The following is a 55,536-nucleotide window of genomic DNA, read 5'->3' on the forward strand; positions in this document are numbered from 1 at the left end:
GGCGGCCGGTCTGCCCGACCCCTCCCGGGAGGCGGCGAGCCTGGTGCTCCAGCCGGGCGGGGCGTACGAGGTGAAGTTCGCCTGGGTGCCCTCCGAGCCCTGCCCCACCACGGGCGGCGGTACGGGCGGCAGCACCGGCGGTCCCTCGCCCGACCCGTCGCCCTCCGACGACCCGCCCACGACGAGCGGCGCGTCCACCGGGACCGACAGCGGCATGTCCACGCAGATGCTCCTGGCGGACGGCACGGCCGACGGCAGCGTGACGGTGACGTACACGGCGGCCACGGGCTCGGGCACGGGCACCGCGACGGTGGGCAACGCCTGCGCGGGCACGGTCTACTGGACGGGCCTGCTGGGGACGTGACACCGGGGGCCGGTCCGGCCCCCGGTCCGGTCCGGCGTCACACCGCGGACGGGCTGCCCGACCGCTCCGACGCCGGGTCCGGCTCCTGCTCCCCGTCCGGGAGCAGACCGATCTCCGCGTCGCGGGCGAGCTCCACCTCGCGGCGCAGCAGACGGAACCACATGAAGATCACGAAGCCCACGAAGGCGAACCACTCGGCGGTGTAGCCGAGGTTCTGGAACGCCTTCAGGTCGAGGCCGGTCCCGCCCGGCGCGGACGCCGGCACCGCCTTCATCCCCGCGTCCCCCCGGTTCAGCGTGACCCAGGCGTCGTACACGTCGTACGGCACCAGGTTCACCAGCGAGGCCGCGCTGATCGCGGCGGTCTGGCCGTCCGGCAGTCCGCCGCGGGCGCTGACGCCGTTGTTGCCCGGCGTCTCGGACGCCTGGAGCGCGCCGGTCACGGTGACCTCGCCGGTGGGCACCGGGGGTGCCTTCGCCGGGTCGGGGTCACCGGGCAGCCAGCCCCGGACGACGGGCAGCGCCTTGCCGGTGTCGGTGCGCAGCAGCGTCAGGACGTAGTGGCCGGGCTCGCCGTCCAGCGTCCGGTCGGGGACGAGCAGCTGTTCGTCGTACCGGCCGGTCGCGGTGGTCTGCTTGCCGGAGGTCGCCTTGGTCACCGGCAGCAGCCGGTCCAGCGGCCTGGGCGCCTCCTGCTGGTCCGAGGCGACCTGCTCCTCGGCGTCGCGGTGCGTGTCCACCCGGTCCTCGAACCGGCCGAGCTGCCACGACCCCATGTAGATGCAGAAGGGGATGGCGAGGAGGACGAAGACGTTGATCCCCCACCATCGGGGCGTCAGCAGAAACCGGTACACGCCCTCCACGGTACGGTGCTCCCGGCCGTGTCCGGTTCGCGGGGTCACCCCGGTGGAGGAGCCGGTGAAAGATCCGGTGGAGGTTGTCCACAGCCTGGGGATCCCGGCGGCGCGACACCCGCCGGGACGGGCAGTATGGGTCCATGACTGAGAGCAACGGGTCCGACGCGCCGGACCGGACGGACGAGATCGAGCGCACGGTGGAGCAGGGCGAGCACATGCCCGACTGGGAGAAGCGCTTCCGGGCGCCCAGGGTGTCCCTGCCCGACTGGGCGGAGGACGCACCCGACCGCTCCCTGTTCGTGTCGAACGCGACGGGGACGTACGAGCTGTACGCCTGGGACCGGTCGACGGGCGAGCAGCGCCAGGTGACGGACCGGCCCAACGGCACGACGGACGGCGTGCTCTCGCCGGACGGCGAGTGGATCTGGTGGTTCGACGACAAGGACGGCGACGAGTTCGGCGTCTGGCGCCGCCAGCCGTTCTCCGGCGGCGAGGACGAACTCGCGGCGCCGGGCCTGGGCCCCTCCTACCCGGCCGGTCTCGCGCTGGGCCGGGACGGCCGTACGGCGGTCGTGGGCCGCTCCACGGACGAGGACGGCACGACCATCCACCTGGTGCGCACCGGCGAGCCGCCCGTGGAGATCTACCGCCACCGCGAGTCGGCGGGCGTCGGCGACCTCTCCCACGACGGTTCGCTGATCGCCGTGGAGCACACCGAGCACGGTGACGCGATGCACTCCGCGCTGCGGGTGCTGCGCCCCGACGGCACGACGGTCGCCGAGCTCGACGACACCGAGGGCGGCGCCGAGGAGCTGGGCCTGGAGGTGCTGGGCTTCGCCCCGGTCGCGGGCGACACCCGGCTGCTCGTCGGCCACCAGCGGCGCGGGCGCTGGGAGCCGATGGTGTGGGACGTGGCGACCGGGGAGGAGACGGACCTCGCCCTGGAGCTGCCCGGCGACGTGAGCGCCGAGTGGTACCCGGACGGCACCGGCCTGCTCATCGCGCACGGCTTCGAGGCCCGCGGCGAGATCTTCCGCTACGACCTGGCCGAGCGCCGGCTGGAGAAGATCCCCACCCCGCGCGGCGCGGTCTCGGGCGCCACGGCCCGCCCCGACGGCAGTGTGGAGTACCTGTGGTCGTCGGCGGCCGAGCCGCCGGCGGTCCGCTCGACGACGGGCGGTGTCGTCCTCGACCCGCCCGGGATGAAGTCGCCCGGCTCGGTCCCGGTGGAGGACGTGTGGGTGGAGGGCCCCGGCGGCCGTATCCACGCCCTGGTCCAGAAGCCCGCGGGCGCGACCGGTCCGCTCCCGACGGTCTTCGACATCCACGGCGGCCCCACCTGGCACGACAGCGACTCCTTCGCGGCGGGCCCGGCGGCCTGGGTCGACCACGGCTACGCGGTGGTCCGCGTCAACTACCGCGGCTCCACCGGCTACGGCCGTGCCTGGACCGACGCCCTGAAGCACCGGGTGGGCCTGATCGAGCTGGAGGACATCGCGGCGGTCCGCGCGTGGGCGGTCGAGTCGGGCCTGGCGGACCCCGACCGGCTGATCCTCACCGGCGGCTCCTGGGGCGGCTACCTCACCCTCCTCGGCCTCGGCACCCAGCCCGACCTGTGGACGCTGGGCATCGCGGCGGTTCCGGTCGCCGACTACGTCACGGCGTACCACGACGAGATGGAAGCACTGAAGGCCATGGACCGCACCCTGCTGGGCGGCACCCCCGAGGAGGTCCCCGAGCGCTTCGAGGCGTCCTCCCCGATCACCTACGTCGACCGGGTCGAGGCCCCGGTCTACATCTCGGCCGGCGTCAACGACCCGCGCTGCCCCATCCGCCAGATCGAGAACTACGTCCAGCGCCTCCAGGCCCGCGGCGCGGTCCACGAGGTCTACCGCTACGACGCGGGACACGGCTCCCTGGTGGTGGACGAGCGCATCAAGCAGGTCCGGCTGGAGCTGGACTTCGCGGAACGGCACCTCGGCCGGTAACGGCGACCGGGCCCCGGCCGAGGCGGACCGGCCACCACGGCGGTGCGGACGGAGCACCGACCGGGGCCGAGCCGTGCGGGTTCAGGGGGTGGAGTCCCGCGGGGTTCGGGGGACCGAGCCTTGTGGGGGTTCAGGGGTTCAGGGGTTCAGGGGTTCAGGGGGCCAGGGGTCCAGGGACCCAGGCGCCCAGGAGGGGCGGATCCCGTGGGCTTCAGGGGGCAAGGCTCCTGGGGTCCAGGGGGCAGAGCCCCCGGCGGGGTCGGAGGGGCGGAGCCCCTGGTGAAGGGAAGGGGTGAGGGCGGCGGGGGCGACCCCCACTGCCTCGGTCCGCCTGCCTCCCCACCCGGTTGCCTGCCCACCCGGCCGCCCGGCCGCCCGCCCGGCCGCCGAACCGGATCCGGGCCGGAAGCGATCTCCGACCGGGGGACGGCCTCCGACCGGGGACCCTCCGGCCCGGGGGCGACCCCCGGCTCGAGGGCGCGATCCCCGCCCCGGGGGCGGCAGCCGCGGTGCTACGCCCCCGCCCGCTCCCGCCCCCTGCGTCCCAGCAGTTCCGCCAGCCCCCGTCGCGTGGCGGCCAGCACCACGCGGTCCTCGGCGCGCAGGACATAGGTGTCGGGCAGGTCCCACACCAGCCCCGAGCCCCGTATCTCCGTCCCCGGACCGCCCGCGGAGACCCCCGCCCGCTGCGGGGACGCCGCCGTGTCCAGGGCCAGCACCCGCCACGCCCCGGCCCGGAACGCCTCGCCGACCGTCTTGCCCTCCAACTGCGGATGACCGCCCACGACCACCGCCGCGAACAGCAGCACCCGCCGCTCGACCGGGATCGCGCCCAGGATCTGCCGGCCCATCATCGCCCCGGCGAACGCGGGGGCCGCCAGGTGGGACACGCTGCGGCTCCGGGTCAGCGCGCCGGGGTGCGCCGTCCGCAGGGTGCGGTACACCGCCTTCGCGAAGTCGTCCTCGTACAGCCGCAGCACGACCCGCAGATCGGGCCGCACGGACCGGGCGTACAGCACCGCCTCCAGGTTGGTGGTGTCCGCGCTGGTCAGCGCGAGCAGCACGTCCGCCCGGTGGATCTTCGCGGCCTCCAGCACGCCCTCCTGCGTGACGTCCCCGAGCACCACCGGCACCCGTAACCGCCGCGCCGTCGCCATGCCCCGCGCCTCCGGATCGGCCTCGACGCACACCACCGGGATGTGCAGCTCCCGCAGCCGCGTCAGCACCCGCGTCCCGATCTTGCCCAGCCCGAGCAGCACCACGTGCCCGCTCAGCCCGCGCGGCGGCTTCCGCAGCGCCGACGCGGTGCGGAACAGCCCCAGCGCCTCCAGCACCGCCGCCAGCAGCACCGGCAGCAGCAGCAACCCGACCAACCCCGACAGCAGTTGCAGGATCTGGCGGCCGGCGGGCTCGTTGACGGCGGGCTCGTTGATGGCGAAGAGGTCGAGCAGGGTGACGTAGGTGGCGTGCAGCGGGTGGTCCTCCGTGACCACCATCAGCGCGACGGCGAGCGCGACCACGGCCGCCACCAGGCCCGCCAGCGACCAGCGCAGCCGCCGGGAGAACAGCGAGGCGAACGGCGGCACCCGGGCCCGCCCGGCCGGCAGCGGCGGCCCCGAGTAGGACACCTGCTCCAGCACCACCGTCCCGCGTCCCGTCGCCGCCTCCACCGCCGCTGCGTCGGGCAGCAGTTGGGGACCCTGTTCCCCGCTGTCCTCCGAACCCTCCGTACCCGCCGGGTCGTTGCTCGTCGCGGACAGCAGCGCCAGCGTGCACAGCCCGGGGTCCGCCACCTGGCCGGGCCCCGGCGGCCGGCGTTCCACGGCCCGCAGCAGCAGGCCGTCGGCGTCGACGACCTTGCTGGTGCCGACGAGCGCGGTGCCGACCAGCGCGGGTGCGGCCGTGTCCGCGTCGGACAGCACGGTCGTGGCGGCGTCGATCTCCGACCCGGTCCGGTCCTGTGCATCCGGGTCGGCCAACACGGCTGCCTGGTCCAGGAGTTCCTCGATGTGCTGACCCAACCGCCGGTTGTAGAGCCTGAGGACGATCCGCAGCCGGGGATTGAGCCGGCGGGCGGTGAGCGCGGCGCGGATGTTGGTCTCGTCGTCGTCGTACACGAGCGCCAGCGCGGCGGCCTGCTCCACCCCCGCCACGGCGAGCACGGCCTCGGTCGGCTCGGCGGCCTCCAGCATCCGCTCGCCCGGGGTCACCGTCCCGTCGGGGCCGCCGTTGCCCCGGTTGACGGCGGTCACGACCCGGTCCAGCAGGGCCGCGGAGGCCGCGCGGGCCCGCCCGACCACCGGCTGCCGCACCCGGCGCCCGGCCGGCGGCACGACGAGCACGACCTGCTCGCGGTAGACGCCGCGCAGTTCGGCGGCGAGCCGGTGCGCCAGCCCGTCGTCACCGCACACCACCATGGGCGCGGACGGGTCGCCGGGCAGGGCCGGATTCGGAAGGAGGCTCACCACGAGGGAAAAGACTGCCCTATACACACGGGTGGTTCCAGGCCCGGTCGGAAGGGAGTTGAACGACCGCGCCGGTCGCGCCGTATGGGGAGGGAGGGGTCCTCACGCCCCGCTTCGTCGCGCACGTTCCACCGGAGGTGTACCCGGCCCGTGGCCATCACCGAGCCGGCCCCGGACGGGGCCGGGCCCGTCGAGGAGCCCCGCCGTCCCGACTCCCCCCTCCTGCTGACCCTGGCGCTGCTCACGGCCGTGATGTTCCAGGACTCGATCCGTGGTGCCCTGGCCGCCCCGGTGATGCAGAGCTGGACGACGGTGTTCGTGGCGGTGGTCGTCCAGGCCCTGCCCTTCCTGGTGCTCGGCGTCCTGCTGTCGGCGGCGATCGCGGTGTTCGTCCCGCCGTCCTTCTTCGCCCGCGCGCTGCCGGGGCGTCCGGCGCTGGCGGTCCCGGTCGCGGGCGCGGCGGGCGCGGTCCTGCCCGGCTGCGAGTGCGCGTCCGTGCCGGTGGCGGGCGCGATGATGCGCAGGGGGGTGACCCCGGCGGCCGCCCTGACGTTCCTGCTGTCCGCCCCCGCCGTCAACCCGATCGTGCTGACGGCCACCGCGGTCGCCTTCCCCGGCGAGCCGCGGATGGTCCTCGCCCGCTTCGTGGCGAGCCTGCTCGTGGCGTGCGCGATGGGCTGGCTGTGGCACCGCCTCGGCCGCACCGACTGGCTGCGTCCCCCGGCCCGTTCGGCCCACGAGGGCCGGAGCAGGGGTGCCGCGTTCTGGGGTTCGGTGCGGCACGACGTGACGCACGCGGGCGGCTTCCTGGTGGTCGGCGCGATGGCCGCGGCGACGCTGAAGGCGGTGGTCCCGGCCGAGTGGCTGCGCGCGGCGGCCGGACAGCCGGTGCTGTCGGTGCTGGCGCTGGCGGCACTCGCCGTCCTGCTGTCCATCTGCTCGGAGGCGGACGCGTTCGTGGCGGCGTCGCTGACCCAGTTCTCGCTGACGGCCCGGCTCACTTTCCTGGTCGTGGGCCCGATGGTCGACCTCAAGCTCTTCGCCCTGCAGGCGGGCACGTTCGGCCGTGCCTTCGCCCTGCGCTTCGCCCCCGCGACCTTCGCCCTGGCGGTGGCGGTCTCGGTCCTGACGGGAGCGGTGCTGCTGTGAACGACCGGAGCGACCGGAGCACCCCGAAGGAGGCGCGCACCCCGAACGACCGGAGCGAGGGGAACGAGAGGAAGGAGGAGAGCGAGGGGATCGGCCGGGGCGCGCGGGGGCGGCTCCGTCTGGACCGGCAGGCCCAGGCGGCGCTGCTGTTCCTGCTCGGCGCGGCCGTGCTGCACGTCGGCTGGACCGACCTCCACCTGCGCTACGTCAAGGCCGGTCTGCGTCCGCTGCTCCTGCTGTCGGGGGCGGTGCTGATCGCGACGGCGGCGGCGACGGTCTGGTACGAGCGGCGCCACGCGTCCCCGGCGGACCACGACCACCATCCGGAGCCCCGCGTCTCCTGGCTGCTCGCCCTCCCGCTCCTCGCCCTGATCCTGGTCGCCCCGCCGGCCCTCGGCTCCTACAGCGCCGTCCACACGGGCACGGCCCTGCAGAAACCCTTCGGCTTCCCCGACCTCCCCGCCCGGGGTCCCCTGCGCCTCGGTGTGGGCGACTACGCGGCACGCGCGGTCCACGACGACGGCCGCCACCTCCGCGACCGCCCCCTCACCCTCACCGGCTTCGTGGCCCTGGACCGGGACGGCACCCCGTACCTGGTCCGCATGACGCTCAACTGCTGTGCGGCGGACGCCCAGCCGGTGAAGGTCGCCCTGACCGGTGAGATCCCCCCGGTCCTGCGGCCGGACGGCTGGCTGGAGGTCACCGGCACCTACAGCCCGCGCCGCACGAAGGACCCGGTCAACGACGGTCCCATTCCCTACCTCGAGGTCACGGCGGCCCGGCCGGTCCCGCCCCCGGCCGACCCGTACGACGACACGGGGAGCGGCTGAGGGGGCCCGCCGTCCGCCTACGGCCGGCGCCGCTCCGTGTCGGAGGCGTCGGAGACGTTCGAGGCAGTGGGGTCGGTGGAGGCGGACGCGGCGTCCCCGGGGACGACCTTCCCCTGGACGACGCGGGGCGCGTCCTGCCGGTCCTGCTCCTTGGCCGCCCGGGCCTCGGCCTTCAGGATGCGGGCGGACTTGCCCGCCGACCGGGCGAGTTCCGGCAGTTTCTTGGCAGCCAGGACGGCTATGACGACGATGAGGATGATCGCGAGTTCGCTGAGTCCGAACATGGGGGGCCGTCCCTCTCGTGAGCCGGTGCCGAGTGCCGGTGCCGGTGCCGCCACTGGAATCTACAGTAATGTAGAGAATTTGATGGCGTCCGGTCATCTATACGATGACCGCCCGGGAAACGTAGGGCGGCGGAAGGGAGACAGGCCGTGGCGGAACACGGGCAGCGTCCCCGGCGGCGAGGACAGGGCGAACTGGAGGCGCTGGTCCTGTCGGCGCTGCGGGAGGCGGACGGACCGGCGACGGCCGGCTGGGTGCAGGAGCGCCTGGGCCAGGACCTCGCCTACACGACGGTCATCACGATCCTGACCCGGCTGCTGGCCAAGGGCGCCGTCACCCGGGAACGGGCGGGCCGTTCCTTCGCCTGGACCCCGGCGTCGGACCACGCGGGCCTGGCGGCCCACAAGATGCGCAAGGTCCTGGACGCCGAGAGCGACCGGGAGGCGGTCCTGGCCAGCTTCGTCACCGGGCTCGGCCCGGACGACGAACGGCTGCTGCGGGAACTGCTGGGTCGGCCCGGGAGCGAAGGGGAAGACTGAAACCTCATGGGGGTGTTCGTCTTCCTGCCGCTCGTCCTTCCGCTGACGGCCTGGCCGATCGCACGCCTGGCCGAGCAGCACCTGCACCCGCGCACCGCGACGCGGATGCTGACCGCGGTGGCCGCGGTGATGGCGACGTGCAGCACGCTCTGCCTGGCGCTGGTGATGGTGGTCGGCACCGCCCAGCTCCCCGGCAACCCGCTGCCCGACGGCTGGTCCGACCCGGAGGTGCGCGAGGCGGTCCCGTACGACGAGGTGGCGGGGAAGGCGGCGATCCCCGCCCTCTGCGCGGTCGTGCTGGCCTGCACCCGCATCCTGTGGCGGCACGTCCGCACCCGCCGCCGCGCCCACCGCGCCCTGGCCGGCCTGCCGGACACGGAGGTGGCGGTCCTCCCCGACGGCACCCCGTACGCGTACGCGCTCCCGGGCACCGCCTCCCACCGCGACCGGGTGGTGGTCACCACCGCCCTCCTCGACCACCTCGCCCCCGCCGAACGCCGCGCCCTGTTCGCCCACGAGCGGGCCCACCTGACCGCGCGTCACCACCGTTTCCTGCTGGCCGTCCGGCTGGCCGCCCACGCCAACCCGTTCCTGCGGCCGCTGCACACGGCGGTGTCGTACACCACGGAACGCTGGGCCGACGAGGAGGCGGCCCGCACCGTCGGCAGCCGCCGCACGGTCGCCACCGCCATCGGCCGGGCGGCCCTGGCCTCCGGTCCGGCCCCGCTGCCGACGGCCTTCGCGTCCCCGGGCCCGGTCCCGCGCCGCGTGGCGGCCCTCCTCGCGCCGCCCCCGGCGCCGGGCCGCTGGCCGGCCGTGTTCACCTCGGTGGGCCTGGCGGCCTGGGGAGCGGCGGCGGGCACGGCCGTGTCGGCCATGTCCTCGGCGAACTCCGCCCTGACCCTGTTCCTGATCCTCCGCGCGGCGACGCCGCTGTGAGGACCGCCCGGGCCACGCGGGCCGCCCGGACCGCCCGGGCCGCGCCGAGGGGCCCCGGGGGAGGGCCTCAGGGCCGGTAGGGCTGCTGCTGCGGCTGTCCGTACCCCTGGCCGTCCTGCCCGACGGCCTGCGCCCGGAGCTGCTCGGCCTGCTCCTCGGTCACCTTCTGCTCGGCGCCGCAGAAGGTGCACTGCGTCGCGTACTTCGTCGAGAGCGGGAAGAGCGGCACGAAGAACAGCGTGAACTTCGTGACCCGCTTCCTGAGCGTGTGCGCGGACGGGTTCCCGCACTGGCCGCACACCAGCGTCAGTATCGCGAGCTGGTACAGATACCCCTTGGTACCAAAGATGATCATTCGCCCATCCTTCCCGGGCCGCGATCCACCGAACCGCCGCACCGTGTGCCCTTCACTGAGAACCGTCTCCCCCGACTGCCCGGTCGGCAGTCGGCAATGTGACGGACGGAAGACTGCCGCACCCGGCACAAGCCCCCGCCCACCGGCCGTGGGCAGGATGCTGCACATGAACAGTGCCCGGGAAGTGATCTGCCACCCGCAGGAGAAGGGCCTCTGGTGGATCCTCGGCGGACTCGGGGCCGCCGCGACGGTCGTGGCCGTGGGACTCTGGGCCGCTTCCGGCATGGTCGCCTGGCTGGTCGTCTGCCTGCTGTCCGTGCCGACGTGCCTGACGTCCCTGAACCGGGCCACCGCCCGGGTGCGCGCCGACGCCCGCGGTCTGCACGTCCGCACGCTGCTGCGCCGCTGGAGCCTGCCCTGGAGCGACGTCGCCGACCTGCGCGTCCGCCTGAAGTACGAGAACACCCCGCGGGCCCCGGAGGGCCGCTGGGTCGTCGCGGTGCTGCGCGACGGCCGCAGGCGGCGCCTGCCCCTGCCGGTGAGCTGGACCCCCCACGACCCGGACTTCCACACCGCCCTGGACGCGCTGCGCGCCCTGCACCGCCACCACGGGACCCCGGAGTCGGACCACCTCCCCGTCATCTCGAGCCGCACCGCGGGCCGGGGCTGGGCGGGCGCCCTGGCCCTGTGCGTGCTGCTGCTGGCGGGCGCGGGCCTGGCCGGGTGGTTCGTGCCGGGCACCGGAGCGACGGAGCGGGCGTGGAAGTCGGCCGTCCCGTGCACGGCCGGTACGCCCGCGGAGGACCGGTCCGAGTGCCTGACCACCCTCGCGGCGGTGATCGAGCGGACCGAACCCCGGCGCCCCCGGGAGGAGAGCCGGCTGTACTTCACCGGTGCCCGCCCGATGAGGCGGCTGGCCGTCTCCCGGGAGGCCGCCCAGGAGTTCCGTCCCGGCGACCGCGTCCGGTTGACCCTGTGGCGCGGTGAGGTGAGGACGGTGACGGGGGAGCGCTACGTGTGGCAGGACCACATGGCCGGTGCCGGGGAGGTGGCGGTCGTCGCGACCGGCCTGGCCCTCGGCGCGGGCTACCCCGCGGCCCGGCTGCTGATCCGTCTGCGCGGCCGCCGCCGCCCCGACGACGAGGTCCTCCCGTCGGCCCTGCCCTTCGCCGTGCCCCTCGTCGTGACGGGCCTGTGGCTGCTTCCCCTGAGCCACGCGTACTTCGCGAGGCCGCTCGGTCCGACGGCGGCGCTCACCTGGGCGGCCGCGGGCACGCTCGTCAGCCTGGCCCTCCTGTGCTGGGCCTGGCGCGCCACCCGCGTCCGGGTACCCGAGGCGGCCCCGGCGTCCGGCGCCGCCGGTGGGCCGTCCGCCGACGCCCTCGACGGCGAGGTGTTCGTGCGGGCCCGCTTCCTGGAACCCACGGACTACAACCCCCATTCCTTCGGCACCCACATCGTCCTGGGCGGCGGCGCCCCGCCGGCGGTGATCCCGCACCCCGGGCCGGGGCGCTACGCGGCCCGGCCGATCCCGGTGGACCGCCTCACCCTGCGGGACGTGCGCCGGGCCAGGGGCAGCGACGGCGACACGGTCCCCACCGGCTGGCACGTGGCCGAACTCGACGACGGGGGCACCCCGGTCCGCCTGGCGGCGGCCCCGGCCGACCTGGCCCGCATCCTCGACCGGCTGAGGTAGGACCGGCGCGCGGAGGACACGTCCTCCCGCCGCCGTACTGCCGCCGCCGGGCGCCCACGCCCGCGAGGACGCCCGCGAGGACGTTCGGGTGAGCGGCCGGGCGGCTGTTCGGGTGGTGTCCGGGCGGATGTCCGGTGGGTGGGCGAGCGGCGATCCGGCCCCCGGCCCGCCGCTCGCCCACCCGGCCGAACGCCTGCGGACGACGTGACATCGCCCACGGTGACCCCGACGGTGAAGGCGCCGCGCCCCCGCCACCCGCCCCGAACGGACCGGTGCCCACGTGAGCACGCATTTCCGCGCCGGAACGGGTTCTCCCGCCGTACCGGTGGCGGGAACCGGGCCGCGTCCCGGCCCTTGCCACGCCGGTCCTTGAACCGGTAAAGGACTTTGCGCCTCCTTTACAGTTGGGGCAGAGGCAGGACATCCTGTTTCCGCACTTTGTCTTCCATGCGTTCGAGAAGGAGCGACGGTCTCCCAATGGGTGATCCTCCTAGTAGCAGCCGTGCCACTTCCCGCCGTCCGCGCCATGCGGCCACCGAGGGGGCGGGGGTGGCACGGTGACCGAGGTCCTGTTGCTCCTGCTCGCCCTGCTGCTGACGCTGGCCTGCGGGGTGTTCGTCGCGGCCGAGTTCTCCCTGACCACCGTCGAGCGCGGTGACCTGGAGCGTGCCGCCGAGGCCGGCGAGCGCGGCGCCGACGGCGCACTGAAGGCCGTACGGCGCCTGACGCTGCAGCTGTCCGGCGCCCAGCTCGGCATCACCGTCACCTCGCTGGTGATCGGCATGCTCGCCGAGCCCTCCCTCGCGGTGCTGCTGCGCGGTCCGCTGCGGGCGATCGGCCTGGGCGGTGCCGCCCCGCCGGTGGCGACCGTGCTGGGCGTGGTGGTGTCCACCGTGGTGCTGATGGTGATCGGCGAGCTGGTGCCGAAGAACTGGGCGATCTCCCGGCCGCTGGCGGTCGCGAAGGTGGTCGCGGGCCCGCAGCGCGCGTTCACGGCCGCCTTCGGGCCCTTCATCGGGCACCTCAACGGCACCGCGAACCGTTTCGTACGCCGCATCGGCCTGGAGCCGGCCGAGGAGCTGGCCTCCGCCCGCACCGCCGAGGAGCTGGGCGCGCTGGCCCGGCACTCGGCCGCCGAGGGCGCCCTGGAGGCGGACTCCGCGGAGCTGTTCGTACGGACCCTGCACCTGGGCGAGCTGACCGCCGAGAACGTGATGACGCCGCGGGTCGACGTCAAGGCCCTGGAGGTGCACGCGACGGCCGCCGACGCGGCCAACCTCAGCCACGCGACCGGCCTGTCCTGCTTCCCGGTCTACCGCGACAGCCTGGACGAGGTCGTCGGCACCGTCCACATCCGGGACGTGCTCGCCCTGGAGCCGGAGAAGCGGGGCGTCACGCCCGTCACCGACCTGACCTCCCCGCCCCTGCTGGTCCCCGACAGCCTCACCGCCGACCGGCTGCTGGAACGGCTGCGCGAGCACCGCACCCTGGCCGTGGTCATCGACGAGTACGGCGGTACGGCGGGCGTGGCCTCCATGGAGGACATCGTCGAGGAGGTCGTCGGAGAGGTCCGCGACGAGCACGACCCCCACCAGGTGCCCGACCTGGTGTCCGCCGCGGCGACGCAGGACGGGCGCGCGGTGTGGGAGGCGGACGGCAGCGTCCGCGTCGACCGGCTCACGGACATGGGGCTCACCGCCCCGGAGGGCCCGTACGAGACCGTGGCCGGACTGATCGCCACCCGCCTGGCCCGCATCCCCGTCAAGGGGGACAGCGTGGAGCTCGACGGCTGGCGGCTCGACGTGCTGGAGGTCGAGCACCACCGCGCCGGCCGGATACGCATCACCGAACCGGCCGTGGCGCTGTCCCTGCAGTTGGTGGAGGAAGCCCGATGACCACGCTGCAACTCGCCATCGGCGCCCTCACCCTGCTGACCAACGCGTTCTTCGTCGGCGCCGAGTTCGCCCTGATCTCGGTGCGCCGCAGCCAGATCGAGCCGCGCGCCCGGACGGGCAACAAGCGGGCCCGGATGACGCTGTGGGCCCTGGAGCACCTGTCCGCGATGATGGCCACCGCCCAGCTCGGCATCACCGTCTCCTCGCTGGTGCTGGGCGCGGTCGCCGAGCCCGCCATCGCCCACCTGATGGAGCCCGCCTTCGAGGCGGCCGGCATCCCCCACGCCCTGGTGCACCCGATCGCGTTCGTCATCGCGCTGGCCCTCGCCACCTACCTGCACATGTTGGTCGGCGAGATGGTGCCGAAGAACATCGCGCTCGCCGCGCCCGTGCCCAGCGCGCTGCTGCTCGGCCCGCCCCTGGTGGCGCTCACCCGGGCGCTGCGGCCGTTCGTGTTCGGCATCAACGCCTTCGCCAACGCCCTGCTGAGGCTGCTCCGCGTGGAGCCCAAGGACGAGGTCGAGTCCGTCTTCACCGACGACCAGCTCGCCCGTATGGTCGTGGACTCCAGCGAGGCCGGCCTGCTGTCGCCCGCCGACGGCGAGCGGTTGCGCGACGCGCTGGAGCTGGGCACCCGGCCGGTGGGCGAGATCGTCGTCCCGGCCCAGCGGATGCGCACCGTCGACCACACGATCACCCCGGCCCAGCTGGAGCGGACGGCCGCCGAAGCGGGCTTCTCCCGCTTCCCCGTCACCGGCCCCGACGGCGCCGTCCTGGGCTACCTGCACGTCAAGGACACCCTCGGCCTGACCGAGCGCGACCGGCCCTTCCCGCGCGCCGCGCTGCACAAGGTCACCCGGGTGCGCATCGACACCCCGCTCGACGACACCCTCACCGCCCTGCGCGCCGGGGGCGGTCACCTCGCCGCCGTCGTCGGCGAGGGCGGGAAGGTCATCGGCTTCGTGACCATGGAGGACGTGCTGTCCGAACTGGTCGGGCCGGCGGCCCCGGCCACCGCGTGACCGCCGGGCCGCCCCCGCCCGGGGGCGGCCCGGGGCACGGTTTTCGGCCCGGCGGGGTTGGGCTCGGGCCCGGCGATGTGGTTAGGGTGCTGACGATGCTCTGCTCACACGCCACAGCGGTATCCGCGTCACCAGGGGTCACGGCCGACCCGGTCGGTGCCGGGAGGTCTCATGAGTGACACCGTGCGCACGGCCCGCCCACCGGCCGAGGGCCGGCCGGAACCGCTGCCGGCCGCGGCGGAGGACACGGAGGACACGGAACCGGACAAGGCCGAGACGGGATCGGTCGAGGTCGACCTGGGGCCGGCCGAGGCCGACACGGGATCGGTCGAGGCCGAGGCGGGGCCGGCCAGGGCGGACGCGGGGCCGGCCAAGCAGCGGGACGCCTTCTTCGACAACGCGAAGTACCTGGCGATCGTGCTGGTGGCGGCGGGACACGCGTGGGAGCCGCTGCGGGAGGGCAGCCGCGCCGTCACCGCGCTGTACCTGCTCGTCTACGCCTTCCACATGCCGGTGTTCATCGTCATCGCCGGCTACTTCTCGCGGCGCAGCGACGCGAGCCCGGGGCGCGTCAAGCGCCTGATCACCGGCGTCGCGGTGCCGTACGTCGTGTTCGAGGTGGCGTACACCCTCTTCACCCGCTGGACGGACCAGCAGTTCGGCCGCCCGGTCAGCCTGCTGGACCCCCTGTACCTGACCTGGTTCCTGGCCGCGTTGTTCATCTGGCGGCTGACCGCGCCCGTCTGGAGGCTCGTGCGGTGGCCGCTGCCGCTCGCGCTCGTCCTCGCGATGCTGGCGACCCTCTCGCCGTCCATCGGCAGCGACCTCGACCTGCAGCGCACCCTGCAGTTCCTGCCGTACTTCGTGCTGGGACTGCTGCTGAGGCCGGAGCACTTCCGGCTGGTGCGCCGCCGTGAGGTGCGCCTCCTGGCCCTGCCGGTCTCCGCCGGCGCGCTCGCGCTGGCGTACTGGGCGGTGCCGCGGGTGGACTACGCCTGGTTCTTCCACAACAGCAGCGCCGAGGAACTCGGCGCGCCCGGCTGGTACGGGCCGGTCATGACGCTGGCCACCTTCGGCTGCTCGGCGGTCCTGGCCGTCTGCTTCCTCGCCTGGGTGCCCGGACGCCGGACGTGGTTCACGGTGCTGGGGACGGGCACGCTGTACGGCTACCTGCTGCACGGCTTCTTCGCGCAGGGGGCCAAGTTCTGGGGCTGGTACGACCCCGACTGGGTCCAGGGCCCCCTCGGCGCGATCGCCGCCACGCTCGTCGCCGCCGCGATCGTGACCGTGCTGTGCACGCCTCCCGTCCGGCGGGTCTTCCGCTGCGTGACGGAGCCGTCGATGGAGTGGGCCTTCCGGCGGACCGGCTGACGGCACCCACCGACCCGGGCGCCCCCGGTTTCCCCGGGGCGCTCGTCCACGGGTGACTACAGTGCTGTAGAAGTCTCTTCCGGAGCATGATCACTCAACGGGCCCGGGGCCCGTCGCGGGCGCGGAGGGGACAAGGCAGCAGCATGCCGCAGTACCACCAGGACCACGGTGTCGATTTCAGCGTTTCGTCCTGGCGCCGGCGCCTCGCGCACGTCTGCCGGGGCGTCACCGGGACCCGCTGGTTCGCCCTCGTCGTCTTCGCCGTGATCCTCGCCAACGCCGCACTGCTGGGGCTGGAGACGTACTCCGGGGTCGTCGCCCAGTGGCACCGCTGGTTACGGCTGGCCGAGTACGCCTGCCTGGCGGCGTTCACCGTCGAGCTCCTGCTGCGCCTGGCCGCGCACGCCGACCGCCCCCGGGACTTCTTCAGGGACCCGTGGAACCTCTTCGACCTCGCCGTGGTCCTGTGCGCCTTCCTGCCCCTCGTCCGGGAGAACACCACCGTCCTGCGGCTGCTGCGCCTGGCCAGGATCCTGCGCACCGCCCGCTTCCTGCCCCAGTTGCGCGTCCTGCTCGTCGCGGTCGCCCACAGCCTGCCCGGCACCCTGAGCTTCCTGCTCGTCGGCGCCCTGCTGCTGTACGTGTACGCGATGATCGGCTGGGTCTTCTTCGGCGCCCACGACCCCGAGCACTACGGCTCCCTCGGCCGCGCCGTCCTCACCCTCTTCCTGCTGATGGTCCTGGACGGCATCGGCGACGCGGTGCACACCGGGCTGGAGATCTCCCGCTGGAGCCTCCTCTACTACGCCTCCTACGTCCTGCTCGCCTCCTTCGTCCTGGTCAACGTCCTCATCGGCGTCGTCCTCACCTCCCTCGACGAGGCCCGGACCATGGACGAGGCGGAAACGGGGACACCGCCGACCCGCCCCCCGGTCCCGGACCGGACGGACCGGGAGCACCTGCACCACCGCATCGAGGCGGCCCGCAGGGCCCTGGACGAACTGGAACGCGACCTCGCCGACGTGGACCGGGCCGCGGAACGGTCCGCGGGCCGGGTCACGGACCGGGCCACGGAACGGGAACGGGCGGTGCCGGGGAGGGCGGGGAGACGCAGGTGACGCCTGTGCGCCCGGCGCCGGGGGTGTGGCGTGTGTCCGGTGCCGGGGACGGGGGGCGTGCCCGGGAGGGGCCTTCCCCGCGGTCGCCGGACCGCGGTGGTCGCCGTGGGCCGTCGCCGCACCGCGACGGCCGGGCGGCGTCCCGGCAGCGGCGCGGGCGGGCACCCGGCCCTCGACCGGTGCCCGCCCGCGTGCCGTCCGTGGGTCCGGCGGGCCGCTAGCCGCCCACGTACCAGCTGAATCCGTCGTTGCTGGCGGCGAGGGCCAGGAGCGCCAGCCAGAGGACCACGTCGACGACGCCGAGGATGATGCCGGCCTTCGCCATTCCGGCACCGTTCTTGACCGCCGCCTGGCGGCGGGCGATGGCACCGAAGATGATGGCCAGGGGGCCCAGGACGATGTTTAGGATGAACAGTCCGACGACGCCGCAGCAGAGACTCGCGATCGCCAGGCCGTTGGTGCGCGATCCGGAGGACGCGGCAGGGGAACTCCCGTAACTCGTCATTGCATACTCCCGGTTGTCGGTTGCACGGACCGAACGGGCCGCACACTCCTCACTTTTGACTTGTTCGTCCGAATGCCCCCTCGGGGCGTCCCCATGTCCGGGGACCGAGGGATCGGGGTGGCGGGATACGGCCCCATGGGCCCTTCGTCCCGAGGGAGGTATTTCGCCGACCTTGTCGGAGCGAGCGACCTTCACCCCGCATCAGAGGGGGACGGGCCGCATCAGAGAGGGGACGGGCCGGCGTGGCCCCGGGTGGTCCCGAAGGGGCTCGGGGGCTGGTCGGCTCTCGGCGGCGCTCCGGGGAACGGCTGCCGAGACCTCCCGCCCGTGCCGTTCGTTCTCCTGATGGCCCTTCCGAGGAATGCACGTTCGATCGATTTCGGCTGAGAAGCAAGGAAACAGGCCATATCCCGTCCGGTCTGTTTGCCGACGCGCGGCCCGGCGGCAGCATGGTCGGGCACTTGAACGGCGCACTGCGCCACGGAGTGGGATCGTCGGGGGTACTGGTGAATCACGCGTGGCCGCCGTCCACATTCCTCGGACGGTTGCGGAACACGACACGGGAAGAACTCCTGGGCCAGGGCACCCCGATCACCTATCCGACACACCGCGCGCTGCTGCAGCAGGGCGACGAGAGCCGGCACGTCCTGTTGATCACGAGCGGTGTCGTGAAGGTCGTCGCCAGCGCGGAGAGCGGCTACGACATGCTGCTCGCCGTCCGTGTGGCGGGTGACCTGGTCGGTGAGATGGCGGCCTTCGAGGAGCGCCCCCGGTCGGGCACGGTGATCGCGTGCAGCGACGTGACTGCGCGGATCATCCGGATGCGGACGCTGGAGACCTTCCTCGGCCGCCACCCGGACGCCATGCGGGCCATCCTCCACATGCTGTGCGCCCGGCTGCGCTGGGCCAACCGGCGCCGGATCGACTTCCAGGCGTACGACTCGCTGACCCGACTGGCCCGGGTCCTGGCGGAGTTGAGCCAGGCCTACGCCCAGCCCGTGCCGGACGGCGACGGCAGACGGTGCGACCTCGGCGTGACGCTCACCCAGAAGGAACTGGCGTCACTGGCCGGCCTGGCCCTCAACACGGCCGAAAAGAATCTGGCCGTCCTGTCGACCAAGGGACTGGTGGAACGCAGTTACCGACACATAACCATCTGTGACGTTCCGAAACTGCTGGAATTCGCCAAAGTAGCCGCCGACAACCCGTATTGATACGGGATCACTTCGCCCGCTCTCTCCTAGCCTCTCGAACAGCACGTCACGGGCAGTTTCTGCCCCTTGCACGCCCAGAGAGGAATGATCGGGTGATGGAGTGGCCCGGGTTCTGTCCCTGCATTTGCATAGCCGTGGACGCGGAGGCCTACGGCAGGAAGAACGACCGCGGACAGTCAGAAATCCAGCACGACCTGCCGCGGCTCCTCGACCGCGCCGCCCGAGGCGCCGGCCTGGACCGCTCGCAGTGGCAGATCCAGCGCAAGGGCGACGAACAGCTCGCGGTGCGCCCCCTGGACGGTACCGAGCCGCGCCTGGTCGACGACTACGTCCGCCACCTCGCCGCGGAGCTGCGCGCGTACAACGCCCAGCGGGTCCCCGAGGCCCGGATGCGGCTGCGGGCCGTCGTCCACCAGGGTCCGGTGGAGCTGGCCGACAACGGCTTCGCCGGCTCGGCCGTGGTGGCCACGGCGCGTCTGCTGAACGCGCGTCCGCTCTACGACGTCCTGGCCGCGCACCCCGAGGCCGACCTGGCGCTGCTGCTGTCCGACGACGTCTTCCGCTCCACCGTGGCGGGCGGTCACACCACCCTGTCCACCGGGGACTTCACCCGGGTGACCGTCCAGGTGAAGGAGTACGGGGCCACGGCCTGGCTGCGCGTGCCCGCGCTCGGCGCACCGGCCGCCGCCCCGCACGAGCCCGGGAACGCGGGGACGGGGAAGCCCGCGGACCCGGTGTCGGGGGAGCCCGCGGCGGACCGGCCCGAGCCGGCCGCCGCGGGCGGGGCCGGCCGCGGGACGGGGATCAGCAACGCGTACCGGGCCGACCGGATCAGCGTCACCAACGTCGCCGGTCCCGTCGACGCCCGCGGCGCCGTCTTCGGCTTCGGGAGCACCGGTGGCTGACGCGCCGGACCCGGACGACGGGCCGGCCGTACCGCCCGTACCGCCCGTGTCCGCTCCCGACGAGAGCGTGGCGCCGCCCGCACCGGACGACACCGGCGGTGCGCCGGAGGCCGGGGAGGACGCCTTCGGGCCGGACGCGGCCGCCGGGCGGCGTGAGGAGGCGGACGAACGAGCGGAGGACGACCGGGGCTATGACGACCTGCGCCGCGTCCACCAGCTCGTCAACAACAACTTCTACGGCGTCGTCGACGCCTCCGGAGCGGCGTTCGGCTTCGGCACCGCCGCGTCCCCCGGTCTCGCCCCCGGCACCATCGGGCCCGAGGAGACGGACCGGGCCCTGCGGTTCTACCTGCCGCCGCAGCCCTGCTTCGACGAGGCGCTCGGAAAACTCCGCGAGGACGCCTTGGTGGTGCTGACCGGCCAGGACAACTGCGGCCGGGGAGCAGGCTCCCTCGCCCTGCTCCGGGAGATCCTGGGCGAGCGGGCCAGGCTGCGCAGCCTGTCGCCCGCCAACGCCCTCGCCGAACTGGCCGCGTCCCGGGACCTCAAGCCGGGGCAGGGGTACGTCATCCTCGACTACGTCGGCGAGCTGCACGTCGAGGCCGTGCAGGCGTACGCGATCGGGCGGCTGAGCGAGGAACTGCGCCGCAAGGGCTCCTACCTGGTGATCACCGCGGGCGACGCGACCCGTCGGCGGCTGGCGCTGCGGGACCACTGTGTGCCCTGGCGGGCCCCGGACCCCGTGGAGCTGTTCGAGCACTGCGGGAAGAGGCTGCCGCACGTCGCCCTCGCGCCGGACGCCGAGCGGGAGCTGCTGGAACGGGTCGGCGAGCAGCGGCGGCCGGCGGACGTCGTCGCCGCGGCCGAGGCCCTGTCCCGGGAGGGCGCGGAGAAGGCGCTGGACACCCTGCGGGACCGGCACCGGGAGGTGGTCCGGGAGCTGTTCCGCAAGCAGCCGTCCGCGGACGACCTGATCCCGCTCGCGGCCCTGGCCTTCCTGGAGGGCGTCCCGGAGCGGACGCTCGAGAAGGAGTGCGCCGCGCTCGCCGCCCACGTGCGCAACTGGGAGCAGAGCGGTGAGACGCCGGTCGCGGAGCCGGACGAGGAGACCGGGACGGCGTTGCGCGGTGCGGTGATCCGGCAGTCCCGGGCCCGGTGGAAGGAGCGGGCGGCGGGACTCGTGACGATCGAGCACCGGCCCGGGCCGGGCCGGGACGCCGGGCGCAGCGAGCGGCGTTTGGTCTTCACCTCGCCGCGCGTCCGCGAGCTCGTCATCGCGGAGCTGCACGACCTGTACGGCTACGAGCTCTGGTACCCGCTGCGCCGGTGGCTGGGCGAACTGGCCCTGCGGGGCGATCTGGAAACCCGCACGGAGGTGGCCCGCGGTGTCGCGCTCCTGGCCCGGCACGCGCTCGTCGAGGTCGACGAGAACCTGCTGCAGGCGTGGTCCGAGGGGCTCACCAGCCAGCGGGTGACCGCCGCGCTGACGCTGCAGTTCATGTGCGACGTCGAGCACCTCGCGCCGCAGGCCCTGTACATCGCCCTGGACTGGACGGACAACAACGGGCCGGGCCGTGCGGTGACGGCGGCCATGGCGCTGACGGGCCGCCTGGGTTCCCTCTACCGCCTCAGGGCGCTCAACGGGCTCTGGTTCCTGACGCAGCGCGGGGAGCGGATCGCGTTCTCGGCCCGCCGTTCGCTGGTCCTGCTGCTGCAGACCGCCGAACAGGACCCGGAACGTGTGCTGTTCATCCTCCGGTACGTACGAACCGTGATCGCCAAAGCGACGCCGGGGCCTCGGGAGCGGTCGATCGCGCTGCGCAACGCCGTGCAGCTCCTGGAGGCCGCCCGGCTGGACGCCCCCGAGCCCCTCACCGCACAGCTCCTGCGCACCGTCCCGGACAGCGCCCGCCACCTCGGCTCCCTGTGGGCGGACGTCCTGCACAGCGGCAACCGGAGCCGGGCGGTCGGCGCGCTGTGCCGGACGCTGGTGCACCTGCGGGACGACCCGTCCGTCACCGGCGCCGTGCGCGAACTCGGCGAGGCCATGCGGAACGCCATGAGCGGGCGCCAGTGGGCCGCGCTCTGCCACCACCTGTCCCTCGCCCTGAACCACCCCGACTACGCGATCCCCGGCGCCCGCCGACTGGCGCAGGTGCTCCTCGGACCACTGCGCGGCCGGCCGCCGGCGGGCTCCCGGCGCCCCACCGCCCCCCTCATACCCACCCCTTCCCCCCTTCCTCCCGAGGAGGCCGAAGCAAGTGAACTACCCGGTCATCGCCGAGCACATCCTGGCCACGGTCCAGGGCACCTGGTGGTCCCGGCGTCGCCGACGCGACGACGTGCCGCAGCTGCCGCCCGGCGCGGTCTACGTCTTCCGGGTCGGCGGCAACTACCGCACGTTCCCCGAGGGCATGGTGTTCGACCCGTCCCACCCCGACGTGCTCGACGCCTCATCGGTCAGCCTGGTCGACACCCGGGCGCGCCTGGTCGACGTGGAGCGCACGCTCCCGTCGGTGAGCGAGGCGGACAACTTCACGGTGCGGGCGTCCTTCACCTGCCAGGTGACCGACCCGACCGTCATCGCCCGGCAGGGCGTCATCGACGTCACCGTCCCGTTGCGCGCCTACCTGATGGGCGACGGCGACCTGCCGAGGGTGAGCGCCGGGCACCGCGTGGAGGAGGTCAACGCGGTACGGACCGAGGTCGGCCACCGCATGACCGCCTACAGCGCGATCGTGCCGCCGCGGGTCGCGGGCATGAGCGTGGAGTTCGTCAGCGCCGAGGTGCACGCGTCGGACGACCTGCGGGACTGGGAACAGAGGCTGCGCGACGAGCGGCGCTCCTGGGAACTCCAGCGGGGCCAGCGCGACTTCGAGACCCAGGACGCGCTCCGGATCGCGGAACTGCTCTCCCAGGGGTCCGACCACGTGGACGCCTTCGGCATCGCCCGGAAGGAGATCGACGTCACCGAGGCGGCGGCCCGCATCCACCGGACCACCGAGGAGGAGTCGGCCCGTCGGCACAAGGCCGAGACGCAGGAGCGGGCCCACACGCAGGCGCGGGAGACGGCGGACGCGCAGATGCGCCGCGACATGCTGCTGACGCTGCTGCGGCAGATGGGCGGCAGCGAGTACGTCGACTACCACCAGGTCCTGGAACAGGTCCTGCGGGAGACGGGCGACCGGGCCGCACCCGGCGTCGGAACCGCCGCCGGCCCCGCCCCCATGGTCGAGTCGGGACAGCCGCGCCCCGGTCGCACGGCGACGGGCCGGGACGGCTCGCACGACCCGCGGGGCGGCTTCGTCAAGGACGAGGACGACTTCGTTGACTGACCTCCTGACGAACCACGTGCCCGCCCCCGGCCCGGCGGACGGCCGGGACGCCGGCGAGGGCACCGCCGCACGTACCGCGAAGAGCCGCACCACAGCCCGCACCACAGCCCGCACCACGGGGCACGGACCTTCCGCCGGCACCCCCGGTGACGGGTCCCCCGCCCGTACCGCCCGCCGCTCCTTCGACTTCGACGCCGCACGACGGCTGCGTGCCCTGACCGGCGTCGACGAGGAACTGCTGGGCAGGGTCAGGTACGAGCGGAGCAAGTACACGGCCCTCGGCGGGGTGGTGCTCGGCACCTCCGTCATCGCGGCGTTCTCCATGTGGAACTTCGCGACCCAGGCGCTCGGCAGGGTCTCCCTCGCGGCCCTGGTCCCGACGGTCATCTGGATGCTGTTCGTGCTCAACCTCGACCGCTGGCTGGTCACCCCGCAGCCGAACGCGCGGCGACGGGCCGGCCCCCTGCTCATGCGCCTGCTCATCGCCCTGATGCTCGGCGTGGTGATCGCCGAACCCCTGGTGCTGCGCATCTTCCAGACGGCCATCGAGGAGCGCGTCGCCGGTGAACGCACGGACGCGCTCGACCGGTTGCGCACGAACCTGGTCCGCTGCAACCCCGTACCGTCCTCGACGCGGACCGTCACCCCGGAGGGCTGCGACAGGAAGTACGTCCTGTCCTTCGGCACGACGCCCGGCGAACGGGCCGAGGAGCTGACCTCCCTGCGCTCGGACGCCGCCGCCCTGCAGAAGCGGGTGGACCGGGACACCACCAGGCTGGAGGCCATCGACTCCGAGGTGCGGGACGAGTGCCGTCTGCTGGTCCGGGTGGCCGCCACCGGTCTGCACCAGCGGACCTCCGAGTGCCTGCGCCTGCGCGAGAAGGCACAGGACTACCGGAGCACCCACCGCACCGATGAGAACGAGAAGCGGCTGGCCGGCATGAACAGCCGCATCGCGAAGATCGAGGCCGAACTGACCTCCTCGCGCGGCGCCTTCCTCGAGGCCCGGGCCGACGGCATCGAGCAGCGGCTGGACGAGGAGCGCGCCCAGCAGAAGGAGGTCGGCGTCCTGGAACGGATCCGGGCGCTCGACGAGCTCGCGAGCGGGAACCCGGTGTTGTTCGTGGGCATCTGGCTGGTCCGCCTGCTGTTCGTGCTCCTCGACGTGCTCCCCGTGCTGGTGAAGTACCTGAGCGGGGAGAGCGCGTACGACCGGATGCTCACCAGCGCGAGCAACAGCGCGGTCAAGATCCACGACGAGGAGGTCCGGCTCGGCGAACGCCGGGCCATGGCGGACTCCGAGATCGCCCAGGACGCCGTCGAACAGGAGGTCCGACGCCACCGAGCCGAGTCGGAAGCGGCGTTCCGGGAGCACACGGCGGCGATGAACATCCGGGTCCGGCAGGCGGTGAACGCGCTGGAGGACGAGATCCGCCGCTCGTCGACGGTCTGACGCACCCGACCGCGCCCGGAACACGGCACCACGGCCGCCCCGCACGCCGGGGCGGCCGCTCGACACCGACGGAAAGGAAGGGGGAGGCATGACCACACCACCCGGAGGCGACGCCGGCACCGACCCGGACGCCGGCACCGCGACCGACCGCGGCGCGGAACTCACCAGGATCCTGTTGTCCGAGGTGCGTGAGGAGCTCGTGAAGGCCGACAACAAGGCCGGCCTCATGCTGGCGTCCCTGGGCGCGGCCCTGACCGCCCTGCTCGGCGCGATCGGCAGTGGCATCGTCACCCCGCGCCAGTACGCCGTCGCCCCGCAGCTCCTCCTCTGGGTGGGCTGCGCCGCCTGCGTACCGGCACTCGTCCTGCTGGGCCTGGCCGTGACCCCACGGCTCGGAAACCCCCACCGCTCCCGCACCCACTACTTCGGCGACACGAGGCTGGCGATGTCGGTCGCCCACCTGGAGCGGACGGTCCGCCACACCGACCCCGTGTCCCGGGACCTGAGCCAACTGGTGATCCTGTCCCGGACCGCCTGGACCAAGTACCGCTGCATACGCCACGCCCTGGCCTGGGGCACGGCCTTCTTCACCCTCACCCTGCTGGGCATCGCGACGGGAGCGTCCGCATAGCGGTACACCGGAGGGACGGGACGCGAACCCGCGGCCCCTTCGTCCCGGAGCGACTCGGTCAGGCGGCCCGCCCGGCCGACGAGGCACCGGATCCCGGGCAACCGAATCCGCCGGAACCGTGGTCTGGAGGGCGAGGGAGGGTGCTTGATGCAGGCCGGACCAGAGGCCGATTTCCAAGAATTCGTCAGAGCGCGGTGGTCCCGTCCCGTACGGACCGCGTATCTGCTCACGGGCGACGTGCACCTCGCCGAAGACCTGACGCAGACGGCGCTGGCCAAGGCGTACCGCTCATGGCGGCGCGTCTCGCGCAGCGACAGTCCGGAGGCGTACGTCCGGCGGATGCTGGTCAGCTGCAACAGCGACCGGTTCCGCAAGCGGCGGGTCACGGAGGCTCTCACCGCGGCGCCGCCGGACGCGGCCGGGCGTGACGAGGCCGTCTCGTGGGCCGACGAGCGCAGCGCCCTGCTTGCGGCGCTGGCCGGACTGCCGCCGAAGCAGCGGGCGGTGATCGTCATGCGCTACTGGGAGGACCTGTCCGAGGCCGAGGTCGCCGAGACGCTCGGCTGCTCGCCCGGCACGGTCAAGAGCCAGGCGTCCAAGGCGCTGGCGAAGTTGCGCACGCATCCGGGGCTCGCACAGGTCGTGGACGGACCCGTCTGCGGCCGAGTGCCGTCCGGGCAGGGAGGCGACAAGTGAACGAGGAGCAGGGGCAGCAGGGGACGGGAACCGGCGGGGACTTCGAGGAGCACCTGCGCGAGCTGCTCGCCGAGGACGCGAACGCGATCCGGCCCGCGCCGGTGCCGTATCCGGCGATCCGCCGCCGGGGCACGATCGAGCGGCGACGCCGGGTGGCCGCGGCCGGGGCGGCCCTGGTGACGCTGGCGGCGATGCCCGTGGGGGCGTACGCGCTGGCCGGCGGGGAGGGGGGCGGGAACACGGTGGCATCGACACCACCGGCCGGCGCCGCACCGCGGACGCCGGCGACGCCGTCCGCACCGCCGACGGGGCCCGCGCGGCCGGCCACGGAGGACCAGCTCCTCGACGGGATCACCTTCGGGCAGGCCGTCGACGGGCTGGAGAAGTGCCTCGCGTACGACCGGTCGCACACCCGCGGCCCGTCCGGCTTCCGCACGGACCTGGGCGCGGCCGAGGAGTACCGGATCATCCTGGCGATGAACAGCACCGGTGACTCCAACGCGCCCGGCGACGGCACGTACGTCGTCGCGGTGAAGGAGAGACCGAAGCAGACCCGGCTGATCTGCAACGTGAAGGACGGCAAGGCGAAGGGCCTCAACACCAGCGTGGGCTCCGACGACGTGCCGGGCGCCGGCCCCGTGACGGCCGACATCAGCGGCGGCAAGCTCTACCGGCAGTCGGTCCTCGACCGCGGCAACTGGAAGCTGCCGTTCCGATGGGGTGTCATCGGCACCGTCGAGCCGTCAGTGGCCCGGGTGACCGTCTCCTACGGCGGCGCCACCAGCCGGGCCGCCCTGGACCACGGCTGGTTCGTCGCCTCCGGCGTCCTGAACCAGCAGGTCACCGTGGCCCCGCGCATCAAGGGGTACGACGCCGACAACAAGCTGGTCTACGACTCCGACGAGGACAAGAACTACGAGAAGCGGCTGCCGTAGCACCACCATGCCGGGGGCGCCGCACAGGGGACGGCGCCCCCGGATCCCGGTCGGCGGTGCGGCACGAGGGCCTTCCTGGTCGTCCTGCCGGTCGTCGCGCCGGCCTTCCCGCGCGCGGAGAAAAAGGGCCCACCCCGGGGCTGGTGCCCCGGCGGCTGCTGCCGGCGGAGCGGTGCCCGGCGGGGCGGGGTTCCCGGTCGGTTTCAGCTGGTGACCGCGCACTGACCACGGTCCGCGGTCTTCGGTCCCTCCGCGGTGGGTCGGACGTCGAAGTCGAAGATCCCGGTGGGGAGGTAGAGGGAGCAGCAGGCGTTGGGGATGTCGACGATCCCGCTGATGCGTCCCTCGATGGGGGCCGCGCCGAGGAGCAGGTAGGCCTGCTCGCCGGTGTAGCCGAACTTCTTCAGGTACTCGACGGCGTTGAGGCAGGCGCGGCGGTAGGCGACCGTCGCGTCCATGTAGTAGTTGGTGTCGGTGTCGTGGTCCACGGAGATCCCGATGAAGGAGAGGAACTCCGAGTACCGCGGCTCGACGTTGCCGGGCATGAAGACGGGGTTGGTGCTGACACCGTACTTCTCCATGCCGCCCTTGATCAGATCGACGTGGAAGTCGATGTAGCCGCCCATCTCGATGGCGCCGCAGAAGGTGATCTCACCGTCTCCCTGGCTGAAGTGCAGGTCACCGCCCGAGAGCTTGGCGCCACTGACGTGGACGGGGTAGAAGACGCGCGAGCCACGAGTGAAGTTCTTGATGTCGTGGTTGCCTCCGTTCTCCCGTGCGGGAACGGTGCGTGCCCCCTCCTGGCCGATGCTTTCGGCCTCCGATCCGGTCGCCTTGCCGGCGAGGGCCTGGTCGGGGTCGGGTGCGAGCCCCAGCGGCGGGATCCGGTCGGGGTCGGTGTCGATCAGGGCCTGCTCGCGCCTGTTCCACCGCTCCAGCAGCTCCGCGGAGGGCGCGGTGCCGAAGAGACCGGGGTGGGTGATGCCGGTGAAGCGGACACCGGGGAGGTGCCTGGAGGTGGCCACCTGCCCGTGGAAGTCCCAGATCGCCTTGTAGGCGTCGGGGAAGTAGTCCGTCAGGAACCCTCCGCCGTTGGCTTTGGCGAAGACGCCCGTGTATCCCCAGCCCTGACCCGGCGCGTCCCCGACCTGCTGGGGCACCGGTCCCAGGTCGAGGATGTCCACGACGAGCAGGTCGCCCGGCTCCGCTCCTTCGACGCCTATCGGCCCGCTGAGCATGTGGGTGGCCTTCAGGTCGACGTCGCGCACGTCGTTGGCGGAGTCGTTGTTGCCGATCTGCGCATCGGTCCATTCGCGGCATTCGACGCGGAACTCGTCCCCTGGGCGGACCATGGCGACGGTCGGTACATCCGGATGCCACCTGTTGTGTCCGGGGACCTCTTGGTCGCGCATCGACCGGGATTGGTCGACGCTGAAGACGACTTCTGGCATGTCAGTGCTCCTCGTGGGTTCTCGTACCGGCGATCCGAGGGGTGCGCCATGGCCCCCGGGGAGCGCCTGGTGCTCGTCACGCCGCTTTGCGCGTCTCGTCAACCACCTCCTGCGTTCCGATCTCGGATGTCAGGCGATCGTGCGGCCGTCCGGCGTCGGTCGCCCCGGGCGTTTCTATCCGGCGCTGCCGGCCGGGGAGCCCGCGCCGCCGTACTCCTCAACGGGCCTGCCGGGGCCCTTGTGGCGGAGTACGAACCACAGCGAGCCGAACGTCAGCACGCCGAACGCGCCGAGCGCGATGGCGATCTCGTGAAAGTTCTCCTGCACCCAGTAACCGGAAAGCAACAGGAACGCCGGTATGACGCCGGTCACCCAGCCTTCGATCGCAGTCACCCATCCGACGTACGGGGTGAGCGCCTCCATTTTCAGTCCCAACAGAAGGAAGAAGAGGAACCAGAGGAAGGCCCAGTAAAGCCATATGGCGCCGAATGGCTGGTCGTTGAACAGCCGGAAACTCACGAACGAGTAACCCAGCGCCACAATGGACACGAACAGCGAGTAGTAGCCGACCCCTGTCGTGTCGAGCCCCATGAGCAGCCCGATACCTACGTAGAGGTAGGTGAAGCCGAAGAGGAAGATGCCCGATGCCAGCAAGATTCGGTTGGCATCCTGACCGGCGGCGATGATGAGATATGTGGGTGTGAGTACCTGCAGACCGCCCACGAACAGGTTGAATATGGCCGCTGCTCGACTGTCTACCTTTCCCAGCAGCATCAACCCGTTCAGAAACAGCACCGCGCCAACGAAGAGAAGTCCGACGTTGGCCAAGAGAACACACCTCCCGATATTCTGCTCTCTCCAAGCAGTGGCCCGCCGGGGCGGTCATGGGAAGAAAAGCGATGTACGCAATCCTTCGCCGCGATCTCCGAGGCGGTGCAGTTGGCAGCTACTGTTCCGGCTCCGCCGTTCCCGAGTTCTCCGTCAGGGGCGGGGCAGTCGGGCGACCGCCGGGTGGACCGGCTTCGACGCATCTGCCCTGGGAGGAACCCGCGTGACGACCGTCGGGTTCTCGCGAGACTTCTCCTCCTGCTCGCGCAGGCCCGAAACGGCGGGAGACGTGAAGGCGAGCCCCTGGGAGGAGTACACCCGCCGTGCCGCACCCGAGCACCGCGGACATGCGTGCTGCGTCGGCGCCGTGCCGACCGGCAGCCTCACGTCGAAAAATCCGCAGCGATTGCAGGAATACTCGTACGTGGCCATAATGTGCCTCCACCCGCGCCGTGCTGTCGGCCTTCGGTCATGAGGGCGAATCCAGTCGCGCCAAGCAACGGCATGGAATTGAACACTTTATTCAAGGGAACGCCCTGAACGGCGGCATGTCAAGCGCGGTTTGAAGGGGGCGAGGCGACTGCGCCGTCGTCTATTCAGGCGTGCGGGTGCACGGGCGCAGCACGGGCAACGGGGGCGTCTCATTCCCGCGGAGTGGCTGTCCGGGCGGTTGTGCGCCTGCCGTCTCCATTAAATGCCGTACGGCCGCCACGTCGCCCGATGGGGAGGCGGGCCGGGGCGAGAGTCCCGGTAATTCCCTTACCCGGACACCGTCGACGCCACCCGCGCAGGCCGGACGGAACCGATGCGCGCTCGCACACGGCGCGAGGCCGCGAAGCGGTCGCCCCTCAAGCGGTGGCGACCGCGGCCGCCCCTTGGCACCGTTTCTTGTGGCGGGGTGAGGACAGTGGGTGCTCCCGAAGGATCCGCTGTCTGCGCCGTGCGGCAGTCTCCGGTCATGACTTACGGCCTTGCCGTCCGGGAAGGCCTCCGCCCGAGCGATGACGCCGCTGCCGGTCGGCCCTTCAGCGAGCTCCCCCGTCGATACACCGACGCCGACACCGGAGGGGACCACCCTCCGGCCGAGCGCGTAGCTGCACATGGGCGGCGCTGCTGCAGCGGCGGCCCGACACGGACGAGGACGACGTCGCGCCATGGTGCAGCGGGCCGCTGATCGACGAGGCGAGTGGCCCGCCGATCTCCTTCGGTCTGCGGTGGGGCAGGACCGAAGAAGCGTCCGCACACGCCGCGCGGCTCGCCCCGTCCAAGAGGCTGGTCTGCTTTGACGTCTCGAGGGACAGGCCCCGGCCGTAGCCGCCTGACCAGCCCTCGTCCGCTCCCGCGGACTCGCCGAATGAGATGGCTTGCAAGAAGGAAGGGTGTCTCACTGCCGTGGTGCACCCCGCGTGGAATCTCAGGGAGCGCCGGCTATCGCGCACGCGCGGCACGGGGGCCGACCGCAGGTGCACTGCAGGATGCCGTCCAGTACCTCGTGATCGTGGTAGAGGCACTTGTCCCGGCAGGTGTGGCGAGGCACGAAGCCTGCCTGGAGCTCGTCCGGCCACGGCTCCTCACCCTCCCGGCAGCGCACGAAGCGCTCAGGGTCCGTGGAATGCAGCCCTCGCATGCGCGCCCGGGCCTCGTCCTCCAGGGATCCCGCTTCAGTGATCATGTCCTTGAGCTGCTCGGCGAGACCGGAGAACCTGACGTCGCCGGTTCTTGTATGGGCCGCATTCAGCGCCATGACGGCGTTGCCCAGGAACCGTCGAGCATCCTGAAGATCGGTGACGTGGTGCAGCTGAATACCCGTCACGCCCCGCACCCATACGGCGTCGTTGCTCACTTTTCCACCTCCGGAATCAGTCGCCCCTGTGGTGATCCGGCGCGTATGCGCCGCATCTCCCCATGCACCTCGAAGTCCGAACAGCGGTCGGCACCCGAGCACCATTGATCGACTACTTTTCGCGACCGTCCGCGACGCTGTGGAAACACCTTAAAAGGCGCAGGCTCTCCAAGGAAGCTAAATTCTGTTGTGCAAATCAGTCCAGTTATCCATGAGTGAATCCGGTCACAAGAGGCATGTTTTCGTCGCGCAGCCGGAAGTTGCTCACTGCAGGAATCAGACCTGCGCGGCCGGCACCCGAACGACGGCACCGGATCGTCCGTGGGCGCCCTCGGTCGGTCGGAGTGGTGCGCTGCCGTCGGCGTACGGGTCGGCGTAGGCCGACACATCCTCGCGCGGCGAGCCGGGAGTCGGGATCGAGCGGCTTCCGGTGCCGCGATCACGGCCGCAGGAACGCCGTCGTAGACGCGACGGCGTCTACTCGGCTCCGCCGGGTCGACGACAGGCGGGCTGGACGGGGGTGAGTGAAGGAATCCCAAGCTGCCGGCCGACGTCGTACGTGCTGGCGCTGCCCGGTTCGAGGCTTAGGGTGGGTTTGTAGGAGGAGCGGCCCGGTGCAGGAGTCAAGGGAAGTCTCGGGTCGACCGCGGTTCGTGCTCGTTCCGGGTTGGATGGCCTCGGAGCCTGTGGGGCGAGGCAACGTGAGTGACGGGTCTGCGCAGCAAGCGATGGCAACCGCAGCAGTGGAAGCGTCTGCCCTGGAACAGGCGCGTCAGCGCCGGGAGGTCCGCGTCAGACACTTGCGGACGCTTGCGGTCATCGCTGTGGGGGGAGCGCTGGGTAGTTGTGCTCGTTACGCGGCAGGATCGCTCTGGCCGACCGACAAGACTGCGTTCCCCTGGACGACCTTGGGCGTCAACGCGGTCGGTTGCCTGATCATCGGCGTGTTCTTGGTAGTGATCACGGAAGTCTTCACCGCGCACCCGTTGCTCCGGCCGTTCTTCGGGACCGGGGTCCTCGGTGGCTTCACGACCTTCTCCACGTACTGCGTCGACATCGAGCGTCTGGTGCGGGCCGACAGGGCCGGCGCCGCGCTCGCCTACTTGGCAGTGACCGTGGTGGTCGCTCTGGCCGCCGCGAAGATCGGCATGGTGGCCACCCGCCGCATCCTGGTGACGAGAGGACCGTGACCGTGAGGCTCAATGGACGCGCGATCTGCCTGACGATCTTCGTCGACGACACCGACACCTGGCAGCACAAGCCCCTGTTCACGGAGATCGTGCACCGTGCCCATGCCTTCGGACTGGCCGGGGCGACGGTCTTCCGCGGGGTGGAGGGCTATGGAGCGACATCGATCGTGCACACCACGCGTCTGCTGTCCATGGCCGACGACCTGCCGGTGGCGATTGTCATCGTCGACGAAGTGGACCGGATCCGAGCCTTCATGCCGCAGCTCGAGGAGCTGCCGATCAGTGGCCTGATCACCATGCAGGAGGTCGAGGTGGTCCACTACAAGGGCCGGGAAGGCGCAGGAACATGAGGTTCCTGCTCGTCATGCTCGGTGGTGCCGTCGGCGCCCCGCTGCGGTACTTGATCGACCGGACGGTCCAGGCGCACCACGACACCACCTTCCCCTGGGGTACTTTCGCGGCCAACGTCACCGGATCGATGATCCTGGGCATTCTGACCGGAGCGGCCCTCTCAGAGGCCGTCTCGCAGAACGTCCAGCTCCTGGTGGGTACGGGTCTGTGCGGGGCGTTGACCACATACTCCACGTTCTCCTACGAGACACTGAGCCTGGTAGAGGCCGGAGCGCGCTTCCTGGCCGTGGTCAACGTGGTGGCCTCGGTGATCGCTGGACTGGGCGCCGTGTTCATCGGCCTGACCCTCGCGCAGGCAGCATTCAGCTAGGCCGCGCCACAGGCCGCCGGACAGCGCCCTCTCCCTCAGGCATGTTCACGACTCTGCGCCGGACCCTGCTCCTCGCACCGCATGACCTCGACGTTTTGGACGATCACCAGCCCTTCGTCGATCAGCTCGCGCAGAGTCGGGAGGAAGCGGCGCACTCGTTCCTCCTCGTCGACGATCACGATCGCCAGCGGCAGGTCCTGCTTGATCGACAGCAGCCGGAAGCCATGCATCACAGACGAGGCTCCGAATCCCTCCACCCCACGGAGGACCGTCGCCCCGGCCAGTCCGAAGGCATGGGCACGGTGCACGATCTCTGCGGACAGGGGCTTGTGCTGCCAGGTATCGCATTCCTCTATGAAGATCGTCAGCTGTAGGGCCGTTTCCGTCGGCCTCATGGCATCCTCCTGGCCATCACGCGCACACTTCGTACCGCCAGTACCGCCAGTAGCACCTGACCCAGCCACGACCACGCCGTCGCCGGCCGGATCAACCCACGACATGCCCGCTCCGGAAACATGCCTCTGGGCTCGCCCGCAAGATCGTGCGTCGACTCGGACTGAAGTCGGGGGCCTTTCATGCCGTGACCCTCCTACCCGCGCGGGCCCACGGAGGGGCCGAAGATCACTTCACGAGTAGGGACTGTTGGCGGCATCGCATGCCGCGGTTCGGGTACGGCGAGCCCCACCACCGCGTGACCGCCGTCAAGAACGGCTCGGCCACTCACTTAACAAAATATCGCCGAATTGCAGACAAAGAAACAAAGGGTGATGCGGTGCCCTGCGGGACTTGCACGCCTCCGCTGGGGAACCGGTTGTGCCGTGCTTCCTCACGCGCTCGATCATGCGGCACCGGGCAGGAACAGCGGGAAGTCCCGGCCACGCTCGCTCCGCCGGCTCGCTGTGTCGAAGCCCTCTGGCAGCCGTTCGAGGATCAGGGGCGGGATCGGCTCGCGGCCGGCGACCAGTGGGAGGAGAACGGGATCGTCTTCTCCTCGGCCGTGGGCAAACCGCTGGACGCGGTCGACGTCCGGCGGACACTCTCAAGGACGTTGACGGGATCAACACCGAAGAGTGGGCACCCTGGGAGCCCCGGCACAGCTTCGTGTCCCTGCTCTCGGAAAGCGGTAGTCACGCGGATGGACCGGCAGACGGAACAGGCCCGGCAGCTACTCACATGAGTAGCTGCCGGGCCTGGTGTTTCCCTGTCGGGGTGGCGGGATGTGAACCCACGACCTCTTCGTCCCGAACTACTGGCTGAAAGCCCATCGAGGGTCAGTGGGCTGGTCGGAAGGCCTCTGACGGCCGTTGGTGGTCGGCTGAGGTCAGGAAGGTTGCTGTACTTCGCTGCTGTACTGCTTGTAGCAGTACCGGGCCGGTGTCCGACCGGTACGATGCGCAGGCTGGGCAGTGTCCACGCGATGGGGGATGGGCAATGAGGATCAAGGACCCGGATTACCCGGCAGCGGTCGAAGCGGCCGTGGAGATCCTGCGGAAGCGGGCCCGGCAGGGACAGACCATCACGTACGGGGAGCTGAGCGCCGAGTTGGCGGCACAAGGCTTCGACTCCATCCCGCCTTACCGCGGAGTCATGACCTACCTGCTCAAGGATGTATGCCTCCACCGCAACGAGGACGGACGAGCACCGATGCTCTCGGCGATCGTGGTGAACAAGGCCAGCCGGGAGCCATCCGACCAGTTCTCCGGCCTTGCCCGAAGCCTGCCCTTCTCCCGGCCTGCCAACTGGAGCTGGCGGGACGAGCAGCAGCAGGTGTTCGCTCAGCACCGTGAGGAATGACGTCGGCCCTCGACACCCGCTTTAGGAGTTCGATCACCTTGTCGCACGGCGTGCCGAAACGGGGCTCAGTGGTCGCTCGAGGGTCCGACCGTGGCCGCTTCAGTGCGCCATCGTTCGCTGTCGTTGATGTCAGCTGGTGATGTCAGGCGGGTCGAGGAACGATGTTCACGGCCCGGTAGCTGTACCCGTCCTGCTCGAAGCCAGGGGCCTCCCACTGGAGGTCCACTTGCTGTCCCGGCGACAGCGTTCGGAAGCCCTTCACTTGGATGTGGGAGAAGTGGCCCCAACATCCGCCGGGAGTCTCGGGGGAGTCGAGCACGCCCCACCCTTCCTCGTCGTGCCACTCACGGACAGTCGCAGTCACCATGGGTGGAACCTTACGGCTCCGTCTGCGCCGGCAACCGGGGACCTCAGCTCGGGAAGCTCGTGTGCTTCGGTCTTCGCTGCCTTACTGAACTGGGACGGAACGGTGTGTCCCCGACTGGTTGGTCGTCGACCGATCGCCCGCTGTTCCCCGTGGTTCCCCGCACGATCTGGCACGCGTCTGGCACGGCTCTCGTCGGCTCCGGGGCTGGGCTCCGATGAGCTGTACCGACCCGCAGACCGCCCTACCGCCGGGGTACGGGAACTTTCCGCCCCGGCGATGGGAGGATCACCGTGCCGGCGTGCCGTATCGAGGAGGGGGCCGAGGTGCTGTCCACCGAGCTGAAGCACACGTTTCAGATCGCCGCGCCGCCGGATGAGGTCTTCGCGCACCTGGCCGAACCGTTGCACTACGTCGGCCTGTCCCCGCTGGTCGTTGCCGTCCGTGACGTGCGGCGCAACGGCGGCACCGTGAACTACACGGCCGTGGAGCGTTTCCGCTTCCTGGGCGTCCTGCAGCGCGACAACATCATCGACGTCACGCTCGCCGCCGTCCCGGACGGCCTCCCGCACTCCGCCGAGATCTTCGGGGAGGTCCGCAGCCCCGGCCGGGTCCGCATGAGCTACCGCTTCGCCATCGACCGCCACGAGGCCGGCAGCGTCGTCACCGACACCCTGCACCTGCGGACGCCCCCAGGCCTGCTGCGGTTCGCCGCCTCCCAGGCGGGAGCGGTCCAGCGGGCCCGGGCCTGTGTTCTGACGGACCGTCTGGCTCGGCCCGTCTGACGGCCTTCGCGCGGGCAGCCCGGTGGCGAAGGCCGTACGCAGGGTCGATCCTGAAGGCCTGGTTTGGCAGGATTCGGTCCTGCGACACCCGCTTTAGGAGAGAGGCTGGGGGATCTCGGGGCTGAGCTGCGGATTCGTCGGCCGGGGAAGCAGAAGGCTACTCGACCGCAAGGCACCGGTGTTGACCGTGGCTGCCCCCTGCATCTGGCACGGTTGTGGCACGAACCTCAGCCGACGACAGTCAGCCACGACGCCGGGCGCGCCGATTGGCCAGGCGCGCGTATGCCTCGCTGCACTCCCACCGAGCTCAGCCATGTTGCCGGGTGCCGTCGGTCAGTCCTTCCAAACGCATTGAAGCGTGCAGCACCCGAGGCAGGGGCTAGCAAGCGCGCACCCTTCGGGCCTCAATGATCAGACAGGTCAAAGCGACACTCCGAAGCCAAGCCGGCGCCTACTGCCGACAGCGCCTGCCGTAGGGGCTGGCCTGTATGCGACGGTCCGCATGACCGCGCCAGCCGGGTTCTGACCTGCCGCTTCGTGCCCGTGCCAGGGTAGGAGAGGCAGACCGACCGAGTGAACTTCAGTCAATCGGGGACGTTACCTCAGAGCGGCTTGCGTTCGCTTCGTCTGTTGCGAATAATGCGAATAGGACAGTGGAGGGACGCTATGGGTACTGCCACAGGCAGGAAGATCGAACCGGGCGTGGTCGATGCGCGCGACGCGCAGCGGGCACTCCGACGCATCAACGACTACCTGTCGCGCACAGCTCACAGTAACGAGGACATCCAGGTCCACCTGGAAACCGGCGCAACCGACGAAGCTCTCGTGCTGCCGCGACCGGTGGCAGAGATGTTCGCGTCGATGCTAGCTGCTCTTGCCAACGGGCAGGGCGTGCAGATCATGCCTGTCGACGCGGTGCTAACGACTCAGCAGGCCGCCGACATGCTGAACGTTTCCCGTCCGTACTTGATCGGGCTCCTGGAGTCTGGCGAGATCCCTTACAAGCTCGTGGGACGTCATCGCCGCATCCGTTTCGCAGACTTGCGCCAGTACTTGCGTGAAGACGACGCAAAGCGCAAGGAGGCAGCCGACGAGCTGATGGAGCTGGACCAGGAGCTGGGACTTCTCTGACATGGCATTTGTCGTGATCTACGACGCGTGTGTCCTGTACCCGAACACGCTGCGTGATCTGTTAGTCCGTGTCAGTTTGAATGGTTTTGTGCGGGCCAGATGGACTGACATGATCCTCGATGAGGTCGATCGGAACATCGCACAGGACTACGGCATCAGTCCCGCCAAGCTGCAGCGTCGGAGGGCTCTCATGAACGGGGCCATCCGCGACTGCCTGGTTACGGGCTTTGAGCCCCTTATAGAGGGGCTCAAGCTCCCAGACCCGGACGACCGCCACGTGTTGGCTGCGGCCATCCAAGCCGGCGCCCAGGTGATCGTCACGAACAATCGCAAGGACTTCCCGCCGGACTACCTCAACAACTGGGGTATCGAACGGAAAGAGGCCGATGAGTTCATAATGGACCTCATAGGGCTGGACGATCGTGTCGTGTACGCCTGTGTCCAGGAGATTGCCACTTCTCGGCGCCGTCCGCCGCAGACCTTCGAGGACGTGTTGGGTCAGCTGGAGAGATCGGGTCTCACCGAGTCCGTGGCTGCTCTACGCCTCGGACCGGGAGCTGTGAGCTAGCGGCTTTGATGTTCGGAGCCGAGCACTCGGCCATCGTGCTAACGGGCCGGGTGCTTCGCTGTGCAACCTACCGTCACTGGTCGCTTCCAGCGTGCCGCCTCTACGTAGTGACACGCCTGTGGCACGACCCCTGAAACACCGAAGGGCCAGCCCGGGAGGAAACTCCTCCTGAGCTGGCCCTTCTGGCTGTGCCCCCGGCAGGATTCGAACCTGCGACACCTGCTTTAGGAGTTCGAACCAGGTCCGCCCTGGCTGCTGCGGTCGCGTGATGCGACGACCGGACAGGGCCACTGGTGTGCGCCCCTGCCCGGCGTCGTTGATGTCGGCTATGGATGTCACGGACCTTCCGGTCCGTAGGTCTGTGTGGATAGTTCCGCACCGGTCATGCAGGTCTCCCGGCAGCCGATGGATTTCACTGTGGGCTGCTGCGGGCCACTGCGGTTGCTGTACTTCTGTGCTGTACGCCCGGCCCGAAGTGTGACCGTTCATGGATGCCGAAGTGCCGGAGTGCTTCAGGCCTTCGGCTGGGTGAAGCGGATGCGGTTGCCGAAGGGGTCACGCAAACCGCAGTCGATCCCGTACGGACGCTCGGTGGGCTCCTCGGTGAACTCCACCCCCTTCTCGAGCAGCGTCTCGTAGGTCTTGCGGCAGTCGTCCGTGGTGAGGACGAGCCAGCCGCCCATGGCCCCCTTGGTCACCAGCTCGCGCACCTGCTCCGCCGTCTCCTCCGACATCGCCGGCGCACCCGGCTTCTCCAGAAGAATCTGTCGCTCAGGGTGACCCGGCACGCCGACGGTCAGCCAACGCATGAAACCCATGTCGACGTCTGCGGTGACCTCCAGGCCGAGCTTGCCGACGTAGAAGTCGATGGCTTCGTCCTGGTCCAGAACGTATATCTGTGACTGCGTGATGGCGTTGAACATGACGCTGACACTAGCGATCAGCCAGGACGAGAACTTATCCAAAACTGCTCAGTGAACAAGACGCTCTGTCGGCCGGTCAGGCATGCGGCCGAGTCCACGCCATCGTGAAGCACGTCGGCACGCCCACGGCAACCGCTTCCTTGCGGTACGTCCGGGGCGACCGGCCGACGATGTCGCGGAACGTCCGACTGAAGGTGCCCGGGCTGGTGAAGCCGACCTCGAAACTGATGTCCGTCACGCTGCGGTCGGTCTCCCGTAGCAGGAACATCGCCCGTTCCACACGGCGACGCTGCAGGTAGCGGTGGGGTGTCTCACCGAACGTGGCTCGGAAGGTACGCGTGAAGTGGGCCTGCGACACGTGTGCGACGCGGGCCAGGGCGGGGACGTCCAGTGGCTGCGCGTAGTCGCGGTCCATCACATCACGGGCTCGGAGCATACGGCGATTGGTCTCTTCTGCAGCGCGGCTCACGGCAGCATCTCATCACGGTTCACCCGGACAGGACCCAGGACGGCGGACCTTTCAGGACTTCCCAGGCCACCGCCCACACGCGGCCGGCACCCGCCCGCGGCGCCCCCGCCCGCGGCGCCCCCGCCGTACCTGCGCCTCGCTGCTCGCCGCCCTGGACGTTCACCCCCGGATCGCGATGCAGATCCCGAGGCACTCCGAGATCGCGGTCACGATGGAGGTCTACACCCACGTGCCCTCCGCCGAGACCCGCCGGGCGCTCCGCAAGCTCGGCAAGGCGCTGGGCGGCGGCAGCAAGCAGAAGAAGGAGAGGAAGGGCGAGCGCGAGCAGCAGGAGCGGGCGGGGGAGCGGTCGGCCGGGGACGGCCGTCATGAGCGCCATAGCGGTTGCTGTACTCCGCTGCTGTACGCACGACAGAGGCCCATTCACGATCACGTGAATGGGCCTCTGACCTGTGTCGGGGTGGCGGGATTTGAACCCACGACCTCTTCGTCCCGAACGAAGCGCGCTGCCAAGCTGCGCTACACCCCGATCGTCGCTGCTCTCGCGGCGACGACGTTTACTTTAGCCCACTGGTGGCCGGAGACGAAATCCGGTTTCTCAGCGGCGGAGGACCGCCTTGGGGCGGATGTGGTCCGCGGTCACCAGGAGGACAGCGGCGGCGTAGAAGGAGAGGCCCAGGAGGAGGCAGTCGGCGAGGACGCTCCGGTAGCCGTGGTGGGCGGCGTCGAGGAAGGGGTAGAGGAAGCGGTCCGGGGAGTCGGGGAGGAGTTCGCCGCGGGCCAGGGAAAAGAGCAGGTAGGCCAGGGGGTAGAGCAGCCAGGGGGCGGCCTGGTGGAGGTGGGTGCGGGCCGGCGGGGACAGCAGGAGCCAGTCCAGGAGGGCGGCGGCGGGGATCACCGTGTGCAGGGCGTGGGCGGTGAGGACCGCGGGCCAGGAGGACGCCTCGCCCGTCAGTGAGAAGCGGGCGGGCGCGTCCGACAGCAGGACGTGGTGGACCAGTGAGGCCATCGTCACGTACAGCAGGGCCGCGCCCGTCAGGGCGCCCGGCAGGGGATGGCGGGCCGTCCAGGCGCGGCGGGCCGAGGCGAGGGTGACCAGGGCCAGCAGGATCGTGCTCTGGACCGTGAAGTGGCTCAGGGCCCGGGCCGGGCCGGCGAGGAGCACCGCGCCGGTCACCGCCGCCGTCGCCGCCAGTGCCAGGAGCAGGCGGTACGCCGCCGCGATCGGGCGGCGTACCGGTGGGACCACGGCTCGGGCCGGGGCGGGGGAGGGCAGCGGGGGTGGTGTCACGCCCGGGAAGTTCGGGAGGGCGGGAAGGTCCGGGATGTCCCTGGGTATCGGGGCGGTCATGCACCCCATCGTGGGCAGATGGCCCGTTCGGGGCTATGTGGGTAGTCCATGTGGGTTATGTGGTGGTGCGGGGGCGGCGGTGTTCCGGACGGGGTGCCCCGTCGCCCCCTCACCCTGGCCCCCGGCCCGGACGCCCGTCACCCTGGCCCCGTCATCCCGCGCCCCGGCGCTCCGGTGTTCCGGTGCCCGACGGTCCAACCGCTCCCGGCTGCCTCCGGCTAGTCCCGGCTCACGAGCGTCATCAGCGTCGCCTCCGGGGGGCAGGCGAAGCGGACCGGGGTGTACCTGTTGGTGCCGCAGCCCGCCGACACGTGGAGGTAGGACGTACGGCCCTCCGCCGTGTGCGTGGACAGGCCCTTCACGCGGTCCGTGTCCAGGTCGCAGTTGGTGACCAGGGCGCCGTAGAAGGGGATGCAGAGCTGGCCGCCGTGGGTGTGGCCGGCCAGGATCAGGGGGTAGCCGTCGGCCGTGAAGGAGTCCAGGACGCGCAGGTAGGGGGCGTGGACGACGCCCATCGAGAAGTCCGCCGAGCCCGAAGGGCCGCCCGCCACCTCCGCGTACCGGTCCCGCTTGATGTGCGGGTCGTCCAGGCCGGTCAGCTCGATCGACGTGCCCTCGATCTTCAGCGTGCCCCTGGTGTTCGTCAGGTTCAGCCAGCCCGCCGCGTCGAAGCCGTCCCGCAGGTCCTCCCAGGGGTTGTGGATCGCGCCGACGGTCGGGGGGTTGCCGTTCAGGCCGTGGCGGCCCTGGACCCTCTCGATCAGGTAGCGGGCGGGGTTGCGCAGCTTGGGGCCGTAGTAGTCGTTGGAGCCGAAGACGTAGGCGCCGGGGAACTCCATCAGGGGGCCGAGGGCGTCCAGGACCTCCGGGACGCCCTCGGGGTCGGAGAGGTTGTCGCCCGTGTTGATCACGAAGTCGGGGCGCAGGCCCGCCAGGGAGCGCAGCCAGCGCTGCTTCTTGTACTGGCCGCTCACCAGGTGGATGTCGGAGACCTGCAGTACGCGCAGGGGGCGCATCCCGGTGGGCAGGACGGGGACGGTCACCCGTCGGAGGCGGAAGGAGCGGGCCTCGAAGCCCGCCGCGTACAGCAGTCCGGCGGCACCGGCCGCCGTGATTCCCAGGGGGATTCCGTATCGCGCGCGCATGGGTCCATCGTGTCAGACGCGGGAGGGTCGGCCGTGCGCCGAGGTCGCCCCGTGCGGCTTCGCGGGCGGTCGCCGGGGGACGTGAACGGCCCCTGGGACACGGGCCCTTAAATGAGCAGGCGTCCTTACCGCCGCACCTGCGACAATCAAGCCATGACCACGCTCAAGTCGAAGCTGCAGGACGACCTCAACGTTGCGATCAAGGGGCGCGACGAGCTCCGCTCCTCGACGCTCCGGCTGACGCTCGCCGCGATCACCAAGGAGGAGGTCGCGGGGAAGGAGAAGCGCGAGCTCTCCGACGACGAGGTGCAGAAGGTGATCACCCGGGAGGCGAAGAAGCGCCGTGAGGCGGCCGAGGCCTTCGCGCAGGGTGGCCGTGCCGAGCAGGCCGAGCGGGAGAAGGCGGAGGGCGAGGTGCTGGCCGCGTACCTGCCCCAGCAGCTGTCCGACGAGGAGCTGAACGCGATCGTCGCCCAGGCGGTGGAGGAGGCCAGGGCGGCCGGTGCCGAGGGCCCGCGGGCCATGGGCGCCGTGATGAAGATCGTGAACCCGAAGGTGGCCGGGCGGGCCGAGGGCGGCCGGGTGGCCGCGGCGGTGAAGAAGCTGCTGGCCGGCTGAGTCCGGCCCGGCGCGCGCGCCGACAGCGGACGGCCCCTTCTCTCCCCGGGGAGAGAAGGGGCCGTCGTGGTGTCCGGGCCGGTCAGCGGCGGCCGGGGCCGGCCGGGCTCACTGGCGTCCCCCGGGGCCGTTGCCCGGACCCTGGAGGAAGCCCTCCGGGATGGAGAACGTCGGGTCCGGCTCGGTGCCTCCCGTGCTGCCGCCGTTGTCGCCGTTGCCCCCGTCGCCGCCGCCGATCAGGCCGGCGATGAGACCGTCACCGCCGTTGCCGCCGTTGCCGCCGTTGCCGTTGTTGCCGCCGTTGCCATTGTCGCCGTTGTTGCCGTCGTCGCCGCGACCGCCGCCGTCACCGCGGTCGCCGTCGCCGCGGTCACGGTCTTCGTCCGGGATGTGCACGAGGTTGAAGGGCGGGGCGTCCTTGCCCGCCAGGGCGCCGGACATGGCGTCCTTCCAGATGGGGCCCGGGACCTCACCGCCGAAGACGAGCGGGCGGTAGACGCCGCCGATCGTGATGTTGCGCATCTTGACCTTCTGGCTGGCGCTGCCGACCCAGACGGCTCCCGACATGTTCGGCGTGTAGCCGACGAACCAGGCGTTCCGCCGCTCGTCCGTGGTACCCGTCTTGCCCGCGCTCTCCCGGTCGGAGAGGCCGGCCTGCTTGCCCGTACCGGAGTCGACCACACCGCGCAGCAGGGTGTTGATGGAGTCCGCGGTCTTCTCCGACATCGCCCGTCGGCACGTCGACTTCGGCACCTCGAGCGACTTCTGCTGCCCCTCGATCTTCTGCGTGATCGACTCGATCGCGATCGGCGTGCAGTACATGCCCCGGTTGGCGAAGGCGGCGTACGCGCTCGCCATCGTGAGGGGCGACATACCGGTGGAACCGAGGGTCATCGACGAGGGGACCGCGGGGATCTTCTCCCCGTTGCCCTGGACCACGCCGAGCTTGTCGGCCAGGTTCACCACGGGGCACATGCCGATGTCCTCGATCATCTGCACGAAGTAGGTGTTGACCGACTTGGCCATCGCCTCCTTGAGCGCGTACGGCCCCACCTCGGCCTCGTTCTCGTTCTCGAGCCGGTAGTTCCCGTCGTTCACCCAGGGCTTGTCGCACCCGCGCACGGTCTGCGGGTAGGGCATCTCGTACGGGGAGGAGTAGGACTGCGTGGGCGGTTTGCCCTCCTCCAGCGCGGCGGCGGCCACGAACGGCTTGAACGTCGAACCGGTCGGGAAGCCGAAGTTGGAACCGCCCATGGCGGCGTCGACCGAGTAGTTGTACTCCGTCTCGTTCTTGCCGTAGCCCAGCGGCTTCGACTGGCCCATCGCGACGATCTTGCCGGTGCTGGGCTCGACCAGGGTGGCCGCCGCCGCGACCTTGTCGGCCTGGTTGACGTGGTTCTTGAGCGCCCTCTGCACCGACTCCTGCGCCTGCGGGTCGAGCGTCGTGCGGATGGTCAGCCCGCCCTGGTTCCAGATCTTCGCCCGGTCCTCCCGGGTCTTGCCGAAGACCGGGTCGTGCAGGAACACCTCGCGCACGTAGTCGCAGAAGAATCCCGCGTCCTTGACCGCCGTGATGCAGCCGTTCTTCGGCTTGCTGACGTTCAGTCCCAGCGGGGCCGCCGCGGCCTCGGCGGCCTGCTCCTCGGAGATGTCGCCGACCTCGGCCATCCGCTGGAGGACGACGTTGCGCCGCTTCTTCGCCTCCGCCTCGTCGTTGACCGGGTCGTAGCGGCTCGGGGACTGGACGAGGCCGGCGAGGAGGGCGGACTCCTGGAGGTTGAGGTCCTTGGCCGACTTGGAGAAGTAGCGCCGGGCGGCGGCCTCCACGCCGTAGGCCTGCTGGCCGAAGAACGTGATGTTCAGGTAGTTCTCGAGGATCTTCTTCTTGCCCAGCTCCTCCTCGACCTGGATCGCGTACTTCAGTTCGCGGATCTTGCGGCCGATCGTCTGCTGGGTGGCCTGCGCGACCTTCGTGGGGTCGTCGCCGGCCTCCTCGACGAAGACGTTCTTGACGTACTGCTGGGTGAGCGTGGAGGCGCCCTCGGAGACCCCGCCGCTGCGGGCGTTCTTGTTGAGCGCGCGCAGCACGCCCTTCAGGTCGACCGCGCCGTGCTCGTAGAACCGCGAGTCCTCGATCGCGACGATCGCCTTCTGCAGGTACGGCGAGATGTCCTTGAGGTCGACCACCGTGCGGTCACGCGAGTAGACGGTGGCGATCTGGCCGCCGGCGGCGTCGAGGATCGTGGTGCGCTGGCTCAGCGGTGGCGTCTTGAGGTTGGCCGGGAGCTCGTCGAAGCTCTCGACCGATCCCTTGGCCGCCAGCCCCAGCGCGCCCACGGCGGGCAGAGCGATGCCGGCCATGACGGCCCCTGCGAGGACACTGACACCGAGGAACTTGGCGGCCTGCTGCGTTGGCGACAGACCACCGCCCGAGCGCTTCTTTGGCATGGGAGCAGCCTACGTTCTCATTCGCCGGACAAGCGTAAAGGCCTTGGCCTAAGCTGCTCTCAACTGTCACAGCAGTGGGGCCACGTATCAATACGTCCGGCGACCCCGAATCGTTCCGGGCCCTCTCGACTTTCTCGACCTGGGTGGGTGGGTCCGTGTCCGGATCCGCCTCGTGTGTCACGTGGTGCCCGTTGTGACGCAACGGAACTGACCTGGAATGCCGGGATTGTCGCGCATGTCGTCACCTCACTCCCCCGGGTGATCTGCCGCTTACCCATAGTCCGTTCGGACCATTCAAGATTGGGCCCGCTGGGGGTGTTGCGCTGTGTCCACCTTCCGTAACGTCCTCAACTGGCGGCGGTGAATATGCCGCTGCCGCCGTGGGGGAGCCTCGATTCGGGAGAGGACGGCGCCGGTATGGGCTGGGTTACCGACTGGAGTGCGCAGGCTGCCTGCCGCACTACCGATCCGGATGAACTGTTCGTTCAGGGAGCAGCGCAGAACAGGGCCAAGGCGGTGTGCACCGGATGCCCGGTACGCACCGAGTGTCTGGCCGACGCGCTGGACAACCGCGTCGAGTTCGGTGTGTGGGGAGGAATGACGGAGCGTGAGCGCCGCGCACTGCTGCGCCGGCGGCCGACCGTGACCTCCTGGCGCAGGCTGCTGGAGACCGCGCGCACGGAGTACGAGCGGGGCACGGGTGTGGTGCCTCTCGACGACGAGGTGTACGAGAGCTATGCGGCGGTGAGCTGAGGGCTCCTCAGGGGTCCTCGGTCGACCCGCGGGGGTCCCTGGTCCGGCTCCGCGGAGCCCTCGGCCCGGTCCTGCCTGCCGCGGTTCTCCCGGCTGTCCGGCGAATGCGTCAGGCGGTCGTCCCGGGCGTCTCCGGCAGCTCCGGCCGGTCGGCCGCGAGCCGGTCGCCGATGTCCCGCAGCCCTGCCAGGTCGTGCACGTCGCCGGGCAGCGCGGCCACTTCCGTCACCGCCACCTCGGGGTGGAGCGCGGTGAAGCGGTCACGTGTGCGCTGCTCGCGTGCGAGCAGGTGCATCCGCTCGGCGTGCAGCCTCAACAGGCCCGCGGTGAGCCGGTCGACGGACCGCTGCTCCGCGTCGTCGGCTCCGGTGTCGGTGTCGTCCGTGGCGGCGGGGGAGCCTCCGTCGGGGGCGTCCCGAACCGGTGTTCTCGGTGTTCCTGCATCGTGGGCCGGCGCTGCGGGAGCGGGAGGGTCCGCGGTGGGAGGGTCCGCGGTGGGAGAGCCTGCAGCGGGAGAGTCTGAACTGCCGTACGTTTCGGGAGAGTTACGAAGTCCAGCTTTCCCTTCCTCCTGATCCACAATGCGGGAGTCCTCAAGATTTTCCGCGGCGGCGAGTGCCCGCTCGGCCGACAGCCGGACCGCATCGCTGCCGTGGACCCGGTTGAGCACCAGGCCGGCCAGCGGCATGTTCTCCGCGGCCAGCCGTTCCACGAAGTACGCGGCCTCGCGCAGCGCGTCCCGCTCCGGGGCCGCCACCACCAGGAACGCCGTCCCCGGCGCCTGGAGCAGCTGGTACGTGGCGTCCGCGCGGGTGCGGAACCCGCCGAACATCGAGTCCATCGCGGCCACGAACGTCTGCACGTCCCTCAGCAGCTGCCCGCCGAGCAGCTTGCCCAGGACACCGGTCATCATCGACATGCCGGCGTTCAGGAACTTCATCCCCGCGCGGCCGCCGACCTTCGCCGGGGCCAGCAGGACGCGGATGAGCTTGCCGTCGAGGAAGGACCCGAGCCGCTTGGGCGCGTCCAGGAAGTCCAGCGCGGAGCGCGAGGGCGGGGTGTCGACGACGATGAGGTCCCACTCGTCCCGGGACCGCAGCTGGCCCAGCTTCTCCATCGCCATGTACTCCTGCGTGCCCGCGAAGCCCGCCGAGAGCGACTGGTAGAAGGGGTTGCCCAGGATCGCGGCGGCCCGCTCGGGGTCCGCGTGCGCCTCGACGATCTCGTCGAAGGTGCGCTTCATGTCGAGCATCATCGCGTGCAGCTCGCCGCCGGCGGAGTCGTCGATGCCCTTCACCCGGCGCGGGATGTTGTCGAGCGAGTCGATGCCCATGGACTGGGCGAGCCGGCGGGCCGGGTCGATGGTGAGGACGACCACCTTGCGTCCCCGCTCGGCCGCGCGCAGGCCCAGCGCCGCGGCGGTGGTCGTCTTGCCGACCCCGCCCGAGCCGCAGCACACCACGATCCGGGTGCCCGGATCGTCGATCAGTGGATCGATGTCGAGCGTGCGCGTGGGGGAAAGATGGTGGCGGGCGGCCGGGTCGTGCGCCTGCGCCGGTTCCGGACGACGACTCATGACATCCTCTGCTTCCCCTGTTTCCGGTGCTGACGGCTCGTGGCGGGGGTGGTACGGCGGCTCGTGGCGGGGGTGGTGCGGCGGTTCGGGGCGGGCCGGGGACCGCGCGGCCCGCCGGGGCGGACGGGACGGGGGCCGCACGCCGGGCCGGGCCGGGCGGAACGGGCCCCGGCCGTGCGGGCGCGGTCCGTCATGACACGTCCTGCTCGCGGAGTTCCCTGGCCAGCGCGTACAGGCCGGCCAGGTCCATGCCCTCCGCGAGCAGCGGGAGCTCGTGCAGCGGCAGGTCGAGGTCCGCCAGCACGGCACGCTGTTCGGTCTCCAGCTCGTACCGCTCGGCGTACTCCTCGGCCTGCGCGAGCAACGGGTCCACCAGCTGCTCGGCGTGTCCACCGCGCCGCGCCCCGCCGAGGCCGGCGGACGACAGTGCCCGCGCGACGGAGGAACGCCGGACCGACCCCACGAGTTCCAGGTCGGCCGCGTCCAGCACCCCGGGCCGCACCATGTTCACGATGACCCGCCCCACCGGCAGCCGTGCCGCCCGCAGCTCGGAGATGCCGTCCGCGGTCTCCTGGACCGGCATCTCCTCCAGGAGGGTCACCAGGTGCACGGCCGTCTCCGGCGACTTCAGCACCCGCATCACGGCCTGGGCCTGATGGTGTATCGGGCCGATCTTGGCGAGTCCGGCGACCTCGTCGTTGACGTTGAGGAAACGGGTGATGCGTCCGGTCGGCGGGGCGTCCATCACGACGTAGTCGTAGACGAACCGCCCGTCCTTCTCCTTGCGCCGCACCGCCTCGCACGCCTTGCCGGTCAGCAGGACGTCCCGCACGCCGGGCGCGATGGTGGTGGCGAAATCTATCGCGCCGAGCTTTCTCAGGGCCCGTCCGGCGCTCCCCAGTTTGTAGAACATCTGGAGGTACTCCAGAAGAGCCAGTTCGGGATCGATGGCGAGGGCGTACACCTCGCCGCCTCCCGGTGCGATGGCGATCTTCCGCTCCTCGTACGGCAGCGCCTCCGTCTCGAAGAGTTGTGCGATGCCCTGGCGGCCCTCGACCTCGACGAGGAGCGTCCGCTTCCCCGCCGTGGCCAGGGCCAGCGCGAGGGCCGCGGCCACCGTGGTCTTGCCGGTTCCGCCCTTGCCACTGACGACCTGGAGCCTGCTCACGCCTTCGAGCCTAATTCCTTCCCGCGCGCCCCGGCGGCTCCGGGTGGCGGTTGCCGGGATTCGCGTCCCGGTGCGCGGCGGCGGACCACGCGGTCGCGGCCGCCGCCGGGACCGGGGGCGGCAGCGGCTAGAGTCGGCCGCATGACCAAGTGGGAATACGCGACTGTGCCGCTGCTCGTCCACGCCACGAAGCAGATCCTGGACACCTGGGGCGAGGACGGCTGGGAGCTCGTCCAGGTCGTGCCCGGGCCCAACAACCCCGAGCAGCTGGTGGCCTACCTCAAGCGGGAGAAGCAGGCATGAGCGCCGTCGAGGCGAAACTGGCCGAGCTGGGGCTGAGCCTGCCCGAGGTCGTCCCGCCGCTGGCCGCGTACCAGCCGGCCGTGCGGTCGGGGCGGTACGTCTACACCGCCGGCCAGCTCCCGCTGGTGGACGGCCATCTCCCGGTGACCGGCAAGGTCGGCGCGGAGGTCACGGCGGAGGAGGCGAAGGAGCTGGCGCGCGTCTGCGCGCTGAACGCCCTCGCGGCGGTCAAGTCCGTCGCCGGTGACCTGGACCGCGTCGCGCGCGTGGTGAAGGTCGTCGGCTTCGTCGCCTCCGCCCCGGACTTCACGGGGCAGCCGGCCGTCCTCAACGGCGCGAGCGAGCTGCTGGGCGAGGTCCTCGGCGACAAGGGCGTGCACGCGCGCAGCGCGGTGGGCGTCGCGGTGCTGCCGCTGGACGCACCGGTCGAGGTCGAGGTCCAGGTGGAGCTCACGGAGGCGTAGGCCTCCGGCGGACGGCGCGCGGTACCGGTCGGCCGGTACCGCGCCGCCAGGACGGTGGGGGCGGCGGGGACGCGTCCGCCCCGCCTGCCGCCGTACCGTCCCCTCTGCCGCCGTACCGTTCCCTCCTGCCGTCGCGCCCTCGTTCCTGCCGTCGCGTCGGCCCTCCTGACGTCGCGCCGTCCCTTCCTGCTGTTGTGCTGCTCCCGCTGTTGTGCTGCCGTTCCCGCCGTCGCGCCGAGCGGGGTGCCGGGGCGGCCTCCTGCTCCCGTCCCGATGGGCACTCGAACATCTGCCCGTCACGGGATAGCCTCCGGCCATGGCGAATGTGCAGGCCGGTGGGCAGTGGTACCCGCCGGAATGGCCGGACCGGATCCGTGCGCTCGCGGACGGCACGCTCACACCGGTCGCGCCGAGACGCGCGGCCACCGTCATGCTGCTCAAGGACACCGGCGACGAGCCTGCCGTGTACATGCTGCGCCGACGTGCCTCCATGGCCTTCGCCGGCGGTGCGTACGCCTACCCCGGCGGCGGTGTCGACCCGCGTGACGACGACCGTCACGTCCGCTGGGCGGGCCCCGCGCGCGGCTGGTGGGCCCGGCGGCTCGGCGTCGACGAGGCGGAGGCCCAGGCGATCGTGTGCGCGGCCGTGCGGGAGACGTACGAGGAGGCCGGCGTCCTGCTCGCCGGCCCGACCCCCGACTCCGTGGTCGGCGACACCACGGGCGAGGACTGGGAGGCGGACCGTGCCGCGCTGGTCGCGCGGGAGACCTCCTTCGCGGAGTTCCTCGACCGCCGCGGGCTGGTCCTGCGCTCGGACCTGCTCGGCGCCTGGACGCGCTGGATCACCCCCGAGTTCGAGCCGCGCCGCTACGACACCTGGTTCTTCGTCGCCGCGCTCCCCGAGGGACAGCGCACCCGCAACGCCTCCACGGAGGCCGACCGCACGGTGTGGATCGCCCCGCGTGAGGCGGCCGCCGCGTACGACCGCGGCGAGCTGCTGATGATGCCGCCGACCATCGCGACCCTGCGCCAGCTGACGGCGTACGCGACGGTGGCCCGGGCGCTCGACGCGGCGCCCGCGCGCGATCTCACGCCGGTGCTGGCCACCGCGCGCCCGGAGGAGGGCGGGATCGTGCTCTCCTGGCCGGGGCACGACGAGTTCACCCAACGCATCCCGACCGGTGGAGCACCCGTATGACGGACGCAGCAGCCCTTCCCGGCCGGCCGAGGGGCGGGGACCTCTCCGGCCGGGCCACCCCGCGCGCCGTCAACGTCCTGGCCCCCAACGCCTCGGCGATGACCCTGGACGGCACCAACACCTGGATCCTGGCGGAACCGGGCTCCGGCCTCGCGGTCGTGGTCGACCCCGGCCCGCTGGACGAGGGGCACCTGCGGCACGTCGTCGACACGGCCGAGCGGGCCGGACAGCGCGTCGCCCTCACCCTGCTGACGCACGGTCACCCCGACCACGCCGAGGGCGCCGCCCGGTTCGCCGAGCTGACCGGCACGAAGGTGCGGGCGCTGGACCCGGCGCTGCGGCTCGGCGACGAGGGGCTGGCCGCCGGTGACGTCGTCACCGTCGGGGGCCTGGAGCTGAGGGTCGTGCCGACCCCCGGCCACACCGCCGACTCCCTCTCCTTCCACCTCCCGGCCGACCGGGCCGTCCTCACCGGGGACACCGTCCTGGGCCGCGGCACGACCGTGGTGGCCCATCCCGACGGCCGCCTCGGCGACTACCTGGACAGCCTGCGCCGTCTGCGCTCCCTCACCGTCGACGACGGCGTCCACACGGTCCTGCCCGGCCACGGACCCGTCCTGGAGGACGCCCAGGGTGCCGTCGAGTACTACCTCGCCCACCGCGCCCACCGCCTCGCCCAGGTCGAGACGGCCGTCGAGAACGGCCACCGCACCCCGTCCGAGGTCGTCGCCCACGTCTACGCCGACGTCGACCCCTCCCTGTGGCCCGCCGCGGAGCTGTCCGTACGGGCCCAACTGGAGTACCTGCGGGGGCACGGGCTCATCTAGGGCCGGCCGTGGCCCGGCGGGCCCTCGGGTCGTCCGGGCGCGGGGGACCGGACACGACGGAGCCCCGCCTTCCGGGAAGGCGGGGCTCGGGCCCGTGAGGAGTCGGGGCGGGTGTCAGCGGGAGCGCTTCGCGAGGCGCTCGACGTCCAGGAGGATCACCGCACGGGCCTCCAGACGGAGCCAGCCGCGCTGGGCGAAGTCCGCCAGGGCCTTGTTGACCGTCTCGCGGGACGCGCCGACCAGCTGGGCCAGTTCCTCCTGCGTGAGGTCGTGCACGACGTGGATGCCCTCCTCCGACTGCACGCCGAAGCGGCGGGAGAGGTCGAGCAGGGCGCGCGCGACACGGCCCGGGACGTCCGAGAACACCAGGTCCGACATGGCGTCGTTGGTCTTGCGCAGCCGTCGTGCCACCGCCCGCAGCAGCGCCGTGGCCACCTCGGGGCGGGCGCTCAGCCAGGGCTGGAGGTCTCCGTGGCCGAGGCCGAGCAGCTTCACCTCGGTGAGCGCCGTGGCGGTCGCGGTGCGCGGGCCCGGGTCGAAGAGCGACAGTTCGCCGATCAGTTCGCCGGGGCCGACGACGGCGAGCATGTTCTCGCGGCCGTCGGGGGAGGTGCGGTGGAGTTTCACCTTGCCCTCGGTGACCACGTACAGCCGGTCGCCGGGGTCGCCCTCGTGGAACAGGGAGTCGCCCCGTGCCAGGGTCACCTCACTCATGGAGGCGCGAAGCTCCGCGGCCTGCTCGTCATCGAGCGCCGCGAAGAGCGGGTTCCGCCGCAGAACGTCGTCCACGAGTTCTCTCCTTGTCGACCTGCTCAGGGGATCTTGTTCCCCCACGTACCAGGGGACCGTGGTGCCCATTTTGCCGGACGGTCCAAACAGTGTGATCTGTCACAAGGATGCCGCACGGGCCTGTCGGGGTAAGCGGCAGGGGTCCAATTGGACCCCGATCTCCGGGGCCCGGGGCGGATGTCGACGCCGGGTCGTAGGCTGGCCGGGTGTCCAAATCGCCGGTGAGAGCACAGGCCGAGGGGGCTGCGCGGATGAGGGTACGACGTGATTCCGCTGTGGGCGAACAGGACCCCGATGGCGGTAGGAAAACGGCGGAAGCGACAAAGGGGACGCCGGTGAAGGAGGAGCCGACGGCCCGCGCGAAGGGCGCGGCCGAGGAGAAACCCGAGCCGGCGGGCGAGGCCGCCGCCGGAGGGACCGGGTCTGCCGGGAAGACCGCGCCCGCCGAGAAGGCCGCGGCCGGGCCCGCGGGGAAGAAGAAGGCGGCGGCGAGGAAGCCGGCGTCCGCGGGCAGGGCGACAGCCGGGAAGTCCGCCCCCGTCAGGAGGGCCCGGGCTGCCGAGAAGCCCCTCGCCGCACCGGAGAAGGGCACCGCCGCCGTGAAGGACGCCCCGGCGAGGACCGTCGCCGGGCCGGCCGGGAACGAGTCGCGCACCGCGCTCGTCCGCCGCGCCCGCCGCATCAACCGCGAGCTCGCCGAGGTGTACCCGTACGCGCACCCCGAGCTGGACTTCGAGAACCCCTTCCAACTCGTCGTCGCCACGGTGCTCTCGGCCCAGACCACCGACCTGCGCGTCAACCAGACGACCCCCGCCCTCTTCGCGAAGTACCCCACCCCCGAGGACCTGGCCGCGGCCAACCCCGAGGAGGTGGAGGAGATCCTGCGCCCCACCGGGTTCTTCCGGGCCAAGACCAAGTCGGTGATCGGGCTCTCCAAGGTGCTGGTGGAGGAGTTCGGCGGCGAGGTGCCGGGCCGGCTCGAGGACCTCGTGAAGCTGCCCGGCGTCGGCCGCAAGACCGCCTTCGTCGTGCTCGGCAACGCCTTCGGCCGCCCCGGCATCACCGTGGACACGCACTTCCAGCGCCTGGTCCGCCGCTGGCGCTGGACCGAGGAGACCGACCCCGACAAGATCGAGGCCGCGGTCGGCGCGCTGTTCCCCAAGAGCGACTGGACCGACCTTTCGCACCACGTGATCTGGCACGGCCGCCGCATCTGCCACGCCCGCAAGCCCGCCTGCGGCGCCTGCCCCATCGCCCCGCTCTGCCCGGCGTACGGCGAGGGCGAGACGGACCCGGAGAAGGCGAAGAAGCTGCTGAAGTACGAGAAGGGCGGCTTCCCGGGCCAGCGTCTGAAGCCCCCGCAGGCCTACCTGGACGCCGGCGGCCGGCCGGCCCCGCCGCTGGGGGCCGGATGACGGGGCGGCGCGCACGGCCGCGGCCCGCGGAACGATCTCGGGGACGCCGGGCGTTGGACCCGTGAGGCGCGGTGTGGGACGGGACAGGACGGCGGGGGTGGCGATGACGAGAGCGGGCGACACGGCGAGCGGCACCCGGAGCGGTCGGGTGACGCTCGGCAAGGAAGACCTGCCCGCCTGGCTGGACCCGGTGGTCCACGCGGCGGCGACGGTGGCGCCGAGGCAGCTCAGCCGCTTCCTGCCCCCGGAGGACGGCGCGGGGCGCCAGTCCGCCGTCCTCGTCCTGTTCGGCGAGGGCGAGCGCGGCCCGGAGCTGCTGCTCATGGAGCGGGCGAGTTCGCTGCGCTCGCACGCGGGCCAGCCGTCCTTCCCCGGCGGTGCCCTCGACCCCGAGGACGGCGACCCGCAGGGCGACGGGCCGCTGCGGGCCGCGCTGCGCGAGGCCGAGGAGGAGACCGGGCTCGACCCGTCCGGCGTCCAGCTCTTCGACGTCCTGCCCAAGCTCTACATCCCGGTCAGCGGCTTCGTCGTCACGCCCGTGCTGGGCTGGTGGCGCGTGCCCAGCCCGGTCGGCGTGGTGGATCCGAAGGAGACCGCCCGGGTCTTCACGGTCCCCGTGGCGGATCTCACCGATCCGGCCAACCGGGCGACCGCGGTCCATCCCCGCGGCCACCGCGGCCCGGCATTCCTGGTCGAATCGACCCTGGTGTGGGGCTTCACGGCCGGGGTCATCGACCGGCTGCTGCACTTCGCCGGATGGGAGCGCCCCTGGGACCGCGACCGGCAGGTCCCGCTGGACTGGGGGGCATGACAGGGTGGGCGCCGTGCCGTGCGCTCCGGGGACCGATGACGACGGCGGTTCGCGCCGCCCGCCTCCGGACTCCGGCCGAGCGGGAGCGACCGGAACGACGAGGCGAGGCGTGAAGCGGTGAACGTGCTGGACATCCTGTTGCTGGTCGCCGCCGTCTGGTTCGCGGTCGTCGGCTACCGCCAGGGGTTCGTCGTCGGCATCCTGTCGGTGATCGGGTTCCTGGGCGGCGGTCTGGCCGCCGTGTACACGCTGCCCGTGCTGTGGGACGTCCTGACGGACAACTCCGAGGTCAGCACGGCCGCCGCGGTCGTCGCGGTCGTCGTGGTCATCGTCTGCGCCTCCGTCGGGCAGGCCCTGACCACCCACCTCGGCAACAAGCTGCGCCGCTACATCACCTGGTCCCCGGCCCGCGCGCTGGACGCCACCGGCGGCGCCCTGGTCAACGTCGTCGCGATGCTCCTGGTCGCCTGGCTGATCGGCTCGGCCCTCGCCGGTACGACGCTGCCGACGCTCGGCAAGGAGGTCCGCAGCTCCAAGGTGCTGCTCGGGGTCTCCCGGGCGCTGCCCGACCAGGCCGACACCTGGTTCGCCGACTTCTCCTCCGTCCTCGCGCAGAACGGCTTCCCGCAGGTCTTCAGCCCGTTCGCCAGCGAGCCGATCACCGACGTCCGGCCCCCGGACCCGGCCCTCGCGAACAGCGCCGTGGCGATCCGCGCCCAGCGCTCCATCGTCAAGGTCACGGGCACCGCCCTCGACTGCGGCAAGGTCCTGGAGGGCACCGGCTTCGTCTTCGACGACCGCCGCGTGATGACCAACGCGCACGTCGTGGGCGGTGTCGACGAGCCGGTCGTGCAGATAGGCGGCGAGGGCAGGAAGTACGACGCGACGATCGTCCTCTACGACTGGAAGCGCGACATCGCCGTTCTCGACGTCCCCGACCTGAAGGCGCCCGCGCTGCGCTTCACCACCGAGGACGCGCGCACCGGCGTCGGCGCGATCGTCGCCGGTTTCCCGGAGAACGGGGCGTACGACGTCCGTCCCGCGCGCGTGCGGGGGCGCATCACGGCCAACGGTCCGGACATCTACCACCGGGGCACGGTCCGCCGTGACGTGTACTCCCTCTACGCGACCGTCCGTCAGGGCAACTCCGGCGGCCCGCTGCTGACCCCCGAGGGCAGGGTCTACGGCGTGGTCTTCGCGAAGTCCCTGGACGACGCGGAGACCGGGTACGCGCTCACCGTGGACGAGATCCAGGAGGACATCACCAAGGGCCGCACCGCGAACCAGCAGGTGGACAGCGACAGCTGTGCCCTCTAGGCCCTCCGGGGACGCGGCGGGTCCCGCGGGAAACACGGAGTATCCCGCGGGAAACACGACGGAGCCCCGCGGGAAACGTGGAGGAGTCCTGCGGACGGCCGGTGGACGCAGGCCGTCCGGGCGGACGTCCGGTCAGCCGCGCGGGTGGCGCAGACGGACCGAGACCCAGCGGGCCCGGCGGCGGAGGATGTGTGGAATGCCCACCCTGAGGTCCGTACCTGCCATCTGCGGTGCACCGCCTCGCTGGTGGGAACCCATACCGCCCGCCGAGCGGCGAGTGCGGCGTGCGTCACTGTAGTCGTGCGTCCAGCCCATACCCCGACGTCTGCCCCCGCCCCATGGTCGATAACCGCTTCGTGGGCACTCAATTGGCCTATGCGCCGGGCAAGTGGCCGTTCGTGGAACGGGTGTTCGGACGTGTGTGCCGGGGCGCCGTCGACGCGTGCGCCGGCGGCGACACCGGGACGGCGGCGCGGGCGGCACCGGGAGCGTCCGCCCGGTCACCGGTCCGGTTCGGGATCCTTCAGCCAGTTGACCAGTTCGGTCGAGAAGGCGACCGGGTCCTCCTCGTGCGGGAAGTGCCCGAGGCCGTCGAACAGCCGCCAGCGGTACGGCGCTTCGACGTACTGCCCGGACCCGGCGGCACTGCGCGTGCGCACCACGGGGTCCAGCGAGCCGTGCAGGTGCAGCGTCGGCACCCGCACCGGCCGCTTCATCCGGCGGTTGAACTGGAAACCGTCCGG

General features: G+C 71.6%; 56 protein-coding genes, 1 tRNA gene and 1 pseudogene (2 of these 58 only partly in view). 35 read left to right on the top strand and 23 right to left on the bottom strand.

The features are described from left to right. Positions 1-364, top strand: partial view of a hypothetical protein gene (locus tag CP969_RS21190; protein ID WP_016825282.1) — the final stretch only. It extends 1,007 nt beyond the left edge of the window; the window shows 364 of its 1,371 coding nt (coding positions 1,008-1,371); its start codon lies off the left edge, out of view; its stop codon occupies positions 362-364. Between the two features lie 37 nt (positions 365-401). On the opposite strand, the gene CP969_RS21195 is transcribed toward CP969_RS21190, so the two are convergent. Continuing rightward, positions 402-1,217, bottom strand: a complete 816-nt coding sequence (locus tag CP969_RS21195) for an SURF1 family protein (protein ID WP_279627255.1) — start codon at positions 1,215-1,217, stop codon at positions 402-404. Positions 1,218-1,360: 143 nt separating this feature from the next. Here CP969_RS21195 and CP969_RS21200 point away from each other — a divergent pair, with 143 nt between their 5' ends. Beyond that, entirely contained in the window at positions 1,361-3,208 is a 1,848-nt protein-coding gene (locus CP969_RS21200) for a S9 family peptidase (protein ID WP_004985346.1), read from the top strand. Between the two features lie 512 nt (positions 3,209-3,720). On the opposite strand, the gene CP969_RS21205 is transcribed toward CP969_RS21200, so the two are convergent. Continuing rightward, positions 3,721-5,625 (bottom strand): NAD-binding protein, encoded by a 1,905-nt coding sequence (locus CP969_RS21205; protein ID WP_026085003.1) that lies wholly within the window; start codon positions 5,623-5,625, stop codon positions 3,721-3,723. A 198-nt stretch (positions 5,626-5,823) separates the two neighbouring features. Between CP969_RS21205 and CP969_RS21210 the strand changes: the two genes are divergently transcribed. Both CP969_RS21210 and CP969_RS21215 read left to right on the top strand, forming a co-directional pair. Next, entirely contained in the window at positions 5,824-6,822 is a 999-nt protein-coding gene (locus tag CP969_RS21210; RefSeq protein ID WP_016825281.1) for a permease, read from the top strand. Positions 6,823-6,941: 119 nt separating this feature from the next. Beyond that, entirely contained in the window at positions 6,942-7,652 is a 711-nt protein-coding gene (locus tag CP969_RS21215; protein WP_026085002.1) for a TIGR03943 family putative permease subunit, read from the top strand. Between the two features lie 17 nt (positions 7,653-7,669). Here the strand turns inward: CP969_RS21215 and CP969_RS21220 are convergent, their stop codons facing one another. Continuing rightward, positions 7,670-7,936: a twin-arginine translocase TatA/TatE family subunit gene (locus tag CP969_RS21220; protein ID WP_016825279.1), complete on the bottom strand. Its 267-nt coding sequence runs from the start codon at positions 7,934-7,936 to the stop codon at positions 7,670-7,672. A gap of 147 nt (positions 7,937-8,083) precedes the next feature. Between CP969_RS21220 and CP969_RS21225 the strand changes: the two genes are divergently transcribed. Then, positions 8,084-8,473: a BlaI/MecI/CopY family transcriptional regulator gene (locus CP969_RS21225; RefSeq protein WP_004985336.1), complete on the top strand. Its 390-nt coding sequence runs from the start codon at positions 8,084-8,086 to the stop codon at positions 8,471-8,473. 6 nt (positions 8,474-8,479) lie between these two features. Then, positions 8,480-9,412, top strand: coding sequence for a M56 family metallopeptidase (locus CP969_RS21230; RefSeq protein ID WP_109539736.1), 933 nt, complete (start codon positions 8,480-8,482; stop codon positions 9,410-9,412). A gap of 67 nt (positions 9,413-9,479) precedes the next feature. Here the strand turns inward: CP969_RS21230 and CP969_RS21235 are convergent, their stop codons facing one another. After that, on the bottom strand, positions 9,480-9,767 hold the full coding sequence (locus CP969_RS21235; RefSeq protein WP_004985333.1) for a zinc-ribbon domain-containing protein: 288 nt from the start codon (positions 9,765-9,767) through the stop codon (positions 9,480-9,482). 166 nt (positions 9,768-9,933) lie between these two features. Between CP969_RS21235 and CP969_RS21240 the strand changes: the two genes are divergently transcribed. The 5 genes from CP969_RS21240 (at position 9,934) to CP969_RS21260 (ending at position 16,869) form a co-directional block, all read left to right on the top strand. Continuing rightward, entirely contained in the window at positions 9,934-11,463 is a 1,530-nt protein-coding gene (locus CP969_RS21240) for a PH domain-containing protein (RefSeq protein ID WP_016825278.1), read from the top strand. A 557-nt stretch (positions 11,464-12,020) separates the two neighbouring features. Then, positions 12,021-13,358, top strand: a complete 1,338-nt coding sequence (locus tag CP969_RS21245; protein WP_004985329.1) for a hemolysin family protein — start codon at positions 12,021-12,023, stop codon at positions 13,356-13,358. Continuing rightward, positions 13,355-14,380, top strand: coding sequence for a hemolysin family protein (locus CP969_RS21250; protein ID WP_004985327.1), 1,026 nt, complete (start codon positions 13,355-13,357; stop codon positions 14,378-14,380). The genes CP969_RS21245 and CP969_RS21250 overlap by 4 nt, the downstream gene beginning before the upstream one ends. Before the next feature lie 171 nt (positions 14,381-14,551). Further along, positions 14,552-15,751 (top strand): acyltransferase family protein, encoded by a 1,200-nt coding sequence (locus tag CP969_RS21255; RefSeq protein WP_016825277.1) that lies wholly within the window; start codon positions 14,552-14,554, stop codon positions 15,749-15,751. A 143-nt stretch (positions 15,752-15,894) separates the two neighbouring features. Continuing rightward, a complete protein-coding gene (locus CP969_RS21260; protein ID WP_016825276.1) occupies positions 15,895-16,869 on the top strand; it encodes an ion transporter in 975 nt (324 codons plus the stop codon). Positions 16,870-17,086: 217 nt separating this feature from the next. Here CP969_RS21260 and CP969_RS21265 read toward each other — a convergent pair whose 3' ends face one another. Then, the gene (locus CP969_RS21265) at positions 17,087-17,374 is read right to left on the bottom strand and encodes a DUF4190 domain-containing protein (protein WP_004985314.1); all 288 of its coding nucleotides are present in this window, start codon (positions 17,372-17,374) and stop codon (positions 17,087-17,089) included. 545 nt (positions 17,375-17,919) lie between these two features. Between CP969_RS21265 and CP969_RS21270 the strand changes: the two genes are divergently transcribed. Continuing rightward, a complete protein-coding gene (locus tag CP969_RS21270; protein ID WP_016825275.1) occupies positions 17,920-18,588 on the top strand; it encodes a Crp/Fnr family transcriptional regulator in 669 nt (222 codons plus the stop codon). A gap of 134 nt (positions 18,589-18,722) precedes the next feature. Further along, positions 18,723-19,493: a hypothetical protein gene (locus CP969_RS21275; RefSeq protein ID WP_016825274.1), complete on the top strand. Its 771-nt coding sequence runs from the start codon at positions 18,723-18,725 to the stop codon at positions 19,491-19,493. On the opposite strand, the gene CP969_RS33285 is transcribed toward CP969_RS21275, so the two are convergent. Then, positions 19,426-21,609, bottom strand: coding sequence for a hypothetical protein (locus CP969_RS33285; protein WP_191093698.1), 2,184 nt, complete (start codon positions 21,607-21,609; stop codon positions 19,426-19,428). The two genes, CP969_RS21275 and CP969_RS33285, sit on opposite strands and share 68 nt — an antisense overlap. Positions 21,610-21,754: 145 nt before the next feature. On the opposite strand from CP969_RS33285, the gene CP969_RS21285 reads away from it, so the two are divergent. The 5 genes from CP969_RS21285 (at position 21,755) to CP969_RS21305 (ending at position 26,543) form a co-directional block, all read left to right on the top strand. Continuing rightward, positions 21,755-22,828 (top strand): SPFH domain-containing protein, encoded by a 1,074-nt coding sequence (locus CP969_RS21285; protein ID WP_016825272.1) that lies wholly within the window; start codon positions 21,755-21,757, stop codon positions 22,826-22,828. Then, positions 22,821-24,281 (top strand): DUF4407 domain-containing protein, encoded by a 1,461-nt coding sequence (locus tag CP969_RS21290; RefSeq protein WP_016825271.1) that lies wholly within the window; start codon positions 22,821-22,823, stop codon positions 24,279-24,281. The genes CP969_RS21285 and CP969_RS21290 overlap by 8 nt, the downstream gene beginning before the upstream one ends. An 88-nt stretch (positions 24,282-24,369) precedes the next feature. After that, positions 24,370-24,912, top strand: coding sequence for a Pycsar system effector family protein (locus CP969_RS21295; protein ID WP_016825270.1), 543 nt, complete (start codon positions 24,370-24,372; stop codon positions 24,910-24,912). A 147-nt stretch (positions 24,913-25,059) separates the two neighbouring features. Next, positions 25,060-25,608: a SigE family RNA polymerase sigma factor gene (locus CP969_RS21300; protein ID WP_026084998.1), complete on the top strand. Its 549-nt coding sequence runs from the start codon at positions 25,060-25,062 to the stop codon at positions 25,606-25,608. After that, positions 25,605-26,543: a hypothetical protein gene (locus CP969_RS21305; protein WP_016825268.1), complete on the top strand. Its 939-nt coding sequence runs from the start codon at positions 25,605-25,607 to the stop codon at positions 26,541-26,543. The genes CP969_RS21300 and CP969_RS21305 overlap by 4 nt, the downstream gene beginning before the upstream one ends. Before the next feature lie 203 nt (positions 26,544-26,746). Here the strand turns inward: CP969_RS21305 and fmdA are convergent, their stop codons facing one another. The 4 genes from fmdA to CP969_RS21330 form a co-directional block, all read right to left on the bottom strand. Then, positions 26,747-27,994, bottom strand: a complete 1,248-nt coding sequence (gene fmdA / locus CP969_RS21310) for a formamidase (protein ID WP_004985292.1) — start codon at positions 27,992-27,994, stop codon at positions 26,747-26,749. A gap of 174 nt (positions 27,995-28,168) precedes the next feature. Further along, a complete protein-coding gene (locus tag CP969_RS21315) occupies positions 28,169-28,822 on the bottom strand; it encodes an AmiS/UreI family transporter (protein WP_004985289.1) in 654 nt (217 codons plus the stop codon). A 153-nt stretch (positions 28,823-28,975) separates the two neighbouring features. Next, positions 28,976-29,254: an FmdB family zinc ribbon protein gene (locus tag CP969_RS34640; protein WP_004985288.1), complete on the bottom strand. Its 279-nt coding sequence runs from the start codon at positions 29,252-29,254 to the stop codon at positions 28,976-28,978. A gap of 982 nt (positions 29,255-30,236) precedes the next feature. Next, complete coding sequence (locus CP969_RS21330) at positions 30,237-30,665, bottom strand: hypothetical protein (protein WP_004985285.1); 429 nt, start codon at positions 30,663-30,665, stop codon at positions 30,237-30,239. A gap of 728 nt (positions 30,666-31,393) precedes the next feature. Between CP969_RS21330 and crcB (CP969_RS21335) the strand changes: the two genes are divergently transcribed. The 3 genes from crcB (CP969_RS21335) to crcB (CP969_RS21345) are packed head-to-tail and all read left to right on the top strand — an operon-like array spanning position 31,394 to position 32,576. Further along, a complete protein-coding gene (crcB, locus tag CP969_RS21335) occupies positions 31,394-31,855 on the top strand; it encodes a fluoride efflux transporter CrcB (protein ID WP_399474539.1) in 462 nt (153 codons plus the stop codon). A 2-nt stretch (positions 31,856-31,857) separates the two neighbouring features. After that, a complete protein-coding gene (locus tag CP969_RS21340) occupies positions 31,858-32,205 on the top strand; it encodes a DUF190 domain-containing protein (RefSeq protein WP_026084996.1) in 348 nt (115 codons plus the stop codon). Beyond that, entirely contained in the window at positions 32,202-32,576 is a 375-nt protein-coding gene (crcB, locus tag CP969_RS21345; RefSeq protein WP_004985265.1) for a fluoride efflux transporter CrcB, read from the top strand. Before CP969_RS21340 ends, crcB (CP969_RS21345) begins: the two co-directional genes overlap by 4 nt. Before the next feature lie 35 nt (positions 32,577-32,611). On the opposite strand, the gene CP969_RS21350 is transcribed toward crcB (CP969_RS21345), so the two are convergent. Then, complete coding sequence (locus CP969_RS21350) at positions 32,612-32,971, bottom strand: DUF190 domain-containing protein (protein WP_016825264.1); 360 nt, start codon at positions 32,969-32,971, stop codon at positions 32,612-32,614. 467 nt (positions 32,972-33,438) lie between these two features. Between CP969_RS21350 and CP969_RS34750 the strand changes: the two are divergent. Continuing rightward, positions 33,439-33,701, top strand: a pseudogene (locus CP969_RS34750) (site-specific integrase); the annotation flags it as partial. Positions 33,702-34,007: 306 nt separating this feature from the next. Further along, complete coding sequence (locus CP969_RS21360) at positions 34,008-34,370, top strand: hypothetical protein (protein WP_016825263.1); 363 nt, start codon at positions 34,008-34,010, stop codon at positions 34,368-34,370. Between the two features lie 142 nt (positions 34,371-34,512). Here CP969_RS21360 and CP969_RS21365 read toward each other — a convergent pair whose 3' ends face one another. Next, entirely contained in the window at positions 34,513-34,737 is a 225-nt protein-coding gene (locus CP969_RS21365; protein ID WP_016825262.1) for a S1 domain-containing protein, read from the bottom strand. A 290-nt stretch (positions 34,738-35,027) separates the two neighbouring features. Between CP969_RS21365 and CP969_RS21370 the strand changes: the two genes are divergently transcribed. The 3 genes from CP969_RS21370 (at position 35,028) to CP969_RS21380 (ending at position 37,218) form a co-directional block, all read left to right on the top strand. Continuing rightward, entirely contained in the window at positions 35,028-35,519 is a 492-nt protein-coding gene (locus CP969_RS21370) for an SRPBCC family protein (protein ID WP_016825261.1), read from the top strand. 666 nt (positions 35,520-36,185) lie between these two features. Continuing rightward, a complete protein-coding gene (locus tag CP969_RS21375; protein ID WP_026084994.1) occupies positions 36,186-36,650 on the top strand; it encodes a helix-turn-helix domain-containing protein in 465 nt (154 codons plus the stop codon). Position 36,651: 1 nt separating this feature from the next. Then, positions 36,652-37,218: a PIN domain-containing protein gene (locus CP969_RS21380; protein ID WP_016825259.1), complete on the top strand. Its 567-nt coding sequence runs from the start codon at positions 36,652-36,654 to the stop codon at positions 37,216-37,218. Positions 37,219-37,730: 512 nt separating this feature from the next. On the opposite strand, the gene CP969_RS21385 is transcribed toward CP969_RS21380, so the two are convergent. From CP969_RS21385 to CP969_RS21410, 5 genes are all read right to left on the bottom strand, one after another. Next, positions 37,731-38,141, bottom strand: a complete 411-nt coding sequence (locus CP969_RS21385) for a VOC family protein (RefSeq protein ID WP_016825258.1) — start codon at positions 38,139-38,141, stop codon at positions 37,731-37,733. A gap of 76 nt (positions 38,142-38,217) precedes the next feature. Next, positions 38,218-38,610 carry a helix-turn-helix domain-containing protein gene (locus CP969_RS21390; protein ID WP_004985242.1) on the bottom strand — a complete coding sequence of 131 codons (393 nt, stop codon included), beginning with the start codon at positions 38,608-38,610 and terminating at the stop codon, positions 38,218-38,220. Between the two features lie 455 nt (positions 38,611-39,065). Beyond that, positions 39,066-39,139 (bottom strand) — tRNA-Pro (locus CP969_RS21400). A gap of 69 nt (positions 39,140-39,208) precedes the next feature. Then, positions 39,209-39,961 (bottom strand): Pr6Pr family membrane protein, encoded by a 753-nt coding sequence (locus tag CP969_RS21405; protein WP_016825256.1) that lies wholly within the window; start codon positions 39,959-39,961, stop codon positions 39,209-39,211. A gap of 218 nt (positions 39,962-40,179) precedes the next feature. Next, a complete protein-coding gene (locus tag CP969_RS21410) occupies positions 40,180-41,106 on the bottom strand; it encodes a metallophosphoesterase (RefSeq protein WP_004985235.1) in 927 nt (308 codons plus the stop codon). A gap of 153 nt (positions 41,107-41,259) precedes the next feature. Between CP969_RS21410 and CP969_RS21415 the strand changes: the two genes are divergently transcribed. Next, complete coding sequence (locus tag CP969_RS21415; RefSeq protein WP_004985232.1) at positions 41,260-41,724, top strand: GatB/YqeY domain-containing protein; 465 nt, start codon at positions 41,260-41,262, stop codon at positions 41,722-41,724. A 108-nt stretch (positions 41,725-41,832) separates the two neighbouring features. Here CP969_RS21415 and CP969_RS21420 read toward each other — a convergent pair whose 3' ends face one another. Next, positions 41,833-44,172 carry a transglycosylase domain-containing protein gene (locus tag CP969_RS21420; protein ID WP_026084993.1) on the bottom strand — a complete coding sequence of 780 codons (2,340 nt, stop codon included), beginning with the start codon at positions 44,170-44,172 and terminating at the stop codon, positions 41,833-41,835. Between the two features lie 417 nt (positions 44,173-44,589). Between CP969_RS21420 and wblA the strand changes: the two genes are divergently transcribed. Beyond that, positions 44,590-44,925 (top strand): transcriptional regulator WblA, encoded by a 336-nt coding sequence (gene wblA, locus CP969_RS21430; protein WP_016825254.1) that lies wholly within the window; start codon positions 44,590-44,592, stop codon positions 44,923-44,925. A gap of 109 nt (positions 44,926-45,034) precedes the next feature. Here wblA and CP969_RS21435 read toward each other — a convergent pair whose 3' ends face one another. Then, positions 45,035-46,501, bottom strand: a complete 1,467-nt coding sequence (locus tag CP969_RS21435; RefSeq protein ID WP_004985224.1) for an ATPase BagB — start codon at positions 46,499-46,501, stop codon at positions 45,035-45,037. A 190-nt stretch (positions 46,502-46,691) separates the two neighbouring features. Continuing rightward, complete coding sequence (locus tag CP969_RS21440) at positions 46,692-47,669, bottom strand: ATPase BagA (RefSeq protein WP_016825253.1); 978 nt, start codon at positions 47,667-47,669, stop codon at positions 46,692-46,694. A gap of 141 nt (positions 47,670-47,810) precedes the next feature. Here CP969_RS21440 and CP969_RS21445 point away from each other — a divergent pair, with 141 nt between their 5' ends. The 4 genes from CP969_RS21445 (at position 47,811) to CP969_RS21460 (ending at position 50,461) form a co-directional block, all read left to right on the top strand. Continuing rightward, positions 47,811-47,972: a DUF4177 domain-containing protein gene (locus tag CP969_RS21445; RefSeq protein WP_003975360.1), complete on the top strand. Its 162-nt coding sequence runs from the start codon at positions 47,811-47,813 to the stop codon at positions 47,970-47,972. Continuing rightward, positions 47,969-48,436 carry a RidA family protein gene (locus tag CP969_RS21450; protein WP_004985215.1) on the top strand — a complete coding sequence of 156 codons (468 nt, stop codon included), beginning with the start codon at positions 47,969-47,971 and terminating at the stop codon, positions 48,434-48,436. The genes CP969_RS21445 and CP969_RS21450 overlap by 4 nt, the downstream gene beginning before the upstream one ends. A 316-nt stretch (positions 48,437-48,752) precedes the next feature. Next, on the top strand, positions 48,753-49,634 hold the full coding sequence (locus CP969_RS21455) for an NUDIX hydrolase (RefSeq protein ID WP_004985213.1): 882 nt from the start codon (positions 48,753-48,755) through the stop codon (positions 49,632-49,634). Then, positions 49,631-50,461 carry an MBL fold metallo-hydrolase gene (locus CP969_RS21460; protein ID WP_004985210.1) on the top strand — a complete coding sequence of 277 codons (831 nt, stop codon included), beginning with the start codon at positions 49,631-49,633 and terminating at the stop codon, positions 50,459-50,461. Before CP969_RS21455 ends, CP969_RS21460 begins: the two co-directional genes overlap by 4 nt. A 114-nt stretch (positions 50,462-50,575) precedes the next feature. Here the strand turns inward: CP969_RS21460 and CP969_RS21465 are convergent, their stop codons facing one another. Next, the gene (locus CP969_RS21465) at positions 50,576-51,250 is read right to left on the bottom strand and encodes a Crp/Fnr family transcriptional regulator (protein ID WP_004985207.1); all 675 of its coding nucleotides are present in this window, start codon (positions 51,248-51,250) and stop codon (positions 50,576-50,578) included. Between the two features lie 335 nt (positions 51,251-51,585). On the opposite strand from CP969_RS21465, the gene nth reads away from it, so the two are divergent. From nth to CP969_RS21480, 3 genes are all read left to right on the top strand, one after another. Beyond that, positions 51,586-52,665, top strand: a complete 1,080-nt coding sequence (nth, locus tag CP969_RS21470; RefSeq protein WP_016825252.1) for an endonuclease III — start codon at positions 51,586-51,588, stop codon at positions 52,663-52,665. A gap of 103 nt (positions 52,666-52,768) precedes the next feature. Next, positions 52,769-53,476, top strand: a complete 708-nt coding sequence (locus CP969_RS21475; RefSeq protein ID WP_039831559.1) for an NUDIX hydrolase — start codon at positions 52,769-52,771, stop codon at positions 53,474-53,476. Positions 53,477-53,593: 117 nt separating this feature from the next. Further along, positions 53,594-54,793, top strand: a complete 1,200-nt coding sequence (locus CP969_RS21480) for a MarP family serine protease (RefSeq protein WP_016825250.1) — start codon at positions 53,594-53,596, stop codon at positions 54,791-54,793. Between the two features lie 132 nt (positions 54,794-54,925). Here the strand turns inward: CP969_RS21480 and CP969_RS33930 are convergent, their stop codons facing one another. After that, entirely contained in the window at positions 54,926-55,108 is a 183-nt protein-coding gene (locus tag CP969_RS33930) for a hypothetical protein (RefSeq protein ID WP_078495378.1), read from the bottom strand. 185 nt (positions 55,109-55,293) lie between these two features. Next, a protein-coding gene (locus CP969_RS21490; protein WP_004985196.1) for an alpha/beta fold hydrolase crosses the window boundary here: on the bottom strand, positions 55,294-55,536 show its end. It continues 723 nt past the right edge of the window; the window shows 243 of its 966 coding nt (coding positions 724-966); its start codon lies beyond the right edge, outside the window; its stop codon occupies positions 55,294-55,296.

The organism is Streptomyces viridosporus T7A (genome assembly GCF_008704515.1).
GTDB lineage: Bacteria > Actinomycetota > Actinomycetes > Streptomycetales > Streptomycetaceae > Streptomyces > Streptomyces viridosporus.

Bases quoted from the DNA above. Each gene is read 5' to 3' on its own strand.
- CP969_RS21200 (WP_004985346.1), top strand. From the start codon at position 1,361: ATGACTGAGAGCAACGGGTCCGACGCGCCGGACCGGACGGACGAGATC.
- CP969_RS21205 (WP_026085003.1), bottom strand. From the start codon at position 5,625: ATGGTGGTGTGCGGTGACGACGGGCTGGCGCACCGGCTCGCCGCCGAA.
- CP969_RS21220 (WP_016825279.1), bottom strand. From the start codon at position 7,936: ATGTTCGGACTCAGCGAACTCGCGATCATCCTCATCGTCGTCATAGCC.
- CP969_RS21230 (WP_109539736.1), top strand. From the start codon at position 8,480: ATGGGGGTGTTCGTCTTCCTGCCGCTCGTCCTTCCGCTGACGGCCTGG.
- CP969_RS21235 (WP_004985333.1), bottom strand. From the start codon at position 9,767: ATGATCATCTTTGGTACCAAGGGGTATCTGTACCAGCTCGCGATACTG.
- CP969_RS21240 (WP_016825278.1), top strand. From the start codon at position 9,934: ATGAACAGTGCCCGGGAAGTGATCTGCCACCCGCAGGAGAAGGGCCTC.
- CP969_RS21250 (WP_004985327.1), top strand. From the start codon at position 13,355: ATGACCACGCTGCAACTCGCCATCGGCGCCCTCACCCTGCTGACCAAC.
- CP969_RS21255 (WP_016825277.1), top strand. From the start codon at position 14,552: ATGAGTGACACCGTGCGCACGGCCCGCCCACCGGCCGAGGGCCGGCCG.
- CP969_RS21260 (WP_016825276.1), top strand. From the start codon at position 15,895: ATGCCGCAGTACCACCAGGACCACGGTGTCGATTTCAGCGTTTCGTCC.
- CP969_RS21265 (WP_004985314.1), bottom strand. From the start codon at position 17,374: ATGACGAGTTACGGGAGTTCCCCTGCCGCGTCCTCCGGATCGCGCACC.
- CP969_RS21295 (WP_016825270.1), top strand. From the start codon at position 24,370: ATGACCACACCACCCGGAGGCGACGCCGGCACCGACCCGGACGCCGGC.
- CP969_RS21300 (WP_026084998.1), top strand. From the start codon at position 25,060: ATGCAGGCCGGACCAGAGGCCGATTTCCAAGAATTCGTCAGAGCGCGG.
- fmdA (WP_004985292.1), bottom strand. From the start codon at position 27,994: ATGCCAGAAGTCGTCTTCAGCGTCGACCAATCCCGGTCGATGCGCGAC.
- CP969_RS34640 (WP_004985288.1), bottom strand. From the start codon at position 29,254: ATGGCCACGTACGAGTATTCCTGCAATCGCTGCGGATTTTTCGACGTG.
- crcB (WP_399474539.1), top strand. From the start codon at position 31,394: ATGGCAACCGCAGCAGTGGAAGCGTCTGCCCTGGAACAGGCGCGTCAG.
- crcB (WP_004985265.1), top strand. From the start codon at position 32,202: ATGAGGTTCCTGCTCGTCATGCTCGGTGGTGCCGTCGGCGCCCCGCTG.
- CP969_RS21350 (WP_016825264.1), bottom strand. From the start codon at position 32,971: ATGAGGCCGACGGAAACGGCCCTACAGCTGACGATCTTCATAGAGGAA.
- CP969_RS21360 (WP_016825263.1), top strand. From the start codon at position 34,008: ATGAGGATCAAGGACCCGGATTACCCGGCAGCGGTCGAAGCGGCCGTG.
- CP969_RS21365 (WP_016825262.1), bottom strand. From the start codon at position 34,737: ATGGTGACTGCGACTGTCCGTGAGTGGCACGACGAGGAAGGGTGGGGC.
- CP969_RS21375 (WP_026084994.1), top strand. From the start codon at position 36,186: ATGGGTACTGCCACAGGCAGGAAGATCGAACCGGGCGTGGTCGATGCG.
- CP969_RS21380 (WP_016825259.1), top strand. From the start codon at position 36,652: ATGGCATTTGTCGTGATCTACGACGCGTGTGTCCTGTACCCGAACACG.
- CP969_RS21385 (WP_016825258.1), bottom strand. From the start codon at position 38,141: ATGTTCAACGCCATCACGCAGTCACAGATATACGTTCTGGACCAGGAC.
- CP969_RS21405 (WP_016825256.1), bottom strand. From the start codon at position 39,961: ATGACCGCCCCGATACCCAGGGACATCCCGGACCTTCCCGCCCTCCCG.
- CP969_RS21410 (WP_004985235.1), bottom strand. From the start codon at position 41,106: ATGCGCGCGCGATACGGAATCCCCCTGGGAATCACGGCGGCCGGTGCC.
- CP969_RS21415 (WP_004985232.1), top strand. From the start codon at position 41,260: ATGACCACGCTCAAGTCGAAGCTGCAGGACGACCTCAACGTTGCGATC.
- CP969_RS21420 (WP_026084993.1), bottom strand. From the start codon at position 44,172: ATGCCAAAGAAGCGCTCGGGCGGTGGTCTGTCGCCAACGCAGCAGGCC.
- wblA (WP_016825254.1), top strand. From the start codon at position 44,590: ATGGGCTGGGTTACCGACTGGAGTGCGCAGGCTGCCTGCCGCACTACC.
- CP969_RS21435 (WP_004985224.1), bottom strand. From the start codon at position 46,501: ATGAGTCGTCGTCCGGAACCGGCGCAGGCGCACGACCCGGCCGCCCGC.
- CP969_RS21445 (WP_003975360.1), top strand. From the start codon at position 47,811: ATGACCAAGTGGGAATACGCGACTGTGCCGCTGCTCGTCCACGCCACG.
- CP969_RS21450 (WP_004985215.1), top strand. From the start codon at position 47,969: ATGAGCGCCGTCGAGGCGAAACTGGCCGAGCTGGGGCTGAGCCTGCCC.
- CP969_RS21455 (WP_004985213.1), top strand. From the start codon at position 48,753: ATGGCGAATGTGCAGGCCGGTGGGCAGTGGTACCCGCCGGAATGGCCG.
- CP969_RS21460 (WP_004985210.1), top strand. From the start codon at position 49,631: ATGACGGACGCAGCAGCCCTTCCCGGCCGGCCGAGGGGCGGGGACCTC.
- CP969_RS21475 (WP_039831559.1), top strand. From the start codon at position 52,769: ATGACGAGAGCGGGCGACACGGCGAGCGGCACCCGGAGCGGTCGGGTG.
- CP969_RS33930 (WP_078495378.1), bottom strand. From the start codon at position 55,108: ATGGGCTGGACGCACGACTACAGTGACGCACGCCGCACTCGCCGCTCG.